The organism is Flammeovirga pacifica (assembly GCF_000807855.2).
Classification (GTDB): Bacteria; Bacteroidota; Bacteroidia; order Cytophagales; family Flammeovirgaceae; genus Flammeovirga; species Flammeovirga pacifica.
Window position 1 is genome coordinate 4,293,059 of sequence record NZ_JRYR02000001.1, and the last position, 57,671, is coordinate 4,350,729.

General features: G+C 32.1%; 52 protein-coding genes (2 of these 52 running past the window's edge). 15 read left to right on the forward strand and 37 right to left on the reverse strand.

The window, feature by feature from the left end; genetic code table 11:
- From NH26_RS17005 to NH26_RS17015, 3 genes are all read right to left on the reverse strand, one after another.
- Positions 1–559, reverse strand: the 5' portion of a protein-coding gene (locus NH26_RS17005) for a ParA family protein (RefSeq protein WP_044219855.1). It extends 197 nt beyond the left edge of the window; only the first 559 of its 756 coding nucleotides appear in the window; its start codon is at positions 557–559; its stop codon lies off the left edge, out of view.
- Positions 560–624: 65 nt separating this feature from the next.
- Positions 625–1,272 carry a TMEM175 family protein gene (locus tag NH26_RS17010; protein WP_044219858.1) on the reverse strand — a complete coding sequence of 216 codons (648 nt, stop codon included), beginning with the start codon at positions 1,270–1,272 and terminating at the stop codon, positions 625–627.
- 9 nt (positions 1,273–1,281) lie between these two features.
- Positions 1,282–1,884 carry a TetR/AcrR family transcriptional regulator gene (locus NH26_RS17015; RefSeq protein ID WP_052431842.1) on the reverse strand — a complete coding sequence of 201 codons (603 nt, stop codon included), beginning with the start codon at positions 1,882–1,884 and terminating at the stop codon, positions 1,282–1,284.
- A gap of 209 nt (positions 1,885–2,093) precedes the next feature.
- On the opposite strand from NH26_RS17015, the gene NH26_RS17020 reads away from it, so the two are divergent.
- The 4 genes from NH26_RS17020 (at position 2,094) to NH26_RS17035 (ending at position 7,300) form a co-directional block, all read left to right on the forward strand.
- Positions 2,094–2,723: a DUF4251 domain-containing protein gene (locus NH26_RS17020; protein WP_044219862.1), complete on the forward strand. Its 630-nt coding sequence runs from the start codon at positions 2,094–2,096 to the stop codon at positions 2,721–2,723.
- A gap of 14 nt (positions 2,724–2,737) precedes the next feature.
- The gene (gldF, locus tag NH26_RS17025) at positions 2,738–3,466 is read left to right on the forward strand and encodes a gliding motility-associated ABC transporter permease subunit GldF (RefSeq protein ID WP_044219863.1); all 729 of its coding nucleotides are present in this window, start codon (positions 2,738–2,740) and stop codon (positions 3,464–3,466) included.
- Positions 3,467–3,533: 67 nt separating this feature from the next.
- The gene (locus NH26_RS17030; RefSeq protein WP_044219866.1) at positions 3,534–4,514 is read left to right on the forward strand and encodes a polyprenyl synthetase family protein; all 981 of its coding nucleotides are present in this window, start codon (positions 3,534–3,536) and stop codon (positions 4,512–4,514) included.
- A 776-nt stretch (positions 4,515–5,290) separates the two neighbouring features.
- Positions 5,291–7,300 (forward strand): tetratricopeptide repeat protein, encoded by a 2,010-nt coding sequence (locus NH26_RS17035; RefSeq protein WP_044219868.1) that lies wholly within the window; start codon positions 5,291–5,293, stop codon positions 7,298–7,300.
- A 68-nt stretch (positions 7,301–7,368) separates the two neighbouring features.
- Here NH26_RS17035 and NH26_RS17040 read toward each other — a convergent pair whose 3' ends face one another.
- The 5 genes from NH26_RS17040 to NH26_RS17060 all read right to left on the reverse strand — a co-directional run bounded on the left by NH26_RS17040 (position 7,369) and on the right by NH26_RS17060 (position 12,832).
- Positions 7,369–7,968: a superoxide dismutase gene (locus NH26_RS17040; RefSeq protein ID WP_044219870.1), complete on the reverse strand. Its 600-nt coding sequence runs from the start codon at positions 7,966–7,968 to the stop codon at positions 7,369–7,371.
- 187 nt (positions 7,969–8,155) lie between these two features.
- Entirely contained in the window at positions 8,156–8,488 is a 333-nt protein-coding gene (locus tag NH26_RS17045; protein ID WP_242427334.1) for a n-acetylglutamate synthase, read from the reverse strand.
- 175 nt (positions 8,489–8,663) lie between these two features.
- Complete coding sequence (locus tag NH26_RS17050) at positions 8,664–9,743, reverse strand: hypothetical protein (RefSeq protein ID WP_044219874.1); 1,080 nt, start codon at positions 9,741–9,743, stop codon at positions 8,664–8,666.
- 46 nt (positions 9,744–9,789) lie between these two features.
- On the reverse strand, positions 9,790–12,213 hold the full coding sequence (locus NH26_RS17055) for an AAA family ATPase (RefSeq protein WP_044219877.1): 2,424 nt from the start codon (positions 12,211–12,213) through the stop codon (positions 9,790–9,792).
- Positions 12,214–12,406: 193 nt separating this feature from the next.
- Complete coding sequence (locus NH26_RS17060) at positions 12,407–12,832, reverse strand: (4Fe-4S)-binding protein (protein ID WP_044219880.1); 426 nt, start codon at positions 12,830–12,832, stop codon at positions 12,407–12,409.
- Between the two features lie 139 nt (positions 12,833–12,971).
- On the opposite strand from NH26_RS17060, the gene NH26_RS17065 reads away from it, so the two are divergent.
- Together NH26_RS17065 and NH26_RS17070 are read left to right on the forward strand one after the other, a co-directional pair.
- Entirely contained in the window at positions 12,972–14,426 is a 1,455-nt protein-coding gene (locus tag NH26_RS17065) for a TIGR00341 family protein (RefSeq protein ID WP_044219882.1), read from the forward strand.
- 19 nt (positions 14,427–14,445) lie between these two features.
- Positions 14,446–14,847: a hypothetical protein gene (locus NH26_RS17070; RefSeq protein ID WP_139263143.1), complete on the forward strand. Its 402-nt coding sequence runs from the start codon at positions 14,446–14,448 to the stop codon at positions 14,845–14,847.
- 65 nt (positions 14,848–14,912) lie between these two features.
- Here NH26_RS17070 and NH26_RS17075 read toward each other — a convergent pair whose 3' ends face one another.
- From NH26_RS17075 to NH26_RS17095, 5 genes are all read right to left on the reverse strand, one after another.
- Complete coding sequence (locus tag NH26_RS17075) at positions 14,913–15,437, reverse strand: hypothetical protein (RefSeq protein WP_044219888.1); 525 nt, start codon at positions 15,435–15,437, stop codon at positions 14,913–14,915.
- Positions 15,438–15,603: 166 nt separating this feature from the next.
- Positions 15,604–16,827: a uracil-xanthine permease family protein gene (locus tag NH26_RS17080; RefSeq protein ID WP_044219891.1), complete on the reverse strand. Its 1,224-nt coding sequence runs from the start codon at positions 16,825–16,827 to the stop codon at positions 15,604–15,606.
- A gap of 122 nt (positions 16,828–16,949) precedes the next feature.
- Positions 16,950–17,339, reverse strand: a complete 390-nt coding sequence (locus tag NH26_RS17085; RefSeq protein WP_044219893.1) for a ribosomal maturation YjgA family protein — start codon at positions 17,337–17,339, stop codon at positions 16,950–16,952.
- A 146-nt stretch (positions 17,340–17,485) separates the two neighbouring features.
- Positions 17,486–18,748 (reverse strand): metallophosphoesterase, encoded by a 1,263-nt coding sequence (locus tag NH26_RS17090; RefSeq protein ID WP_044219896.1) that lies wholly within the window; start codon positions 18,746–18,748, stop codon positions 17,486–17,488.
- Between the two features lie 128 nt (positions 18,749–18,876).
- A complete protein-coding gene (locus NH26_RS17095) occupies positions 18,877–19,935 on the reverse strand; it encodes a metal-dependent hydrolase (RefSeq protein ID WP_044219900.1) in 1,059 nt (352 codons plus the stop codon).
- 198 nt (positions 19,936–20,133) lie between these two features.
- Between NH26_RS17095 and NH26_RS17100 the strand changes: the two genes are divergently transcribed.
- Positions 20,134–20,379 carry a hypothetical protein gene (locus NH26_RS17100; RefSeq protein WP_044219901.1) on the forward strand — a complete coding sequence of 82 codons (246 nt, stop codon included), beginning with the start codon at positions 20,134–20,136 and terminating at the stop codon, positions 20,377–20,379.
- Between the two features lie 60 nt (positions 20,380–20,439).
- On the opposite strand, the gene NH26_RS17105 is transcribed toward NH26_RS17100, so the two are convergent.
- Positions 20,440–21,222 carry an enoyl-CoA hydratase/isomerase family protein gene (locus tag NH26_RS17105; RefSeq protein ID WP_044219904.1) on the reverse strand — a complete coding sequence of 261 codons (783 nt, stop codon included), beginning with the start codon at positions 21,220–21,222 and terminating at the stop codon, positions 20,440–20,442.
- A 127-nt stretch (positions 21,223–21,349) separates the two neighbouring features.
- Here NH26_RS17105 and NH26_RS17110 point away from each other — a divergent pair, with 127 nt between their 5' ends.
- Complete coding sequence (locus tag NH26_RS17110; RefSeq protein ID WP_044219906.1) at positions 21,350–23,020, forward strand: formate--tetrahydrofolate ligase; 1,671 nt, start codon at positions 21,350–21,352, stop codon at positions 23,018–23,020.
- 67 nt (positions 23,021–23,087) lie between these two features.
- Here the strand turns inward: NH26_RS17110 and NH26_RS17115 are convergent, their stop codons facing one another.
- From NH26_RS17115 to cysS, 6 genes are all read right to left on the reverse strand, one after another.
- Entirely contained in the window at positions 23,088–23,705 is a 618-nt protein-coding gene (locus tag NH26_RS17115; RefSeq protein ID WP_044219909.1) for a TerD family protein, read from the reverse strand.
- Between the two features lie 24 nt (positions 23,706–23,729).
- Positions 23,730–24,296: a TerD family protein gene (locus tag NH26_RS17120; protein WP_044219911.1), complete on the reverse strand. Its 567-nt coding sequence runs from the start codon at positions 24,294–24,296 to the stop codon at positions 23,730–23,732.
- A 69-nt stretch (positions 24,297–24,365) separates the two neighbouring features.
- Entirely contained in the window at positions 24,366–25,094 is a 729-nt protein-coding gene (locus NH26_RS17125) for a hypothetical protein (RefSeq protein WP_044219913.1), read from the reverse strand.
- A gap of 2 nt (positions 25,095–25,096) precedes the next feature.
- A complete protein-coding gene (locus NH26_RS17130; protein WP_044220303.1) occupies positions 25,097–25,954 on the reverse strand; it encodes a patatin-like phospholipase family protein in 858 nt (285 codons plus the stop codon).
- Between the two features lie 167 nt (positions 25,955–26,121).
- A complete protein-coding gene (locus NH26_RS17135) occupies positions 26,122–26,958 on the reverse strand; it encodes an exonuclease domain-containing protein (protein ID WP_052431845.1) in 837 nt (278 codons plus the stop codon).
- A gap of 265 nt (positions 26,959–27,223) precedes the next feature.
- On the reverse strand, positions 27,224–28,729 hold the full coding sequence (gene cysS / locus NH26_RS17140; protein ID WP_044219916.1) for a cysteine--tRNA ligase: 1,506 nt from the start codon (positions 28,727–28,729) through the stop codon (positions 27,224–27,226).
- A 273-nt stretch (positions 28,730–29,002) separates the two neighbouring features.
- Here cysS and NH26_RS17145 point away from each other — a divergent pair, with 273 nt between their 5' ends.
- A complete protein-coding gene (locus tag NH26_RS17145) occupies positions 29,003–29,707 on the forward strand; it encodes a Dph6-related ATP pyrophosphatase (RefSeq protein WP_044219918.1) in 705 nt (234 codons plus the stop codon).
- 135 nt (positions 29,708–29,842) lie between these two features.
- Here the strand turns inward: NH26_RS17145 and NH26_RS17150 are convergent, their stop codons facing one another.
- Both NH26_RS17150 and NH26_RS17155 read right to left on the reverse strand, forming a co-directional pair.
- Positions 29,843–30,709, reverse strand: a complete 867-nt coding sequence (locus NH26_RS17150; protein WP_044219921.1) for an NmrA family NAD(P)-binding protein — start codon at positions 30,707–30,709, stop codon at positions 29,843–29,845.
- 239 nt (positions 30,710–30,948) lie between these two features.
- Positions 30,949–33,882, reverse strand: a complete 2,934-nt coding sequence (locus NH26_RS17155) for an FAD-binding and (Fe-S)-binding domain-containing protein (RefSeq protein ID WP_044219924.1) — start codon at positions 33,880–33,882, stop codon at positions 30,949–30,951.
- Positions 33,883–34,175: 293 nt separating this feature from the next.
- Here NH26_RS17155 and NH26_RS17160 point away from each other — a divergent pair, with 293 nt between their 5' ends.
- Complete coding sequence (locus NH26_RS17160; RefSeq protein WP_044219927.1) at positions 34,176–34,682, forward strand: hypothetical protein; 507 nt, start codon at positions 34,176–34,178, stop codon at positions 34,680–34,682.
- 62 nt (positions 34,683–34,744) lie between these two features.
- Here NH26_RS17160 and NH26_RS17165 read toward each other — a convergent pair whose 3' ends face one another.
- The gene (locus NH26_RS17165) at positions 34,745–35,689 is read right to left on the reverse strand and encodes a hydrogen peroxide-inducible genes activator (RefSeq protein WP_044219929.1); all 945 of its coding nucleotides are present in this window, start codon (positions 35,687–35,689) and stop codon (positions 34,745–34,747) included.
- A 293-nt stretch (positions 35,690–35,982) separates the two neighbouring features.
- Between NH26_RS17165 and NH26_RS17170 the strand changes: the two genes are divergently transcribed.
- The 3 genes from NH26_RS17170 to NH26_RS17180 all read left to right on the forward strand — a co-directional run bounded on the left by NH26_RS17170 (position 35,983) and on the right by NH26_RS17180 (position 37,828).
- Positions 35,983–36,393 (forward strand): 6-pyruvoyl trahydropterin synthase family protein, encoded by a 411-nt coding sequence (locus NH26_RS17170; RefSeq protein WP_044219931.1) that lies wholly within the window; start codon positions 35,983–35,985, stop codon positions 36,391–36,393.
- Positions 36,353–37,081: a GTP cyclohydrolase I FolE gene (gene folE / locus NH26_RS17175; protein ID WP_084812215.1), complete on the forward strand. Its 729-nt coding sequence runs from the start codon at positions 36,353–36,355 to the stop codon at positions 37,079–37,081. The genes NH26_RS17170 and folE overlap by 41 nt, the downstream gene beginning before the upstream one ends.
- A gap of 210 nt (positions 37,082–37,291) precedes the next feature.
- A complete protein-coding gene (locus tag NH26_RS17180) occupies positions 37,292–37,828 on the forward strand; it encodes a hypothetical protein (RefSeq protein WP_139263145.1) in 537 nt (178 codons plus the stop codon).
- A 387-nt stretch (positions 37,829–38,215) separates the two neighbouring features.
- Here the strand turns inward: NH26_RS17180 and NH26_RS17185 are convergent, their stop codons facing one another.
- The 4 genes from NH26_RS17185 to NH26_RS17200 form a co-directional block, all read right to left on the reverse strand.
- Positions 38,216–39,712, reverse strand: a complete 1,497-nt coding sequence (locus tag NH26_RS17185) for a T9SS type A sorting domain-containing protein (protein WP_044219939.1) — start codon at positions 39,710–39,712, stop codon at positions 38,216–38,218.
- 5 nt (positions 39,713–39,717) lie between these two features.
- A complete protein-coding gene (locus NH26_RS17190) occupies positions 39,718–41,016 on the reverse strand; it encodes a T9SS type A sorting domain-containing protein (RefSeq protein ID WP_044219941.1) in 1,299 nt (432 codons plus the stop codon).
- A gap of 85 nt (positions 41,017–41,101) precedes the next feature.
- The gene (gene radC, locus NH26_RS17195; RefSeq protein ID WP_044219943.1) at positions 41,102–41,803 is read right to left on the reverse strand and encodes a RadC family protein; all 702 of its coding nucleotides are present in this window, start codon (positions 41,801–41,803) and stop codon (positions 41,102–41,104) included.
- A 129-nt stretch (positions 41,804–41,932) separates the two neighbouring features.
- The gene (locus NH26_RS17200) at positions 41,933–42,547 is read right to left on the reverse strand and encodes a hypothetical protein (protein WP_044219946.1); all 615 of its coding nucleotides are present in this window, start codon (positions 42,545–42,547) and stop codon (positions 41,933–41,935) included.
- A gap of 1,168 nt (positions 42,548–43,715) precedes the next feature.
- Here NH26_RS17200 and ctlX point away from each other — a divergent pair.
- Positions 43,716–44,657 carry a citrulline utilization hydrolase CtlX gene (gene ctlX, locus NH26_RS17205; RefSeq protein WP_044219950.1) on the forward strand — a complete coding sequence of 314 codons (942 nt, stop codon included), beginning with the start codon at positions 43,716–43,718 and terminating at the stop codon, positions 44,655–44,657.
- Here the strand turns inward: ctlX and NH26_RS17210 are convergent.
- The 8 genes from NH26_RS17210 to NH26_RS17245 form a co-directional block, all read right to left on the reverse strand.
- Positions 44,646–45,929, reverse strand: coding sequence for a hypothetical protein (locus NH26_RS17210; protein ID WP_044219954.1), 1,284 nt, complete (start codon positions 45,927–45,929; stop codon positions 44,646–44,648). The two genes, ctlX and NH26_RS17210, sit on opposite strands and share 12 nt — an antisense overlap.
- Before the next feature lie 45 nt (positions 45,930–45,974).
- Entirely contained in the window at positions 45,975–46,934 is a 960-nt protein-coding gene (gene metF, locus NH26_RS17215; RefSeq protein ID WP_044219958.1) for a methylenetetrahydrofolate reductase [NAD(P)H], read from the reverse strand.
- Positions 46,935–47,275: 341 nt separating this feature from the next.
- Positions 47,276–47,980, reverse strand: a complete 705-nt coding sequence (locus tag NH26_RS17220; protein ID WP_044219962.1) for a hypothetical protein — start codon at positions 47,978–47,980, stop codon at positions 47,276–47,278.
- An 11-nt stretch (positions 47,981–47,991) separates the two neighbouring features.
- A complete protein-coding gene (locus NH26_RS17225; RefSeq protein ID WP_044219965.1) occupies positions 47,992–49,005 on the reverse strand; it encodes a transaldolase family protein in 1,014 nt (337 codons plus the stop codon).
- Between the two features lie 28 nt (positions 49,006–49,033).
- Positions 49,034–49,879: a 3-deoxy-8-phosphooctulonate synthase gene (gene kdsA / locus NH26_RS17230; RefSeq protein WP_044219967.1), complete on the reverse strand. Its 846-nt coding sequence runs from the start codon at positions 49,877–49,879 to the stop codon at positions 49,034–49,036.
- Between the two features lie 119 nt (positions 49,880–49,998).
- Positions 49,999–50,754 (reverse strand): 3-deoxy-manno-octulosonate cytidylyltransferase, encoded by a 756-nt coding sequence (gene kdsB / locus NH26_RS17235; RefSeq protein ID WP_044219970.1) that lies wholly within the window; start codon positions 50,752–50,754, stop codon positions 49,999–50,001.
- Between the two features lie 90 nt (positions 50,755–50,844).
- Complete coding sequence (locus tag NH26_RS17240) at positions 50,845–54,375, reverse strand: S8 family serine peptidase (RefSeq protein ID WP_084812216.1); 3,531 nt, start codon at positions 54,373–54,375, stop codon at positions 50,845–50,847.
- A gap of 223 nt (positions 54,376–54,598) precedes the next feature.
- The gene (locus tag NH26_RS17245; RefSeq protein ID WP_044219974.1) at positions 54,599–55,282 is read right to left on the reverse strand and encodes a PD-(D/E)XK nuclease-like domain-containing protein; all 684 of its coding nucleotides are present in this window, start codon (positions 55,280–55,282) and stop codon (positions 54,599–54,601) included.
- Positions 55,283–55,603: 321 nt separating this feature from the next.
- Here NH26_RS17245 and NH26_RS17250 point away from each other — a divergent pair, with 321 nt between their 5' ends.
- Entirely contained in the window at positions 55,604–56,668 is a 1,065-nt protein-coding gene (locus tag NH26_RS17250; RefSeq protein ID WP_044219975.1) for a hypothetical protein, read from the forward strand.
- Between the two features lie 45 nt (positions 56,669–56,713).
- Here the strand turns inward: NH26_RS17250 and NH26_RS17255 are convergent, their stop codons facing one another.
- Positions 56,714–57,235, reverse strand: a complete 522-nt coding sequence (locus NH26_RS17255; protein ID WP_158021955.1) for a gliding motility lipoprotein GldH — start codon at positions 57,233–57,235, stop codon at positions 56,714–56,716.
- Positions 57,228–57,671, reverse strand: the end of a protein-coding gene (locus NH26_RS17260; protein ID WP_084812218.1) for a PSP1 domain-containing protein. Its footprint extends 927 nt past the window's final position; only the last 444 of its 1,371 coding nucleotides appear in the window; its start codon lies off the right edge, out of view — the gene reads right to left on this strand; it ends in the stop codon at positions 57,228–57,230. Before NH26_RS17260 ends, NH26_RS17255 begins: the two co-directional genes overlap by 8 nt.

Below are 57,671 nucleotides of genomic sequence, written 5' to 3' on the forward strand. Positions count from 1 at the left end.
TACGTTTATCAAACTGTGTAATGAAAACACCTCCAACTTTTAAATCTTTATTCAATCGTTGTTGTACTTTGGCGATTACTTCTTGAAGTTTTACTAAACCTTGAGTAGCCAAAAACTGCGCTTGAAGAGGGAAGAAAACTTGAGTTGAAGCGGTAAAAGCATTGATCGTCAAGAGTCCTAAACTTGGAGGACAATCAATTAATATATAGTCAAATTTTTCTTTAACTTGTTCTAGATGATCTTTTAAAATAAACTCTCGACCAGCTTCCATACTTAATTCTAACTCAGCTCCTGAAAGGTCTAATTCTGAAGGGATTAAATATAAATCAAGTTCGAGTTCTTGCATTGCTTCATCAATGTTGCAAAATCCTCTTAATAAAGAATACACAGATTTTTCTGGTTCAAAAACACCTAGTGATTGACTTAAATTTGCTTGAGGATCCATATCTACCATCAATACGCGTTTTCCCATTTGATGCAAAGCTGCACCCAAATTCACGACTGAAGTGGTTTTTCCTACTCCTCCTTTATGATTACTGATAGAGATGACTTGTGCCATTGTTAGTATAATTAAAAAATAAATGCTTTTAGTTAAAACGTTTTTATTCTTAGTTTATTTAGCAATTAGTGTGCTTTCTTTCTTTTTTCTACCCATTTTGTTCTCAATCCATAGATGATAGGCACTAAAATAAAAGGAAGTTGAGTGTACTCCACAAAGAAATAACCAAATACTAATGAGATAATAGCAATTAAAGGTTCCATCCAACTATCACTACTAATTTCTTCTGCTTCTTTTGGTTCGATATGTTCTTTAAGCAAATGATCATTTTTACTTGCATGTCTCCATGCATAAAACGAAATAGAACCAATCACAAATACGTTGATACAGTAAGCCGATTGAGCTATATAATACTCTGGAAAAGCTGTTGCTAAACTATTTGAAAAAGGGAGTAATGCAACAAAAGCGAGCATTAAAAGATCCAACCACATATACATTGTATCTGCTCCTTTCATTAATCGAGTAGTAGCTGTATGTTTTAGCCAATACACTGCTAATAAAACAAAAGTGGATAAAAAGATGCCTAGAATAGGAAGTTGATTAGAAAAACCCTTTATCAATTCGGTATTGGAACTAATATCTTCAACCCTTGGTAAATCAATGGCTAATAAAAGCATAGTCATAGAAGTAGCAAAGATAATATCAGCCAATCGAGTAATTCTATTGAGCCAACTTTTAGAAATGATTACATTTTCTTTTTCTTTCTTCAGCATCTTAATTTTTTATTTTGGTTGAAGCATCGTCTTTAAATAATCGGTACAAAAATTAAGCAGTCTTTCTTGAGTATCTGCTAAATAAGTTTCTCTTTTCTCAGTAAAGAAGACTCTTTCTTCTCTAATGATGTAATCGTTTAACAAGTTAATTAAAAAAGAGGCTATTAATTCAGAATCAGCGTTTATATCAAAAATTCCTTGTTTTTTTCCATTTTCAATAGTGTTTCTGAAAATATTACTAATAGTTACTCCAACTTCATCACTTTGTGAAATAACCTCTTTTCTAAAACCTAACATTTCTTCTACCATTAAGATACGTGCTAAGTCTCTATTTTTTAGGCCCAATTCAAAGAACTTTCTACTTGCGAGATTTAAAAAGTCTAGTCCTTCTAAATTAGAGCTTACTATATTTTTTTTAGTACTGATAATTTGCTCTTGATAATCGGCAATTATTTCTTTTAGTAAAGCTTCTTTTGATCCAAAATAATAATTAATCATCCCTTGGCTAACTTTTGCAGTCTGGGCTATTTCTCTTGTAGAGGCTCCATCAAATCCTCTTTCTGATATTAATTTAGTGGCTACTTTTAGAACGTGTTCTCTATTATTTTTCATGGTATCTTATTTGATCGAATGAATAATATAATTTAAATATAGTCAAGAATGATAAAAAATAAATAATTAATAACGTAAGGAGGAGGAAAGAGTTATATTTGTGATAATTATTAATTAATTTTTTCAGAATTTTCTTACAAAATAAAAGGGCTACTTAATTTTATTAATTGTTTTAAGGCTGTTTATTTTTTATACTAATTATATTAACCATGAGAAATTTAATAGGTAAATCACTTTCTTTACTTTTGTTTGTTCTATTTGTTGGTACTTTTAATGTTTATGCTCAGGAACCTACTGAAAAAAACTTAACAGAAAAAGAACAACGTAAATTAGCTAGAAAACAAGCAAAAGAAGAAAGAAAAAAGGCAAAGCAATTAGAAAAGCAGCAAGCAAAAGCTGAAGAGGAAGCGAGATTAGCTATGGCTAAACAAGCAATGCACGATCAAGAATTTGTCTTAGAAGCAAATCAAGTATTTGATAGATATGGAAATGTTGCTCAGGTAACGAACAACATTAATTTTATCAAAATGAATAAAAATACATGTGTCGTACAGTTGGGTTTTGATGGTATTGTAGGCTATAATGGTGTTGGAGGTATCACACTTGATGGTAAAATATCAGATTTGAAAATCACTGAAAACGAGCATGGAGGTTTAAGCATGGATTTTAATGTACAAGGGTCTATGATGCAAGCAAGAGTTAGAATAAATCTAAACGGAGGAGATAATTGGGCAGATGCATCAGTACGATCTCAAACAGAAAATATAGAAATTAAATTTAGAGGGAACATTATCCCATCCAACTTATCTAATATTTTTCAAGGTGCAACACCTTACTAGAAATTGAATAGAATATGTGGCAAATTTTTTCAAGAGAACTTAGTAGCTTTTTTAGTGCTGTATTAGGGTATTTGGTCGTTTCCGTCTTTTTAGTAATGATGGGGTTATTTGTTTGGGTATTTCCGCAAACAAGTATTTTAGAAGGGAGTTACGCTTCCTTAGACACATTATTTAATATAGCACCTTATGTGTTTATGTTTTTGCTTCCTGCTATTACAATGCGTGGTTTAGCAGAAGAAAAAAAAACAGGTACATTAGAATTACTGTTCACTAGACCGATTACTGATACACAGATAGTTGTAGGTAAGTTTTTGGCTGCATGGGCCACTGCATTAATAGCCTTAATACCAACGTTTGTCTATTATTATTCTGTGTATAATTTAGGAGCTCCAAAGGGCAATATTGATACAGCAGGAGTGTTAGGTTCTTATTTAGGATTAGCTTTATTAGCAGGCGGTTTTGCTGCAATAGGCACTTTCGCTTCTTCAATTACATCTAGCCAGATCATCTCTTTTATTGTAGCTGTAGTGATATGTTTTGCATGTTATGATGGTATTTCTTCAATAGCGTCAATACCAGCATTACAAGATTACGCTTACAGTATTGGTTTGTGGGGCGTAGATTTTCATTACAGATCTTTGAGTAGGGGATTGATAGATTCTCGAGATATCCTATATTTTTGTAGTCTAATAATTATTGCCTTAAGTATGGCTCGTTTATCATTGAGCAGCAGAAATTGGTAATCTTTAAAACATATTCTTTTTAAGAAAGTTGTAGAAAAGTTGGCTTGCTAACTGATAAAATAAAACAATGACTTCATTCGATTTAAAAGAGGCAGGTCAATTACTTGCAAATAAACTAGAAGAACAACGTTTTGGTGAAGCACCTGAAACATTGTATGAACCTTTACGATACATCCTTAAAATTGGAGGAAAAAGATTACGTCCAGCGTTAACATTATTGGGTTGTTATCTTTTTGATAAAGATTTTGAAAAAGCATTACCAGCTGCTATGGGAGTGGAAATTTTCCACAACTTTACACTTATGCATGATGATATTATGGATGAAGCTCCTCTAAGAAGAGGAAAAGTAACTGTTCACGAAAAGTGGAATCCGAATGTTGCTATTTTATCCGGTGATGTCATGTTGGTGAAGGCCTACGAATATATCATGCAAGTAGATGATAAAATACTTCGACAAGCCATTGAGTTATTCAATAAATGTGCAGCAGAAGTATGTGAAGGTCAGCAATTCGATATGGACTTTGAGGACCGTGAGACAGTTGGTGAAGATGAGTATATTGAAATGATTCGTCTTAAAACGGCTGTTTTAATAGGCTTTGCTCTCCGTTTAGGTGCATTAATTGGTGGTGCTACGGATGAACAATCGAAAGTTGTAGAGGAATATGGTGTAAATGTAGGATTAGGCTTTCAGTTGAAAGATGATATTCTTGATGTTTATGCAGATCCTGAAAAATTTGGTAAGCAAGTAGGTGGAGATATTATTTCTAATAAAAAGACATTGATGTTGATACATGCCTTGCAAGAAGCTAAAGGAGCAGATGCTGAAGAACTTAATACCTGGATTAATGCCAAAGAATTTGATAAGGTAGAAAAGGTGAATGCAGTCACTAATATTTATAATAGATTAGGTATTAAAGATTTAGCTACAGCTAGGTCGAATGAATATTTTGACAAAGGCTTTGCTGCATTAGATAAGTTAGATCTTCCTGAAGAAAAGAAACAACTTTTAAGAGAGTTTGGTGTCTATCTTTTAAATAGAGATCATTAATATACTATTACACGGATGATATAAGAGTCTATTTAATAAGTATACTATTTTATAAAAACAATTAGGGAAGTAATGTGAAAAACATATTACTTCCCTTTTTTTTGTAGTAGGAATAAAAAATAAAGTAGATGCGTAGCAATAAATAATAGCATAAAAAAATTATAACCTTATTTTACATCATGAACCAAATAATTTAACATTTAGAAAATTGTGTTATTCTAATTTCTGTTGAGTTGGGGATTTTAATTTTTTTCAGAATGTTTAAAGTAAATACTGAGGGTAATTCCCCCCAGTATTTTTAACCTTAACTAGCACTAAATAAATAGTGTTTTAAAAAAGTAGTCATAAATAACTGTCATAATTAAACGACTAGTTATACAGTTTGAATGTTGAATAGTTTATAATTACTCATAACAAAATATGAGTAAATCTGTCTGCGCTCTAATAAAATAAACCCGTGTAAATAGAATTAATATGTAAACAATTGAATTAGTAAAAAGTATCTGTGTCTAAGTAGTAAATTACTTTAGTTTCAGTGAAAGAAATATTTTAAATTTTAATGTTAAACAAATAAAGTAGCGTGTTATAAAACCAATTAAATTATTAATCGATCTTTTTAGATGACTTATACAAATGTGTAGATTTGTTATCTGTAAACCTCAAAAACAGGGGGGACAATGGGGGGACAAGCAGAAAAAAGAAGCTTTTTTTTTAAAGATCAGTAAAAATATTTAGATTGATATTACTATTTCGATGACTTTAATACACCTATCTATATGCATTCTACTTCAAAGTTATTCTTAATTACTGCTTTACTTTTTATTACTCATTTTCCATTAGTTGTTATGTCGGCTGATAAAGCAGATAGTTTATTAATAAATAAACTATGGGAACTAAATACACTACTAGGAAATAACAAAACAGAACAAGTTTCTTTGGGTCTAAACAATGTTAGATCACATATTGGAACACAAAGTACAGCCTCTGAAAAAGTATTATTTTATGCTACAGAAGGTGAGTTGTACTCCCAAAAATCAGATCATAAAAATGCTATTAAATCATTTGAGGAATTATTGAATATATCACATGAAAGCTTAACTTCTGAAATAGCACTTATCCAAGCAAAAGCTATTAATGATCTGGGAATTGATTACATGAATAATGGAGAGGTAGAAAAGGCAAAACAAGCCCATTTTCTTAGTTTAAAAATCTATAAGAAATATAACAATGCTCAAGGAGGATCATTTAACTATGGAAACCTATCCATAATTTATAAAGAATTGAAACAAATTGATTCTGCAATGTATTACCTAAGTGAAGCGACAAAGATGGCAATACTAGCAAAGGATACTTTAGGTATAGCCTATCATTCATTAAGTCATGGAATACTGCTCATAGATAATCATAAACCAATTAAAGGGTTAAAAGAATTAAACCAAGCTCGTCAAATTTTTGAAGATTTTGATCAAAATAGCATGGTATATTATACAAACAGAATTATAGCAAGTAGTTATAAATCAATTCGAGATTATTCAAAAGCAAAGAGACTATTGATGGAATCATTGCAATACTATGAAAAGATAAAAGATGTAAAACGTTTAGGGCAAACTAACTTAAGTATTGGTGAAATTTATTTTGCTTTAGGAGAATTAGATAGTGGTTATACCTATATAAAGGAAGGAATTGTTCATTTAAAAACAGCAGGGTATGTTAAAGGAATAATTAATGGATATCATTTATCTGGTTTGTATTATAAGCAAAAAGGAAATTTAGAAGAAGCGGTGAATTATTATAATCGTTCTTTATCTCTTTCTAAAGGAAAATATAAAGGAATGAACGCCAATTCTACATTAGCATTAGCTAATATTTTTTATCAGCAAAAAGAATATCAAAAGGCAAAAAAGTATGCAGAAAAGGCCTATGAAATTTCAAATGGAAGTTTATCTGAAGGGATAGAAATGTCTTATTACAAGATAATGTATGACTTGAATAAAACATTCGGATCTTATAAAGAAGCATTGCATTATTTAGAATTACTGGATAGGAAAAAATCAGAAAGCTTTATTCAAGAGAGAGCGAATGAAGTGGCAAGAATTGAGTACAACACCAAATTAACCTACGAGAAAGAGCGTTTTGAGTTGAAGCAGGAACAAGATCGAGCACTTTTTCAAAGTCAATTGGAAAATGAGAGACTTGTCAAATATGTATTTATCCTTATTGCCCTTCTATTTTTCGGGATATTACTAGTTGTTTATCGTTCTTTCAAAATAAGAAAACGAACAAACAAAGAGCTCTTAAAGAAGAATAATGAAATTAATCAATTGAGAGAATCAGAGAAAGAACTTGCTGAAGAAACACTCTCATTAAAAGAAAGAGAATTGACTACAATCACCATGTTATCCCATGAGCGAAATACATTGTTAGATCAATTAAATAATCAAATTGGAGATCTCTCAGGAAAGGTAAACGATGAAGTAATACCCGATATTAAAGATATTAAAAAGACGATAAAAATGAATCTGAGTGATGATAGTTGGTCAGAATTCACTTATCAATTTGAAAGAGTTCACCCAAGGTTTTTTGAACTCCTAAAAACACGATTTCCTCAATTAACCCAAAGAGATCAAAAAATTTGTGCCTATTTAAGAGTAGGGATGGAAAGAAAAGAAATTGCTATAGTATCCAATATGAGCCCTGAAGCTGTAAAGAAAACACTCTATAGAATTAAAAAGAAAATGGACCTTACAGGAGAAGATAACTTAAGAGAATTTGTAATGGGACTGTAATAAAAAAAGGCCATTTCATTATCATTATGAAATGGCCTTTTCAATTAATGGAATATTTTTAAACTAAATTATTTTGCAGCTGCAAAACGTTTAGAAACTTCTTCCCAGTTTACAACGCTCCAGAATGCAGAAATGTAATCTGGACGACGGTTTTGGTAGTTTAAGTAGTAAGCGTGCTCCCAAACATCAAGACCAAGAATTGGAGTTCCACCACATTCACCTTTCATTAGAGGGTTGTCTTGGTTAGCTGTTGAACAAACAGATACAGCACCGTCTTTTACACAAAGCCATGCCCAACCAGAACCGAAACGAGTAGCAGCAGCGTTAGCAAATTCTTCTTTGAATTTATCAAATGAACCAAATGCAGCATCAATAGCAGCAGCAAGGTCACCTGTTGGAGCACCACCACCGTTTGGAGATAAAATTGTCCAGAATAAGTTATGGTTGTAGAATCCACCACCATTGTTTCTTACACCACCAGAAAGGTTATCAGCAGATAATAAATCTTCGATAGACTTATCAGCATCTGCAGTACCTTCGATTGCAGCATTTAACTTTGAAGTATATGCAGCGTGGTGCTTAGAGTGATGAATTTCCATTGTACGAGCGTCGAAGTGTGGTTCTAAAGCGTCGTAAGCGTACGGTAATTTTGGTAATTCGAATGCCATTTTGAGTAATGTTTTTATGTTTAAAGATTATGTTACAAGTTGGATAAGGTGATAAAAGCCTTTTTGATGAGCTAGATCACTTTTTTGATATCGCAATAAACACAATTCAAATTAAAAAGTGAACCTTTTCCTTAATGAAAAAATCTATTGATGTATAATTTTTAACTATACATCAATAGATCAATTACTATATGATTGGTTTAAAATTGTCTTTTTCAACCAGTTCCACAATTTCTGATGTACCTTTTGATAAATCACCATTGGTCCATTGCCATTCTTCTTTTAAACGTATTGTTCCATCAGAATCAAAAGAAGGGGTAGATTTACAAAATCCAGTCATAATTTTTTTATCAAGGTTGACATGTTGATAATTAAATTCTAAAGTGCCATCCTCATTAACGATTCCGGTTAAAGTACCCATTCTAATATTTGGTCCATGGTAAGTAGCCCAAATTACATCACCACCTTGTCGGTAATGAAAGAAGGTTTGATCATCAACTTCTCCATTGTCAGAATTCATGACCGCCCTAAATCGTTTGTTGTGATAATTTATTTTTTCCATTGTGCTGAGTTTCCTACATCTGTTGATCTAAAATAAAAATTCATAGTAAGTAACCTTCATGAAAACAATAGGTTACAATGAATAATTATTCATCATGAGAAACAATAAATGTAATAATTCTAGTAAGTGTAAATTAGGACGAATATACCATTTGTCCTGGTTTTTTACCTACAAGAATACTATTTTTTAACTCACCACCTACAGCATTAGGCGTTTGACTTGCCGTTTTTAAAATATAACGAGCTTCTCTTAAGCGCTGATTAACCGCTTCCCAAACAGAACTTTTTGTTTCTGTTGGAGGATCTTCCTCGTAGTACGATTGGAAATCTTTTTGTTGATAAAAGATAGGGAACAACATTAGGTTAGTGTTTTTACTAATCTGTTGTCTTCTTACATAAGTAAAGGAGTGGCCTGAGTGCAACCAAAGGTAATTAGTGATGATATTTCTATCATGATTTTTATTACTTTCCGTTTTAACAATGCAAACCTCAATTTCGTAAGGGCGTTTTAATTTATTCTTAAGCTCCCATTCTACATATTTCTTCATAGAAGCAGGTTTATCTCTTAAATCTACACCTATAAGAGTTAATTGATAGGTGGTAGCTTCTAGCTTTTCAGGAAGTAAAGCGTCCAACATTGGAATCAAGTTCTCTTCCATTTCTCCCAAGTCTTTCAATAAGTAGTTGTCAATTACTACCATAGAATTATGAGGATGACGGAAACGTTCTAACTGACTCCATTTTTCGAATCGTTTAACGGCACCTCTATCTTTCGTAACATTATAAAGTGACCAATTGAACATAAATCCAGCTTTATAGCGTATTCTACTAGGGTTTAAAGTGATTAAACCGTATTGATTTTCTATTTCTTCGCACTCTGAGTTACTCTTATCTAAGAAGAACATTGTTTGAGGCATTGTATGCTCACTCACTTTATCAAGATGATCAAAAGCTTCTTTTTCACATCTTAAAGAAGAACCACCTGATGAGGCATTCTTCAACATTTTTTTGATATAAGGGTTGGTCTTACTCATCATAGATAATTGAGTAGGATCCACATCTAATCTTAAATCAGCTTGTTTATTGATGAATGAATAAAAGTCCATCCAAGAACGGCTCCATTCTATATCATCTAATTCGTCTTCGATTGAGGGTCTTTTTGCAAAAAAAGCAGTCAATGAATTTATATTTGCGTAGGTTGTTATTCTTTCCATGTTAATTTCATTTTGGATTAAAAGTTTATCAAACAGCTAATCCTTTTTAAATCTGTTTTAAGTGGAAGAGCTCAATAGCAATATTGTCGGCCTCATCGAAGAATCCTTCTCCGAACTCGTTGTCTAACTCGCCGTCTTGCTGAATATTGAGCAGTTGCACTTGAGGTTTCCCCTCAGGGACTTTCTCTGGGTTATATAAGTAGTATACTTTGGACTCGTAAGGGGTTATTTTACGTTTTGCAGTCCAATATTGTAGTTTTCTAATTAAATATTCTGAATGGGTTTCCAGTAGGAAACTGGTTTGATAGCGGTAACTTGCATCAATGATTAAATCTGCCAGTTTAGATTGCATCTTCGGGTGAAGATTGGTCTCCGGCTCTTCAATAAGTAAAGAACGATGATCATTTAAAGCAATTTTAAGGAGTATTGGTAAAAGTTGAGAAATACCATATCCCATATCAGCTAAATCTAGTTCATGTCCCTTTTTATCTATGATGACCACATCAGAGGCAATTCCTTTGACCGAATTAATGACGATCTCGTTGCCAATTTCAAATTCACGAATCCAGTTATTGACAAAATCTTTTGCTTTCTGATCTGCGTTTTTTCCAAACTCAAATAATAGCTGGCTAAGAATACTAGATTCCGTATGCAACATAATTCGTTTTGTACTTCCTCTTTGTGCTTCTAACAAGCCAAAGTTGAAAAGCTTCCCACAAGTTTTGAAAATATGTTTTATACCTTGCATTCCCTCTTCAATAAGAGTGAGGAAATTTTTCTCAAATACTTCATCAACATTGATTTCAAATAGTTGATGTAACTCTTGAGAGGTAAGAGGTAATTCAGGTAGTTGATCCAAATCTTCCATATTATTTTCTGATGGAGAAGTGGCTAACATTCTTCTATCATCATTATTTAATAAAGGAACATCTCTAAGGAGAAAACCTAGTGAGGCAATTTTAAAACCGCTTCCATCTTCTTTTCTTTCTGCAAAGAATTTTATCAGTTGACTAGAAGTAAAAAGATTTATTTTTTTGATTTTATATTGATGCTCAGTCATAAAAGCATTCAAACGAGTACCTAATAATAGGAGTACTCTTTTATGAATAACTTCTTCTATGGCATCAATTTTATTTTCATCATCCCAACCCGTTTTTTCTTTTAGTACTTTTCTATCAATACTAAAATATTTTTTGATGGGTTCATTAAGATGAAGTGAAGCTCCATATTCATATAAATTTTGAATATCTATGAAACTTGTAAAAACTGGTATTTCTCCATCAGTTTTATGGTATTCACCTCTTTGTCCTGCAGCTAATAAATAGGAGTTACCATTTTCACTACCTACATAATGCAAAGCACCATTACTTAATGGAGTATATAGTAATTTTCTCTTTCCTGTAAAACGTTCAGAATAAGATAGGCTAATATTACATAGTTTACCCTCAATACTATCGTATTTTAATTCTAAGAATAAACGTTCTGTAGTATTTACACCAACAGGTTTCACAGAATAAACAATGTCTTTGTCTTTGATATTTAAAATATCTCTCACTAAAGAAGACATTGGTATATCCATTTCTAACCAAGAAACAAGAGCAGATTTTAATTCTTCTACATCTGTAACATTATTCTTTTCAAGAACTTTCTTCCAACGCTCATTGTGCTTTTTTGTTTTGGCTTCATCCCTTTTAGGAGTGGGCTTAGCTTCTGTTAAATGAGTAAGTTTTCTGATACCAATAAGTTCTTGAGCCTTATGCTTCTTATACCATGCTTTTTTGATAATATCAGAAAAGAATGCTCTATCTATGGTTGGAGGAATATGCTGAGAAACATCTATCGGAATTTCTAAATTTTGAAGATGAGTCACCACTTTAGCTGCTTCACCAAAAAGTTTTTCGATATTATCCACAGTGATGCGATGTTCAAAAGCAATGTTTAACAGCTTATGAAGTATCGCTTTTATAGTCCCTGTAGATTCTATATGGCCATATCTAGTAAGGTGTTGAATATGACGTATCATATCCTGAGAACGGTTGATCAAGACACCTCTTAAAAAGTACATCCAATTTTTCCAATTGGGCTTTTTCATTAAATCAGAAAAATTTTCAACACCATCCAAATCGGCATATGCAATAGAAATTTCTCTTTGACCTAATTCAAACTTTTTAAAAGGAGCAATTCCCGGTTGAGGAGCAAACTCTAAGGTAAAACTGATAGGCTTAGAAGGATCTGTATCATGATTTCTAGCTTTATCAATATTACCAAGATTATGATAAGCACCTCTAAAATCTAATTCTTCTAACCGATTTTTTTTGCCATTATCTTGAAGTAAAAGCAAAGCTTTAAATAAAGAACTTTTACCACTACTATTGGTACCCGTTAATACATTAATAGGAGAAAAATTAAATGTGGTACTTTCCTTGAAAACCCTAAAGTTTTCTAAAGTAAGGCTTTTGATATTGGCCATATATAGAGTTTATTAAAATCAGTTTTAAGAATGTTATACCTCGAAGTTGGGTCGATAGGTATAATTAAAGATCTGCAGCTAAAAAATATTGCATTAGGTTTCTTTCTATCTGTAAAGATAAGTGAATAACGTTGTTTAAACAAGTGTTAATCTTTGGTTAGTGCAATATTTTGAGAATTTATTTTATTGGGTGCTAATCTGCTTTAAATCCAACTTTTATATGAGAACCATCACAATAGGGCTTATTATTGGATGCTCCACAACGACAAAGTGCAATTTGTTTATTTTCTATGGTTTCTGAATTTCCTGCAAAATCTATTTCTATCCTTCCTTTTATCAATACAGGGCCATCTTTTAGTACCGTAATCTTGACAGCATCACTATTATTTTGCTCTTTTTCATTGAGTAGAGATAATGCACCAGAAGGACAATTTTTTACCGTTTTAATTATTTCATCAGCTTCAGCTTTTTCAAGATTTACCCAAGGTCTTTGATTAGGATTAAAAACATTAGGTAGGGCTTGGAAACATTTTGTAGAGTGTATACATACTTCGGGTTGCCAAAGAATTTTAAGGTCTTCATTTTTAGAATATATTCTGTTTTTTGATGAATTGTTCATGATGTTTTTTTTTAATGAAGAATTGGAAATAATTATGTTTATTTGGTGATAAATAGATTCATGCGTTATAATTTACAGATAAAAAACTCTTGATCAAATTTTGTTATTGTACTGAATAACAAGCATTCTAACGAAAAAAATGAGTGAAAATAGTGTTACAGGCTTTGTAAATGCCTTTAGAAAATTAGCGGTTGATACTCTAAGTATTAGAGAAGGATCTGATCCAGCTGCTACAATTGAAGGAATCAAAAAAGACATGACTTTTAAAGGTCCTGGTGCTTGGATTCTTATTTTTTCAATTCTTATTGCCTCTATTGGTTTAAATGCCAACTCAACAGCAGTAATTATTGGGGCCATGTTAATTTCTCCATTAATGGGACCTATTTTAGCAATTGGTACTGCTATTGGTATCAATGATTTGGAGATGATGCGAAGAGCTATTAAAAACCTTATGGTGGCTGTCGTTATCAGTTTAATAACATCTACAATATATTTTTATCTGACTCCATTAAATATGGAGCAATCTGAGTTATTAGCCAGAACGAAACCTACCATTTTAGATGTTTTTGTTGCTATTCTTGGTGGTTTCTCTGGAATTATTGCAGGTTCAAGACGAGAGAAAAGTAATGTGATACCAGGTGTTGCTATTGCCACTGCATTAATGCCACCTTTATGTACTGCAGGTTTTGGTTTAGCTAATGGTATGTATCATTATTTCTTTGGTGCATTTTATTTATTTTTTATCAACTCTGTCTTCATTACTTTATCAACGTACATTGTTGTAAAGTTTTTAAGGTTTCCTGTGAAAAGCTTTATTGATAGAAGAAAGTATAGAAAGTATCAGTTTTTCTTTTCAATATTCATTGCTGTAGTAATTATGCCATCAGGGGTTATCTTTTATCAAATGATACAAGAAACTCGTTTTAAAATTGCCTCAGAAAAATTTATAAAAGAGAACACTCAATTTAAAGGGAGTGAGTTGATCACCCAAAAGATTGTATATACGGATACATTGTCTACGATAGATCTTTACTATATGGGGGCTTTGATATCAAAAGACATGGAATTCTACTTAAATGACAAGGTGAAAAGTTATGGTCTTACTGCAAAATTAGATGATTACTTCCCTATGACTAGGAAAACAAAAGTAAGAATTCATCAGCAAAATGCTGGATCTGATTTTGATGAAGGAGATGCAACCAAAATGATGGAATCTTATACAAAAGATATACATATTAAGTTACTTAAAGATATCTACACCAAAAATGAAAAGGTGATTGAGGATAAAGATGCTAAGATTAAAATATTAGAAAAAGAGATTTTTAATATGAATAAAATCAATGCAGATTCAATTCCTATTCATCAAATATCCAAAGAATTAAAAACTCTTTATCCTGAGGTTCACTCTTATGGTATATCAAAAGTGATGGTTCAAGAGTGGAAAGGAGATGCCTTAATAGTAAAGGAAAAACCTATTTGCTTTGTGAAATTGCCCAAAAGATTACCTAAGAAAAGAACTGTTTATATCGACGAATTCGAAAAGTGGATTAGAGTTCGATTGAATAATCAGAAAATTGATGTAAAAGAAATTTAAATAAAGAAGAAGGAACTCAATGAATAACTTTTTATTATCATTTATCACCCTGATGTTTTCTTTTTTTGTTGCTAAAGGAGTATCAGAAAAAGCCAACAAGAAGTTAGATGCAGAGAAAAGAGCAGAATTATTTGATATTTTTTCAAATAGTAAGCTGACGATGATTACCACAGGAATACTTATAGCTAGCTTTTTTGTATCCTTAAAAATGGACATTTTAGACCCTGTTGTTATTTATTTTATTTACATGCTTTCCTTATTAATTTTCATCTTATATAAGGTGATTGATGGGTATAAAAAGTTAAAAATGAATGACTTTCCTGTACTTTATATTAAATCCTTTTTGTTTGCCTCAGGGGTACGCTTTCTAGGTTTATTTTCTTTTTGTTTATTAGTGTTGACAGATTTCATGTCACAATAATAAAGGATCATCTAGATTGTAAAGAATAAAAAAGCTTCATCATTTTAAAAATGATGAAGCTTTTTTTACTTTTTCTGAGCCAACAGTTTCTCTTTATATTCAATCTGATTAATCATATAATCTTTATCTTTTTTATTAGCTACTATATGATAAACATTAGAAAAACGGTTATGTGATCGCGGCAATTCTTTATGAGGCTTAATCTTGATGGTCGAAGGGAAATGCCAAATAGAAAAATTAAGAGACAAGTATTTGATCATTTGTACATTGTCTTTCATCTCATAAAAATGTTCAAAAATTTCTGGTTTGTTAAATAGGTAAGCATACTCTTTTGACATCCAATAGAAGTAATCAGCCCAACTTTCTATAGGGTAGTATTCATTACCTGCCTTATAATAATCAAAGACCATATTACTATTAGACAGAGAATCACTTAAAGGTCCTCTTCCAATAATATGTGGTGACGCACTTTTTGAGAAAGCTTCATAGCTATTAAAATCATTGACATCAATTTCAATAATTTGAAAATTTTGAGCGTGAGTAAACGAAAATGTAGCTAATAATACAATGAGTGTAGATAGTAATCGCATGAGAAAATAGTATTAATATTCATTAACAATATCGAAAAAAAACATCAGTTTTAATAATAAAATTCTAAAAAAAAAGAAAACATCCTATTGATAATGAATTCATTAGGATGTTTTCTTGGGAATATATAATTCGATGGTGTTTAATGTTATTTTTCTCAAGTACTATTTAAATATCTTTTGGAAGTACTTTATTCAATAAAATACCAACAAACGCAGCAATACTTAAACCTGAAATATTGATATCATTCCATACCGCAACTTCTTTAATACCAATTCCTAAAACAAAAATAAGAGCTGTAATAATTAAGTTTCGAGAGTGAGCAAAATCTAGTTTTGCAGAGATCAAGGTTCTAACTCCTACAGCAGCAATCATTCCGAAAAGAATAATAGAAATACCTCCCATTACAGGAACAGGGATAGTTTGTAGAATTGCACCTACTTTACCTACCAAACTTAAAATTATGGCAAACCCTGCTGCAATTCTTATAACTGAGGGATCATATACTTTAGTAACGGCTAATACACCTGTATTTTCTCCATATGTAGTGTTGGCAGGTCCACCAAAAAGTCCTGCAAACATTGTTGCTAAACCATCTCCTAACATTGTTCTGTGTATCCCTGGATTCTTTAAAAAATTTTTTCCAACAACGGCTCCATTAGTTGTAATGTCTCCGATATGTTCTATAAATACAACTAAGGCAACAGGTGCAATAGCAAAGAAACCGGAAGCTGTAAATTTTGGTATCGTTAGTACTTGATCAATTACTTCTCCTGAAAAGCCAAACCAATGGGCATTAATTACAGGGTCAAAATTGACCATTCCCATAAAATAAGCAGATATATAGCCAACAGTCACAGCAATTAATATGGGCATCATCTTAAAAAATGAATGCTGAACGATAGAAGAAACCACCATTGTGGAGATAACTATTAAAGCTATAATTAAGCTATTGGTATCAAAAGTACCATCAGAATAACCAGCCATTTGTAACGCAACAGGACTTAATCGAAGTCCTATGACCATAATTGTAGGACCAATTACAATTGGAGGGAAAAAGGACTGAACACTTTTAACACCAAATTTTTTAATTACAGCAGCCATAATCACATAGATTAAACCAGCACCAATTATACCTCCTTTAACTTCAGCTAGACCTTCATGTTTTAATACAAAAGAGATGGCTCCAATAAAAGCAAAAGAAGAACCCAAGAATACAGGAACTATTTTTTTAGTAACAGAATGAAAAATAAGTGTTCCCGCACCTGCAGCAAATAGTGCAATGAGGGGATGTAGGCCCGTTAGAAAAGGAACAAGAACTGTTGCTCCAAACATGGCTAAAACATGTTGTATACCTAAGAGATATTTTGTTTTACCTGTGATCTTTTCCATGAAGATTATTGAATAATGAATTTTGGTAAAATTACCTTTTAGGTCTTTCTTATAAAGTGTCTAAAGTCAGTATTTGGATTTATTTTCTGATTATCAAGTAATTCTATTTATCATATGGCCATTTAAAAAGCGATTTTCTTTTTCAGTAAACCAGTTTTTTCTAACCCAAAAGCGGTAATTCCACCTAATGTATAACTTACTATATCACTCCATAAAAATCCATGTCCTAGAATTAAACTACCTACAGTGGTATTCCTAAAAGCAATCAGCCAATCAAAAGAGAGTAATTGTTGACATTCTATCAAATAGCAAATAGAAACACTTATGAGGAATATGTATTTTGATGATTTATTCTTGAATAGAAAAGCAACAATACAATAGAACATGACTGCATATAAAAAATCTCCTAGATAGGGATAAATAAGTTCAGGAATGTAACATGTTCTTGATAATAAACCCAAGCCTATTACACATAGAATATAGAAGAAATAAGTAAGTCGATGACGTGGCATTTTAAAGTGATTTGATCAGTAACAAATTTAAAGAAGATAAAATTATGATATCCTTTTTTCAATGGTAAAGAATTGATAGAAGAGGAGTCTATGAAAATAAATAGGCACAACAATTATTAGAATAACTATTGTGCCTATTTCGATATCTAAACATTCTTCTGCTTAGATCTCAATATAATCTCTGTGATCTCAGGGTCCATACCAATACGACCAGCGTAGGCATGGTAACCAAAGCCTCTATTGACATATAATTTTTGTTTGCCTTCTTCGTACAAACCTGCCCATCTTGGGTATCGGTATTGTACAGGACTCCATCTTATACCAGGAATTTCTATACCGAATTGCATACCATGTGTATGACCTGCCAGAGTAAGATCGATGTCTTTATGCTGTCTCACTTCAGCATCCCAGTGTGATGGGTCATGTGAAAGAAGAATCTTGAAAGGTACATCATCACTTAAATTAGCTTTAGCAGCGTTAATATTTCCATATTGTGGGAAAGGAGGAAGCCCCCAGTTTTCAACGCCTACAATACCAAGTTTTTGACCGTCTTTTTCAAGAACTCTATTTTCATTTAATAATAGGTCAAACCCAATGTCTTTATTAGCATTTTTTACATTATCTAAGTTGGCAACTTTTTCAGTTTGGCTGTTCCATTGTGCATAATCACCATAGTCGTGGTTTCCTAAAATAGAATACATACCATGTTTAGCTTTCAACTTTTTAAAGACTTCAATCCAACCATCTGTTTCAGAAGCATAGTTATTGACTAGGTCACCCGTAAAGAAAATAACATCAGGTTTTTTACTATTGATAAGGTCTACTGCTTTTTCCACAGATCCATGTCCTTTAGGAAAACTGCCAATATGGATATCTGAAATTTGAATCACTTTTAAACCATCGAATGCTGACGGGAGGTTATCAAATGATAACTCTTTTCTAATTACTCTAAAGTTGAAACGCCCTTTACTATAGCCATAAGCAAAGGCACTTAAAGGAATTGTAGCCAAACCAGCGCCCATAAGTGTAAGAAACTTACCTCTACTCATTCCTTCACCAGGAAAAGAAACTTTTGTCCCGAATGTTTTTGAAATTAAAAATAGGATATCATCCGCACCATGAAAGATATTGAATACCAATTTGGTGACAAAAGACATTAAAATTAAGGCATTTATAGAGAAAATTATATTGGTATATTCGGGTAATCTAAATTTATCAAAGTTAAGGATTAGCCAAGCCAAAGCGGCATATACACTAATGTTGAAAACCCAAAAACTACCTATGGATATTTGTCTGTATAATGGTCTAATATTTTCAGTAATTAATCGAATACCTTTAAATGCATAAAGATCGATAGCAATTACTAGGGAAATGAAAATTCCCATAAAAATCAGCAATCTGTTGTTCATCTTATTTTCTTTTTGATTGACACGTTCCGTTGTTGAAACAACTATTGTGCAAAAAGGTTTTTGCTGACAGTTTGGCTGAATAGTGAGGGGAACTTAAGGTTTATGTCTATTTATCTGACTATTTGATATTAAAAACCTTGATGTTTATGTCCGTATACTCTTTTGAAATACTGTATGAAATAATCCAACCCTTGTACTTTCTTATAGCTTTTTTGTGTGAATTTTTGAATCAACTTAGAAGGATTGTTCGGATCTTTTTCTAGTTTTATTTCATAGACAAAAACAATTTTTCCTTCTCCTTTACCTTTCCAACCATCAAAACTTCCAAAACGTAAATCGTTAATGTTATAAGTAACATCATCCACTTTTTCTACTGTATAGTAGCCTTTCGTAATCCATAAAAGATCTTTTAATTTTTCTGTTTGCTCTATTTCATTTAATATTTGATGATGTTTTGGTAAAGATTGGAAGTTGATTTTGGAATCTTTATCAAAAATAGAATAAAAGCCTGTATAGTATTGGTCGTTAGTATCGATACTAGCAGACCAAAGAAATATATTTAAAGGAGTTGTTTTTACGATCATTCGTTGTTCATCAAAAGGAATATTCTGTTCTTTAAGTGAATCAACAAATTTGCTTTTAGCGTGTTGTTGTAGGATAAATCCACATAATAAATAGGAGGTACTGATAATGATCCCTATATAATTAACTATAACTCTTTTATGACTTGATTTAGGAAGTATCATTGCCCAAATCAAGAATATCATGAAAGGTAAGGTATAATGAGGGTCAACTACAAAAACTGAATAGGTGGCAAAACCATAATGACTAAACGGCCAAAATAATTGTGTTCCCCATGTAGTACAGGTATCTAATAAAGAGTGAGTAGTAAATCCTAGAAATACCAATAAAGTCCATTCTTTAAAGGTGTCTTTATTTTTGCCATTTAGTTTATAAAAAAGATAGCCAAAAATAGGAGAAACTAAGGCTTGTATAATCAAAGAATGAGTTATACTTCTGTGAAATTGAAGTTGTTGTACTGCATCAAGAAATGAATTAGCCAATACATCTAAGTCTGGAATTGTACCAGCAATAGCTCCATACAAAGGGGCTTTATTTCCAATTTTCTTACCTAAAACGGCTTCTCCAACAGCAGCTCCAAGAACAATTTGGGTGAGTGAGTCCATTACCTTAGTTAAATAATATTAAATAATATAAGATTTAAATATGATTATTTTGATAACACATTGCACTTTAAAATAAGTGTAAATAGTGGATAAGTAATTGTATTATCCATAAATAATAAATAACAATATCTGTTTATACTTTTCATAAAAGTAATAAGAACAGGTCATTTTTTCAATCTAACTATATAACTATACATCATGAAAATTCGTCACATTATCCTAGCAACAATTTTTTCTTTCACTGCAATCTCATGTGCTCAAGAGGCAAAGCAAGAACAATCTGAAGAAGTAGCTGAGCAAGAGGTAGTAGAACAAGTAATTCAAGAAGAAGTAGCTGTAGCTTCTGATTCTACTGCTTTAACTGCTGAAGTAGCAGAAGAAGAAGGAACTGAAAAAACTGCAGAAGAAGTAGTTGCAGAAGAAGCTCAACCAAAAGCTGAGTAATTATATTACTCCTTTAAAAAAAATGCTGTACCCTTTATACAAAAGGATACAGCATTTTTTTTACCATTGAATTTTTTCTTTGTTTAAAAATGCTGCTATGCCTTTTTTACAATCCTCTGTATTTCTCGCATTTGCATTTGCTGTTACAGCTTGATCTAAAGCCTCTTCTATTGGTAAATGCCAAGTCGAATGCACCAACTGTTTTGTATTTGTTTTGGCTTCCATAGAGGTTTCTGAAATAATTTTTCTTGTAAATGCCATTACTTCATCTTCTAATACCTCTTCTTTACATATTCCATTAATTAAACCGTAGTTTAGTGCTTTTTGTCCCTCAATAATTTGAGCAGACAACATGAGTTGTAAAGCTTTTCCTTCTCCTATTTTTCTGGTTAGAAAAATACTGACTATGGCAGGGATAAAACCAATTTTAACTTCGGAATAGCTAAATTTTGTGTTTTCAGAGGCAAAAGCAAAATCGCATAACGTTGCCAAACCACAACCACCAGCAATAGCAGCACCATGTATTTGAGAGATAATTATCTTAGGGAATGTGTAGATTAAATAAAACAGATTTTTGAGTTGTTCAGAATCGGCCTTATTTTCTTCAAAAGTATTATTTTGAAGTTTTTGAATATATTGCAAATCAGCTCCTGCACAAAATACTTTACCGTTTCCTTTTAGGATAACAGATTTAACTTCTGAGTCCTCTTTTATATTTAAAAGAACCGAGGTTAATTCTTTGACCATTTGATCATTAAGGGCATTTCTTTTCTCTGGTCTGTTTAATTGGATTATACCAATTTGTTCTATTTTATTATATATAATAGTTTGGTAATCATTCATGTCTTTGAGTAAGTTTGAGTAGCTAATAATATAGCTAGAATCACTATAAAATGTCAATTATTTGAACCTATAATTTCTGTATTATAAATTCTTATGATTGGATATGTAAACATACTATACTATACACATGAAAACAGATATCCAAATTGCTCGTGAGACTGAATTGAAGAAAATCAGAGAGATTGCTTCATCTGTTGGAATTTCGGAAGACGATTTAATACCTTTTGGTCATTATATGGCTAAAATACCTTATCAAGTAATTGAGGAGGATAAAACGAAAAAGAGTAAGCTTATTTTAGTTACTGCTATTACTCCAACTAGAGCAGGAATAGGAAAAACAACTACCTCTGTAGGATTAGCATTAGGACTTCAGAAATTAGGAAAAAATGCCATTCCCGCATTAAGAGAACCTTCTTTAGGAGTTTGTTTTGGAATGAAAGGAGGAGCTGCCGGTGGTGGTTATGCTCAAGTTTTACCAATGGAAGACATCAATTTACATTTTACAGGAGATTTTCATGCGATAACTTCTGCAAATAACATGATTTCAGCATTGGTAGATAATCACCAACATTTTAACCGAGGAGAAGGTAAGCAGCTTAAAAATGTACTTTGGAGAAGAGTACTTGATGTAAACGATAGATCACTTCGTTCTGTCGTTACTGGATTAGGTGGTTTTGTAAATGGAAAAGTATCAGAAGCAGGTTTTGATATTACACCAGCATCAGAATTAATGGCTATTTTATGTTTAGCTAAAAATAGAGAAGACTTACAAGAAAGAGTAGGTAATATTTATTTAGGTTATGACTATGATAATGAGCCTGTTTATGTAAAAGATTTAGGCATTGAGGGATCAATTGCGGTCTTAATGAAGGATGCTATTCACCCTAACTTAGTACAAACTACAGAAAATTCACCTGCTTTTATACATGGTGGTCCATTTGCTAATATTGCTCATGGTTGTAATTCTGTATTAGCCACTAAGATGAGTATGAATTATGCTGATTATACCATTACAGAAGCTGGTTTTGGGGCTGATTTAGGTGCTGAAAAATTCTTTAATATTAAATGTAGAGATGCAGGTTTAAATCCTGACTTAACGGTTATTGTTGCTACATCACAAGCTTTAAAGTTACATGGCGGAGTAGCTCTTGAAGATATAAAGGAACCAAGTATAGAAGGCTTGAAAGCTGGACTACCCAACCTGAAGCGTCATATTGAAAATATGAAAAACTTTGGTCAAACAGTATTAGTTACCTTTAATAAATATGCCTTTGATACAGATGAAGAAATGCATTTTGTATCGAATTGGTGTAAGGAACAAGGGGTAGAGTTTGCGATCAATAATAGTTTTGTAGAAGGAGGAGAAGGAGCAACAGAATTGGCTCAGAAAGTAGTTGATTTAATTGATACTAATCCATCTGGACCTTTAGAATTTACTTATGAATTAACAGATTCTATAGAAACTAAATTAGAGAAAATTGCAAAAGAGGTTTATCGTGCTGATGGAATTAAATTAGATAATAAAGCTCGATTACAGTTAAATAGAATCAAACGCTATGGTTTGGATCATTTACCTGTTTGTATTGCTAAAACTCAAAGTTCGTTTACAGATAATGCTAAAATATTAAATGCTCCAGAAGGAGGGTATAATATTCATTTTGAGGAACTGATCATCAATTCAGGAGCAGGGTTTATTGTAGCTAGAGCAGGTAGTATAATGAGAATGCCCGGTTTACCAAAAGTACCACAAGCCAATAAAATAAAATTTGTGGATGGTGAAATTGAAGGTTTATCATAAATAAAAAAATAAGGAGTAGCTACTATAGCCACTCCTTATTTTTTTGATTTTAATACGATGTTTAAGATTAACTGTACTTGATCTGCAAGTAGGTGATCGTTCCTTCAATATCTTTAGCATGTATTGGCTCCCCTAAAGCTTCAAACTTCCAGTTGCCTTCAATTTTATATAATCTCCCCATAACCATAGATACAAAACCAGCAAATTCGTTATTAGACGACATATTGAATGTTGCTAATACATCATTATTGGTATATATTCTCACCTCTGAAAATGGGATTAAAGAAAAGTCTTGTTTTTTATACGAGTTTAAATAAAGGAAAATCTGATCGATATCACTATCTACTTCATTAAGATGAATCTGAATGATTTCATTGTCTAAACCATCATCTTCTCCTGTATCTCCCGATAAATCATCGCCAGTATGAGTTACAGCCCCATCTGGAGATTCTAACGAATTATAATATACAGTATATATTTCATTCATTTCTTTATCAAAAGCGCTCATAGAAGCATCTAAATCAACATTAATATTTCTATCAAAAAGTCCAAAAAGTGCTTTAGATTGAATTGCTCCCCAATTTACGCCAACACGTATATAGTCTAAACTTCCTCCATCGTCTTTTAGAAGAGAAATCTTACTACCTTTTTTAAGAGAGATGCCTGTACCTTTACTTAAATTCATCTATATATTTTTGATGTGTTTTATCTACCCAGTAAATTTATCTACATACCCTTGAAGTCCTTTTGTTGATCCAATTCCTGAAGCTTCGAACGTCCAATCTGTGCCAATTCTTTTTAAGCGACCAAATTCCATATCAGTCACTTTATCAAAGTTTTTCTTATCAAGGTCGAATCGACATATTTCTGTTTGAGTATCGATATCAACAATTCTAATGTATGCATCTTTCAACATTCCAAAATGATGCCTTAATACTTCAGCATTATGGATGGTAGCAACAAAAACTAGTTCAGTAATAAAGTCAGATATTTTAGATAAATGAGCAAGAATCATCTCATCATCACCATCTCCTTTACCATTTCTATTGTCACCAGTATGTTCGATACTATTGTCAGGCGATTTTAAATTATTGAAGAAAACAAAAAACTCATCGGCAGGGATTTTTTGATTATCACCCACCATGAAAACAGAAGCATCTAGGTCTAAAGAGTTTCCTGGGATAAGGTCCCATCCTAAGCCTAACATAATTTTATCTAATGAATGAGCGTTTTTTGTCAGGTTTATTTTACCGCCTTTTGTTAGATTGATTCCCATGACTGAAAAGTAATTTTGATGATCGATTTAAGAACGTTTTTCTTTTCTAACTTATTGTTTATGTTCTTATCAAGAATCTTTAAAAAACCGATCAATTTTTGTTTTTTGGTTATGATTAAAAAAATTATTTTGTTTTTTTTCTAATGATTCTTCAGAAAAAAACTCATCTACCTTCAAGTTATTTGAGGTTGAAATGATTTCATTTTCTGTTTTATCAGAAGAATTATTTTTTTTGAAAAAGCTCTTTACATCTTCTCTTGTTTGAGTTTCATTCTCAGTTTCCATAAGAAGGTGATCAATCTTCTGAGATAAAATCTCCTCTTCATGATTTAATTGATCAATAGCTTCTAAATGAATACTACATAAGAAATCTTCCGCATCAAAATGATCTGTAGTTGTGGTAGCAGAAAGCATTAATGCCTTAGTATTTACTTTTTCTATCTGATACTCTATTTGAGAAACTTTTAACTTGGAATGTAACATTTCTTCTTTTAACTCCTGCTTCATTTCAAGGTAAGCCTTCAATTCTTTTTGGAGAGAAAATAGATATTTTTCTTGTTGATAAGTCTTTAATTCGTCCACATTTTTGTGAATATCTTTCTCAAAATTCAACTTTTTGATATGAATTTCAAGCTGTTTGATTTTATCACCAAGGTTATTCCATTGGGTTTTGAATCTAAAAAAATTGTCGTGAAGTACTTCCTTGTCATGAGTAAGTACCTTAGATGCCTCCTGTAGAATAGGGACAGCTAATACATGACTCTGAAAGTGCAGCAATTTTTTTATTGATTCAAACATGATTAAATAGATAGTTTTTCTCTTAATTCTATGAGTTGATCATGATATTTTGAAGCTTCCCGATAGCCTATATCGACAATTTCGAATAATTTATCAGGGTGAGTATCAAAAGTACTAAATTTAGTTAATTCTTGAGGGAATATTGCAATATCACAGTCATTTAATTTCTGTAGTTCAGCTTTATCTCCTTTTAATGACATAGCACGATAGGCAATTTGCTGTGCATTTTGTAAATCTGATTTTTCATATTTCCTTATGGGCGATACATAAATACCAATAACATGTTCGCATTGTTCTCTGATCACATCCAAAGGAAAATGATTTAAAATACCACCATCACTGTAGGTGATACCATTAATTTCAACGGGTGTAAAAATAAAAGGATAGGCACTAGAAGCTAATACTGCTTGAGATATAGATCCAGAATTAAATACTTTTTCTTGAGCATTTTCCATGTCCGTAGCCACAACAAATAAATCGATATCTGTTTTCGAAAAATCATCATGCACTAATTTTTCTTTCAGCTTAGGAGAGAAATTCACCGTATCTACTATTCCTTTGAATTTTATAATGTGTTTCCAAAAGGAAGAATTATTCCATTGAAATAAATCGGTATCGTGAAAGAAATCTTGAATGTTTTCTAGAGATGTTCCTGATGCATAAAGTCCTCCAACCATAGAACCACCACTTGTTGCTGCAATTGCATCGGGTTTAATGCCTAATTCTCTTAAGTAGTATAAAACACCAATATGAGCTAAACACTTAGCACCTCCACCAGAAAGTACTAAACCTAATTTATATTTTTTGTTCACAGTTGTTTTTGATTTGAATAGGTTATTCAGTTTAATTCTTTGAAACATACCAACATATTGTGAATAAGTGAGTGGGATTTCATTTAATTTACTAAAATTATACACAAATAGCATCGTGCACTCTTGATTTTTGAGTAGTTGATAATTTTTTTGTGTGAAATATCGCGACTTACTAACAATACATTCAAGCTAAAAGCTTTGATGTTGATAACTGTTTACTTTAGTATTTCAAAGATTTCTTTTAATTCTATTTCTGATAATTTCTGAATGTATTTACCATTGGCATTAAACTGATCAATTTTTTTCAATTTACTTGGCCCAGGATCACTTCCGACCATCACCATATTGGTTTGTCCAGAAATATTAGTATTAATTTTTGCCCCTAATTTTTTTAAAATACTAGCTAATTCGTACCGTTCCCAACTATTAAACAAACCTGTAATCACTACTTTTTGTCTATAAAATGGACTTTCAGGATCAGCATTTTCAAAATCAGGTTGAAGAATATCACCAGTTAATTGTGTTCTGAAAGGGGTATTTCCTTTTTTCTTTTTGAATGGATTTTTAATGATTTCTGGAAATGCACGTTCTCGATGTAATTCCACATAAACTTTAGCACAAGCTTCTGCATCTGCCAAAGCATCATGATGTTTTAGTTCCCATCCGAAAGTATAGCATAGATCATCTAATGCTGCATTTGTTGCTTTGTAAGTACAATCATACTCAAAATAAGGAACATCTAGATCATATAATTCTAGTACTTGTTGTAGTGCTCCAATATCAAATTGTGCATTATGAGCAACCACAAGTTGCCCTTCAATGTAAGGCAGTACATCTTCCCAAATTTCGTAGAAACTAGGAGCATTTACAGTCATAGAGGCATCAATACCATGTATTGTGGTATTGAAACTATTGTATCTATTATCTGGAGGGCGTACCAACGATTCATAACGATCAATTATTTCACCGTTTTTGACCTTTACTATCCCTACCTGACATATACTCCAACGTGCACTATGTGCTGTCTCAAAGTCTATTGCTATAAATTCCATTGTAATCTTTTCTGAACTTACAAAGATGTGTATTGTTGAGGAGAAATAGAAAGACTATGGTTATGTTTTTCCTTATGATCGTTAAGACAGAAAAAATATATATCTATTGAACTATAATTTATCAAATAAGAAGTGTTTTTATGGACAATAAACACGATTATAAGAGGTGTGTTTCTAGATAAAAAAATAGGAGAGAGCTACAATAAAAATGGGTTATTCTGATATGTATCAAAATAACCCATTGTATAATTATCTAAATTAGAAATTACAATTCATCATAAGCCCATTCTACACCATTTTTGGTGTCTTTTGCCACTACACCCATTTCTTTAAGTTGTGAGCGAATAGCATCTACCTTATCATAATCTCTAATATCTTTTGCCGCAGCATAGTCTTTTAAGATGTATTCTAAAGCAGGAATAAACTGATTTGGAATTTCTTCTTTTAAACCAAGCACATCCTCAATAAAAGTGATGTAAGCATTTTTCATGTCATTAAATGCCTTTTCTCCTAATTGAGTAGCAGGAATATTTCCAGCATGAACTGCATTAATTTTCTTTAAAAGATTGAAAATACCCGCCATTGCAACTGCTGTGTTGAAGTCGTCATTCATGCCTCTATATATCGAATTGATAATACTTTCGATATTTTTAGCTTGTTTCTCGTTCACTTCTACACTCTCGTCTGCAACATATTCTAAGCTTTTGGCTAAACGTAAACCGTTCATTACTTTTCTATAGCCTTTTCTAGCCGCTTTTAAAGCATCATTAGAAAAATCTAAAGTAGATCTATATTGAGCTTGAAGGACAAAGAAACGAATAGTCATAGGTGAATATGCCTCTTCTAATAATTCGTGTTTTCCTTCAAAAAGTTCTTCTAAAGTGATGAAGTTACCTAGTGATTTACCCATTTTCTGACCATTAATAGTGATCAGGTTATTGTGTAACCAATATTTAGCAGGTGCCACATGATTACAAGCTTCAGACTGGGCAATTTCAGCTTCATGGTGAGGGAACTTTAAATCCATACCACCTCCATGAATATCAAAATGTTCGCCTAAATACTTTGCAGACATTGCAGAACATTCAAGGTGCCATCCAGGGAATCCATCAGACCAAGGAGAATTCCAGCGCATAATATGTTCAGGCTCTGCCTTCTTCCAAAGTGCAAAATCAACTTGGTTTCTTTTGTCACTCATACCATCTAGGTTACGAGTTCCTTCAAGCATTTCTTCAATGTTTCTACCAGACAATATACCATAAGGTTTGTCTTCATTGTATTTAACTACATCAAAGTAAACAGACCCATTTGATTCGTAACCATAGCCAGCCTCAATAATTTTTTCGATCATTTCTATTTGCTCTAGAATATGACCGGTAGCACGAGGTTCAATACTTGGAGGCAAAACATTAAGAGCAGCCATATCTTTGTGGTATCTATCAGTATAAAACTGTACCACTTCCATAGGCTCAATTTGTTCTAATTTAGCCTTTTTCGCAATTTTATCTTCTCCCTCATCTGCATCACCAACAAGGTGTCCAACATCAGTAATATTACGAACATAGCGAACCTTAAAATCTTGATGTTTAAGATATCTAAAAATAATATCGAATGTAATAGCAGGACGGGAATGACCTAAGTGAGCATCACCATATACCGTTGGACCACAGACATACATTCCTACAAAAGGAGGATTAAGAGGTGCAAAAAGTTCTTTCTTTCTTGAAAGTGTATTGTAGACTTTTAGTTGTTTTCTTAAATCTGGTTGCATGTTCGCAAAATTTATAAATGATTTTACCCGATGACGCAAATATGCAAAGAAAGACGCATAAAAGGGCATACTTTCTCTATCATCTAGAGTAAAAAATAATAACAAAATAAAATGTTTAGGAATAGGTAATTGATCCAACACAGAAAGTGTGGACTTTTAAAGAATCAACAACATCGTAAAGAGTTGATATTTGTTATAGCGATATGTAATATGCTTTTCATAAATTACCTTTGATTTGGATTCAAAATTAGAAATAATAAATAGGAATTGAAAATGAAAAAAGCACTATTTCAATGGAGTGGAGGAAAAGATTCATCTTTTGCCTTATTTAAAGCTTTAAAAGAATGGGAAATAACAGGTTTATTTACCTCTCTTTCTAAAGAATATCAGCGAATTAGTATGCATGGTGTTAGAGAAGAACTATTGGATTTACAAGCTGAATCTATTGGTTTGCCATTACATAAAATGTATTTAGAAGAAGATGCCACACACGATACTTATGATAGAGAATTGGGTAAACATCTTCAACCGTTTGTAGATAATGGTATTAAAGATCTTGTGTTAGGAGATATTTTTCTTGAAGATTTAAGAAAATATAGAGAAGATCAAATGGATAAAGTGGGTTTAAAGTGTCATTTCCCTTTATGGGGAGGAAATACCCATGATCTATATAAGGCTTTTGTTGAAGCTGGATTTAAAGCCATTACTGTGGCTGTAAATGATCAACTAGGAGAGGAATTTAACGGAAGAGTTTTGGATATGGATTTCTATAATGATTTACCAGAAGGAGTAGACCCTTGTGGCGAGAATGGAGAGTTTCATACTTTTGTTTTTGATGGACCAATTTTTTCTAAACCAGTACCATTTACTAAAGGAAAAAAATTAGTTCGAGAATACGAGTTTAAAGATGCAGATGGCAAAATGATTTATTCTAAATTTCATTTTTGTGATTTAGAATTAGCTTCATCTGATCAATAAAACAGGTGATTATTTGAAATTTGAAAAAGATAGCCGATCAATTATTATAAAATAATTCATAGATACCTAAGAAAATTCTCTCTAAGAGTAGACTAAAATTTCCAATTTTATTTGAACCGATTATCTACAACGTATCTAATAAATACTTTTTCCTGAAGGCATTAAAACGGGAAGGTTACGCATGATGAATTCGTTTAAGCGTCGTGGTTGCCTTCCTGTTAATCTTTCGAAGGTGTTGGTGGGTTTAGGGGCGCCTACTACTAAATGATATAAAGAAAGAATTGTAAAAATCATTCTATCTAATATGGGTAGTTTTTTGATATATTTAGGTAGGCCAATTTTGTATTGATAATCTTGATTGGTCGATGCACTTAATTTTGCTGTTACTTCTACAAAATCACGATTTTCAAGGCCAGTAACTTCAACACTTTTATTTAATAAAAAAGAATGATCGTGGATTGTCTTTAAAAGTACCTTAGCAACATCTTGTGCGTCAATCCAATTGATCTTGGCATTAAAGTTTGGGATATTGATTTTTCTTTCAGATAAAATATCTTCTTGATAAAACTTTAAGATATTTTGCATAAACATTGTACTTCTTACAATGCTGTAATTTAGTCCACTACTTGTTAGTAATTTTTCAACTTGTTGTAATGGCATAAACCATAATGTATTGGCTTTATGTACAGACAACATCACTACTTTTTTAACACCCACAAGCTTACAAGCCTCCAAAAAAAGCTCATAATTTTTCTTTTTAAATGTCGAAAAGTTTTCTGGTATGGTTAAGAAAACAACCTCAATATTTTTAAGAGCATCCTTAAATGTAAATGGTAGATGGAAATCTAATGTTCGATACATCACATTTTCTTTAGAAATAAAATTTCTTTGTGCTGCATATACATTAAATAACGTATTATCACGAAGAGCTCTATGTATAATATTATGACCAATTATACTAGAGGGAGCAGTAATTAAAATATTTTGTTTGTCTTGAATCATTACCAGGTGTCGATAGTAAAAATATTAAGACAAAAATAGGAGATGAGTGATAGAAATATGAAATACATTAACGCATATACACAAACCTTTTTACAGTTTTAAGAAAACAAAATTGAATGGTTTTTTTTTATTGAAAAAATCAAGTAAAATAGAAATGATTTTAATATAATTTATTGTTTATCAGTAAAATGAAAAAGAGGAATAAATCCTCTTTTTCGTATATAAATATTATGTAATTCTTATTTTATGGCATCTAGAAGTATCTCGACGGGATGTAATGCATCACGGTCTGTACCATCTTTTATTTGATGACGACAACTTGTACCTGAAGCCGCCACAATAACGTCCTTATCTAGTGCTCTTACCGTTGGGAATAATACAAGCTCTCCAACTTGCATAGACACTTCATAATGTTCTTTTTCATACCCAAAAGAACCCGCCATACCACAACACCCAGTTGGGATAATTTGTACTTTATAGTTTTTAGGTAAACTCAACATTTGTTTACCGGTTACTTGTGTACCCGTAGCCTTTTGTTGACAATGAGTATGAAGTTTAATCAATTTTTCTTCATCAGTAAATTGATCTTCAGAAATTCTACCTGCTTTCAGTTCATTGGCAATAAATTCATCAATCATTAAAGCATGTTTAGCTAATTTGTTAGCAGCGGGCTTTAAATGTGGATGAACTAAATCAGGGTATTCATCTCTGAACGCCATTATTGTAGATGGTTCGATACCAATTAAAGGAGTTTCTTCAGAAATGTAATCTTTCAACATGTCAACATTTTTACAAGCAAGATCTTTAGCCTCGTCTAGGAACCCTTTAGAGATAAATGTTCTACCACTATCTACATGGGGTTGATAGTGGACCTCGTAACCTAATTTCTCTAATAATTCAATCGTTTTTAAACCGATTTTAGTATCATTAAAGTTGGTAAATTCATCACAGAAAATATATACTTTTCCTTTAGGAGCAGCTTTAGTAACATATTTGTTTAGCCAACTCTTAAATGTGAATTTATGCACTTTTGGAACAGATCTTTCCGAAGCAAAACCCGTAAACGATTTAAAAATACTGCCTGTTAATGGATTACTGATCATTAAGTTGAATAACCCCGGAGTAAGCATAGCTAATTGCGTTAACTTAGGGAAGAAGGCAATTAATTTTGTTCTTAAAGGTGCTCCATTCGCTTTATAATACTGATGTAAGAATTCAGCTTTAAGCTTGGCAATATCAACGTTAGATGGACACTCTGATTTACAGCCCTTACACGATAAACATAAATCCATTACTTCATAAATCTCTTTATGATTAAAACGGTTGATTTCGTAAGGAGCTCTTAAATACTCTCTTAATATATTTGCTCTAGCTCGAGTAGTGTTTTTCTCATTTCTCGTAGCCATGTAAGAAGGACACATAGTTCCTCCTGTTACTTCTGTTTTACGGCATGCGCCAGCACCATTACAAAACTCTGTAGCTCTTATGTAACCTTGTGCATCACTAAAGTCTAAAGTTGTTTTTATATCTGGAGTTTCAATACCAGGCATAAATCTTAGACTTTCATTCATTGGTGGAGTATCAACGATTTTATTGGGATTGAAAATATTATTTCCGTCCCAAGATCTTTTGACTGATTCAATAAGTTTAAAGTTTTTCTCACCTACCATAAACTCAATAAATTCTCCTCTCAATCGTCCATCACCATGTTCACCACTCAAAGATCCTCTATATTTTTTGACCAAATGGGCAATGTCATCGGCAATGGTTTTAAACATTTGATTACCATCTTGCGTCTTTAAGTCCAAAATAGGACGAAGATGAAGTTCCCCTGACCCCGCATGTGCATAGTGCACACAGGTTAAATCATATTTTTTTAAGGTGATATTAAACTCCTCGATATAGGCTGGTAAATCTTCAACATCAACAGCAGTATCTTCAATTACAGGAGCAGCTTTTGGGTCGCCCGGAACATTTGATAATAAACCAAGACCAGCCTTACGCAAATCCCAAACTCTTTTTACATCTGCACCTTCAACTAATTTGAAGTAATGACCCATGCCAGCCTCTTTGTAAGCGGCTTCTAAGTCTGCGGCCACTTGTTGCATTTCTTCTTGGGTATCTCTTGCAATTTCTGTTACCAAAACTGCAGCAGGATCTCCGTCTAAGAAAAATCTATTCTGACGATGTTCAACACTGTTTTTTGTACAGTCTAAGATATATTTATCCATTAGTTCTACCGCTGTAGGGTCGAACTTAAGTGAGATAAGGTTTGCTTTTAATGATTCATCAATTGAATCGAATTGTGCACAAAGAACGCCTTTAAATTTAGGGGGCGTTGGGTTACAATGTAATTTTATTTCTGTAATAAAAATTAGAGTACCTTCCGACCCTGCAATCAATTCACAAAAGTTAAATGGCTTTCCATTGGGATTAAAAGGCTGCATTAATGCTAATAAATCGATAGCATAACCTGTATTCCTTCTAGGAATAGAAGGTTTTGGGAATTCTTTAGCAATTTCTTCTCTAACATCTTCAGGAAGTAACATTTCTTCAACTTCTTTATAAAGTTGACCTTCTAAAGTATCTAATTGTGCTTTTTGTTTAAATTCTTCAGAAGAGACTTCATTAAAAATGGCTTCAGAACCATCACTTAGGAAACCTCTAACTTCTAGGAGGTGGTCTCTTGTAGATCCATACATTACTGAGTTTGAACCACAAGAATTATTACCCACCATACCTCCAATCATGGCTCTATTAGCTGTAGAAGTTTCTGGCCCGAAAAATAAATCGTAATCTTTTAGGTGTTTGTTTAACTCATCGCGAATAACTCCAGGCTGTACTTTTACCCAACCTTCTTCTTTATTTACTTCTAAAATTTTGGTGAAGGTTCTAGAAACATCCACTACAATACCGCTACCTACAACCTGACCAGCAAGAGAAGTTCCTGCAGTTCGAGGAATTAAAGAGGTATTATATTGGTTAGCAAATTGAATTAAAATTTTGATATCTTCCTCGTCGCTTGGAAAAGCAACAGCAAGTGGTAACTCTTTGTATGCAGAAGCATCGGTAGAGTAGAGCGTTTTCATGACATCGTCATAATGCAATTCACCTTTAAGGCTTTGTTGTAATTTCTGTAGATGTCTGTTGTTAATATTCAATTTTGCTGTCATTCTAAAAAATATTATGAGTGTAATCGCACCTGAACTACGAATATTGTAATAGTATTAATCCCAAAGTGCAAATATAATAGGCAGGAGTGGATTATCTTTCACGTTATTCATTGAAATTTTAGAAATTAAATAATTATCGGTTGTATATTTGGCATTATTTTTCGATTTTTTGTTTATTGAGAAATGCCTTTGCAACACTTTACCGAGTTTTTGGGTATAATTACTAATAAGAAGAATTTATTTTTTTAAACTATATGAGGTTGAACGTCAATATATTAAGGTGTTTATTCTTTATGGTCCTTTACTTAGGATCAACCTTAACTTATGCTCAATATTATGATGAAGAGCAGATGATAGAAGATCCTCTTGTTAAACCTCACATTTGGTCACAACTAAAAGAGTCTCCCACTGATGAAAAACTTTGGGCAATGTATTTTGGAAAAGATCTATTTGATATTACAGCGGAAGAATATCAATTGTATGAGATTTTAAAAAAGGATTTATTAAACACAGATAAAAGTTACTTACAAGAACAGGAGCAAGCTAGGATAGATAGAGTCCTGTCACAATCAACTGTTTCTGAAAATGAATTTGAGTCCTGGACTAGAAATATTAGTCTAAATTTCGGACAAATTGAATTATATTTTACTGATAAATTCTCTTCACTTGGTAGTGAATATGTTCCTTATTCTGAATTATATGAAGAAGGAGAATATAATTTGACTCAGTGGGTAGATGAACATGAATCCAGGTTAAAAGAACTAGAAGAATTAAATTCTATAAATAATGGAGATTATTAAAATTTCCAGTGTATAAAAAATCCCAATCGATAAACTCGGTTGGGATTTTTTATTTAATCTCGTTATCTCCATTCTACTACGCTACCTCTTTCTCTAGTAAGCATTTCTTTAGGAACGTTTTCTTTAATACATTCTTCCAAAACTTTTATCATACTAGCCTTGGCAAAGTTTCTTGCATAAACCAAACTCACTTCTCGCATAGGACGTTCTTCTGCGAAAGTTCTTATCTGGTCTTTACCATTCTCAGGAAGAAGATCAACCGCTAATTCTGGTAAAAGAGTAAACCCTCCTTCCTTATCAACCAAACGAATTAAAGTTTCTAAAGAACCACTTTCATATGAAATAGGTAAAGAACTATTCATTTTATTCGTTCTCTGGTAGGAACATAAATTGATCATCTGATCTCTGAAACAGTGTCCTGCAGAAAGTAACCAAATATCTGGAGAGGTTACATCATTTAAACTAACCTCTAACTGATTCTCAAATTTATAATCTGGGTTAGTGTACACCATAATTTCCTCGTATAATAAAGGCAACTCCTGAATACCATTCTCATTAATAGGTGTTACTAATAAGCCAACATCAATTAAATCTTTATGTAATTGAGAAATGATTTCTTCTGTTTGCAGTTCTTTTACGATTAATTTTAAATTGGGATACTTCCTTGAGATGTCACCTACAAAAAGTGGTAATAAATAGGGGGCAAGGGTTGGAATTACTCCCAATTTTAATTCACCATTGATTTCACCTTTGTGCTGAAGGATGATATCGTCTACTTTTTTGGATTCTTGAAGGACAATTTTTCCTTGTTCAATAATCTTCTTACCAATCTCCGTTGGAATAATGGGTTGTTTCCCTCTGTCGAAAATAACAACATCGAGTAACTCTTCGAGCTTTTTAATTTGCATACTCAACGTAGGTTGGGTAACAAAACAAGCTTCAGCTGCAGCAGAAAAACTTTGATATTGATCTACTGCAATTATATATTCTATTTGTGTGATTGTCATATGATCATTAATTTGTCATAAAAATACCAACTTAAACACATCAAAGGAAAAATATAAAACCACTTTTTTAAAAACATTTTAATTTTTTAGTGGTTATTCTAAATGTAAAAGGAGTTAACACTTATTAAAGTAGAAATTTAATTATATTCATGTTGCAACATCATTTGTGATAATGATATTAAACTTATCACATTTGAAATTAGATAATTAACGTTACTCTTTTAACTTTGTGATTTCCTTTAGGTACGCATGTTTCAAATTGATCTAAATTAATTAGATCGAAATACATTTTAATGAAAGTAACAGTATCAAGGACTGCACATTTTAATGCGGCTCATCGCTTACACAATCCAGATTTATCCGATGAATTGAATAAGAAAATCTTCGGAAAATGTAATAACCCGTATTATCATGGACATAATTATAACCTTACAGTAAAGGTTACAGGAAAAATTGATGAAGTAACAGGTTATGTTATTGATATGAAAATTCTTAGAGATATCATTCAGCAACATGTACTTGATAGACTTGATCATAAAAATTTAAATGAAGAGGTAGAAGAGTTTTCTTCATTAAACCCAACCGCTGAGAATATTTGCGTAGTAATATGGCAAATTCTCAGGGATCAATTAGAAGAAAAGTTTGACCTAAAAGTAATTTTATATGAAACAGAACGAAACTTCGTGGAATACCCTTCAGTCTAAAGTCGTACAGAACGGTATGGAAGTATATAGAGATACAGATATAGATGAAATTGGGGACAATCACATTGGTACATCCTACGATACACCAATGAAAGAGGACGCATTTGAACTATCTGATGAAGAGAAAATAAAGAAAATTTCAAGTCATTTTCGTGAAATTATGGATACTTTAGGTTTAGATCTTAAAGATGATAGCCTTAGAGGTACTCCTGATAGAGTAGCAAAAATGTACGTAAAAGAAATATTCAGTGGTCTAAATCCAGAAAATAGACCTGATATCAAACTCTTTGATAATAAATACAAGTACGATGAAATGTTAATTGAGAAGAATATTCACTTCTTCTCTAATTGTGAACATCACTTTGTACCAATCATTGGTTTTGCACATGTTGCTTATATCTCGAATGGAAAAGTGATTGGTTTATCTAAGATTAACCGTATTGTACAGCATTATGCAAAAAGACCTCAGGTTCAGGAGCGTTTAACAGTACAAATTGCAGAAGATCTAAAGAAAACTTTAGGCACTGAAGATGTAGCTGTTTTAATTGATGCTAAGCATTTATGCGTTTCTATGAGAGGTATTGAAGATACTTACAGCGCTACGGTTACATCACATTTCTCTGGAAAATTTAAAGATGAAGCAACTCGTAGAGAGTTTTTAAGTCTTGTTCCAAAACCTACAGAATAAACATAACCTATTATCATTAGATATAAAGAAATACAAGAGATGAACACAAACGTGTTCATCTCTTTTCTTTTTAATGAAATACTGTTAATTTGTGTAAGGTATATCTTATCAATTGAATGATGAGATTATAATCTTTAAAGTAAAAGTAAATCGATCCATAAGGATAGAACTTTTTACAATACTAATCTTTAAGTACTCTTCATCAATTTTATGAAAAAAATACTATTCCTCTTTTCATTCTTGTTCTTTTCTACACTTTCTATGGCTCAGATACATTTTGGTATAGGTGGTGGAGGTAGTCAAGGTGTTGGAGATCTTTCTCCCTTTTCTAGTACAGGTTTTAGTGCCTACATAGAGTTTGGTTATAATGCTGGAGACAAATGGGATGGGATATTATCTGGACAGGTAAATGGTTTTGCAGCTATTCCGATAGATCCATCTTTAACCCATGCATGGTATCAGGTACCAATTATTGCTTCTGGTAGATATTATTTTTTAGGTAAAGAAGGAACACTTTTTCATCCCTATGTTCAAGGTGGTTTTGGAGGTGTGAAATCGTATTTTTTACAAGCAAGAGGTACAGGGCAGGATCCTAAGTTAATAGACGATTTTTGGAGTTTTGGACTTAGAGGAGGTGTAGGTGCAACTATCGCAATATTTAATTTACAGATGAATTATCTTTATTCTGGTAATTATCAAGGATACACTCTTGGGGCATTAGATTTTACTATCGGATTTTATTTTTAATAATAAAAAAAACAGCTTCCATAAAATGGAAACTGTTTAATGTTTTTTTCAGTTCAATATATAAAAACTCTTTTCAATTCTATGATCGAAATATCTTTAGTTTACTTTAAATTACTTTAGTATATATCACGTATTACATATTAAAGAGTTCAATTTGTTATTACTTATTTAGAAATAAAAAAGAGAGTGTTAGAAAGCAAAAAAGCCATCTTAAACTAAGACGGCTCTTTTATTAATCACACAACATTTTATTTCTTATAACTCATCAATTTACATTTTAGATCATTTTTCTAAAGTTAAATTGCGATTGAGTTATTGTTCTTTTCAACCTTGATATAAATTAAATAACGTATTATTTCCCTTCAGGGAGGGGTTTATTATCAATTGTTATTGATGTTGTATGATGATTTCTTCATGACTACACATTTTTCCATTTCTGTAAATCATCAATGAATAGATACCATTTTCTAGAATGGAAGTATCAATGATAAATTCATTATTATCATAACTATACTTATTAATAGGGAAAACTTGTGCCGTTTCTACATGTATGAATTTAAAAGTAAATTGATCCTCATTATTATTTACTGTCGTCACTTTTAATTGTGTATCAGCAGGGTTTGGATAGACCTTATCGATAGACTTTTCAATGATATTTGATTGGATAAATACACTTTGTGTCCATGATTCTTTTTTACCATCTAAGTCTACTTCAGTAAGTTTATATGTACTTTCACCTTGTGAAGGTTTAGAATCAATGAAACTATAGTTTAACTCTATATTAGAATTTCCTGATGCTTTAATTTTATCTTTTACCACAGTAAAGTTTTTACGATCTCTAGACCTTTCAATAGTAAAATAACTCGTATTGATTTCTGTCTGAGTTGTCCAATTCAGTATTACTTCATGATTTTTGACAATAGCATGGAAATCACTTAATTCTACAGGTAAGCTAATTGCCATAGGATTAGGCATTATTGAAATCATTTCTTTAATATCGGGAGTGAGATGGTTTTCAATATTATCAATATTATGATTAGGTTGATCTCCAAAATATCTTTTTGCGATATTATCCAAGCCTCCTATAGCAATGACTTGTCCATAAGGAGGATGATCTTGTGAGTTAGGTGAAAGTGTAGACCAATGATCGTGATGATGATCATCGTCGTCGTCGTCATCGTCGTCATCGTCGTCATCATCATCATCGTCATCATCATGATCTCTATGATGGTGATGATTGTCAATTGAAAGTGCTCTAATCATTCCTAATACTAATAATTTACTATTTGGAGCATTTGGTGTTCGATTTAATAAAGTATGATGATGATGGTGACTGCTATAATGAGGATAAGTTGGATTAAATTGAATATGACCATTTAAAATGACATCATTGGCTATTATCATTTGGTTGTAATTATTAAAAATAGCAAGATGATCATGTTCTAATTTTTTAGTTCCAAACATTTTAAAATTTTGCCCAACTGATATTACTCCATAATTTTCGAACCAAATTTCATCATCATCTTCATCCTGAATTGTGAAATCACCAAATACTGATATTCCTCCTCTGTTATAGTTTTTTTCATCATCAGTTTCGAAAATCATTAAATTTCCTTTTACTATTAGTATAGCATGAGTTTCTACAATCAAATGTCCGTCATGACTACTGTGATTAAAATAAGGATGATGGTAACCTCTGTGACTCTCTATGGATCTATGATGGTCTTTATGTTCAATTCTTAGGTCACCGTCTACCAGAACAGTATCATAAGAATGAACAATAAATCGAGCATAGGTACCAGGTGGTACTTTAATTATTTCTCCTTGTAAGGAAATAGAAATAAATAAAGATAAGAGTAGTAATAGTGTTTTAATTTTATTCATTTTAATTATTCTTCTTCAACAATTATCGCTTGGCTATTCTTTAAATTACCTTTGCTATTAGTAGCATAAATAATTACGTTTCCAGAATAAATCAATTGATTATTGTCTTTTACTTTAAGGATATAAGCACCGGCTGGGTAATGATGCACATCAAAAATTGCTTTTTTGCCTTCGATATTTGGTTTAATATCCCAAATACTTTCATTTTGGGTATGATGTAATTTAATATCTAGTGATTTGGGATTATCGTGTTCGAGTTGTAATGTGAGTTTAAAGTTGGTTGGATTTGGATCTAATTGTGCTACTCCAAATTCCTCTTTATCGTTTTTTCCTGCTGGTAAATGTCTAACCCAAACAAATTCTTCATTATCATTTTGTATGGTTCTTAATCGGTAATAATTTTCTATTTCGGTGTTGAAGTTGTTGTCTTTTAAGTCGTATGGAGTGACCTCTCTAGAATTCATAGAAGCTTGTAATTCGCCAATTGGAGTATAATCAATTCCATTTTCTGATTTTTCAATAATAAAGCGAGCACAATCTTTTTCTCTTTGTGTTTCCCAATAGACATAGGCCGTTGTGCCGTCTACTTCAATATCAAAAAAATCGACTATCGTTGGTAATCTTAGTCGGTTAGATTTAATTCCCAAACAGAATAACTCATTGCCTTCACATTCATATGCAGCAATTTTTTTTAAATCGCCAACAATATTATCCTTGAATTTATTTCTTACAGTTAGTTTACTTTGAACATCAATGTAAACGTTTTCACCAAGAAGCAGGCTTCCTTTTTTACTTGTAAAACCTAGGTCAAAATAGGTTGTAGATATTTGTCCTCTTAAGTCAGCATCGTAATCATCAATTTTAATGAAAATTTCATGAGCATCAATCGTCCCTGTTTCTTCTAAAATAAATTCTCCGTGATTAGCATTAATGGTTATTTTTTGAGCCGTTAACTTTCCTCCAATACTTAGAACAGCGTTATTATTGATGAATAAATCATTATTAATCAATATACTCCCTCTAGAGGTGATATTCATTTCACATTTAGCTGGAACATCAATATTGCCAACAGATATTTGATAAGATCTTGTATTAAAATCAATAATAAAGAATCTTTCTTTTACAGAAATAAAACTATTCTTGTTGGGTACAACGTTGGGGGTCCAGTTATTCGGATTTTCCCAGTCATCAATAGAAGTATATCTTTCTAATTTTGGTTTGATTGTCTGATAGTTTACATCAGAAGATCCAAAAGAGGGTATAACTGTACATAGAATGAATGAGAATAAAAGGAAAAGCTTCATGAGTAAATAGAAATTATAGTATTTGGTAGTTCAATAAGTATAATATATAATTTACTAAAATAATTTCTAGAAAAACATAGATCTCTTATAAAATTCCTTCATCTGCAAAACTAAAGTAGGTGTCGTTTCCAAAAATAAGATGATCAAGAATAGGGAGTTCCATAAATTGCCCTGCAGATTTTACTTTTTTAGTCAAAGAAATATCAGCCTGACTTGGTTTTACATTACCCGAAGGATGGTTGTGTGATAGAATAATAGAACAAGCATTCTTTTCCAATGCTTTTTTGAAAATGATTTTAGGATCGGCAACCGTACCAGTCATTCCTCCCATAGAAACTTTTTCAGTACCAAGTACTTGATTTCCTCTATTGAGTAAAATAACCCATAGTTCTTCATGATTAAGATCTAATAAATGCATCGAAAGTAGCTTATAAATATCCTTTGAACAGGTGATTTTTACTTTTTCATTGGGCTCTAGTTGTTTTCTTCTACGACCTAATTCTAAAGCAGCAGTTATTGTTACAGCCTTGGCATCACCAATACCTTGAATTTTTTTTAATTCTTTGATCGTTAACCCTGCTAAAACGTGAAGATTGTTATTTACAGAATTCAATAATAATTGAGCTACTGTTATCGCAGACATTTTCTTTGTTCCTGAACCGATTAATAAAGCAATTAATTCTGCATCTGATAATGCTTGTCGACCTTTTAAAAGGAGTTTTTCGCGAGGACGGTCCTCCTCTGCTAAGTTTTTGATACTTAGGTGTAAGTCAGTTTCTGAGTACATATTTTTTATCGTTAAGTCAGCTTGAGAAGTAATAATAAGAAAGATTCTTGTAAAACAAAAGAGGTTAGCATTTAATGCTAACCTCTCCAATAAAGTATGAAATGAAATGAATTATTACTTATTTTTTACTTACAGAACTGAGAATGAATCAGAGTATGAAACTCCATCAATAATCATTTCCGTAGTGTATGTACCTTGTGGTAATGAAGATAAGTCAAAACGTTTTACATTTTTAGCTCCAGCTAAAAACTTTGTAGAATAAACTGTATCACCTTCTTCAGTTCTTAGGTTTAGTTTAACAAAACCTTTTACGTTGTTACCGATGATCAAATGTAATTGATCTTCTACGATTGATGCTTTGAACTTTTGGTTAGATGTAGCCAATTGGTAGTTCATCATAACCGCTGTTTTATTAGAAGTAATATAAAACTCTCTAACCATCATTTTATCTTCAAATTTTAATTTGAAGTTATATTTTCCTTCAGGTAACGATACGAAATTAATGTCTTCTCTAACTTTTCCAGATGCAACAACAGTTTTATGCATAAAAACTTTTCCTTCTGTATCTGTAATTGAGAAGTTAACTTCTTCACCTTCTAAATTTTCTAACATTAAAGTAGCTGAAGTTCCATTTGTAGAAGCTTTAAAGAAATATGAGATTCCGTTAAAAGGTAAATATGTTTCTGAAGCAAATGAACTTAAACTTAGTAATAATGTTGCAATGATAAATGTAAACTTTTTCATGTTTGTAATATTTGTTATGTGTATATGTTTCAAATTTTAGTGTGTAACTCGTTTGAGCACATGACAAAGGTGTGGTATTATTTTCTTTTGTCAAAACTAAAAACTGAAAAATTTTATAAGTGTATTTTGCCTATTTAATAATTTAATATTCCGTTTGAAATACACTTTATTCATTTTTATTCATTAAGTGTAAACTGATCCTGTAGGAATCTATTATAGATCTATTGGATGTCTACTTTTAATTTTAAAAGTGTACTTGACTACACTTAAAAATATATAAATCAAATTAAATTGTTAATGAATGTAAACGGATATTTTTGTTCTAAAAAAGTATCCAGTAAATAAAAAAATGCTGTGTAAATATTGATATAAAATGGACTGTCTTTAGCTTGATTATATGTGATTTTGAGTGTATTAAGCTGCTAAATGACAGTTTTTGGTTTTATGTTATACAATTTATTTATACTTAATGTTAAGAAAATGAATAGTTGTTCATTTTATGTTAATCTATCGTTTTTGATTGTGTAACATTGCTCAATTTTTAAAAATCGTTTTCTTGTATTTTGATTTTAGTTTTAAAAAAAACATGAGGGCAGGATAGAAAGAACTACTCGATTTATTAGAAAGGGTAGTTGAGGGAAAAAAAGAATGTTATTCACATTAATAGATTAATTGTTGATAAGTTTTTCTTTTTGAGTGAGATTAAAAAATATGACATACAAAAAAGAGGTTACCACTGAATGATAACCTCTCCCAATAAAGTATGAAATGAAATGAATTATTACTTATATTTTGATCAGTCTTGTTAGACTGTTGATCTCTTAATTTGTTTGTGATCTCCGTTTGTTTGTTGATCACATTACAAATATGGGGTATTAATTTATTTTGTCAAAATTATTTTAGACAAAATATTATAAGTGTATTTTAACACTTAATATAAATATGTTTCGTATGTGTTACACTTGCTTTATTTTCATTCATTAAGTGTAAGTTTATCTTTATATATAATTTTACTCTGATGAATAAGTCTTCATTATTATTCTTTAAGTATTCAAAGTACACTTAACACAAAAAATATTTATTTTTTTTTATTTTTTTTTAAATATTTTTATTTCGGAGTATCTTTTGGTCCACAAACACATACTTAATAATAGATATCTCATTATAAATGCATTATAAACATAACTCATCAAATCATATATTAATGGTTCGTCCTGCTTCTTTTGGCTTTAATAAAGACACAGCAGTAGACAATAGCTTTCAAAACTTTACAGAAGTAGAGCATTTAGATAATATTGAAGAAAAAGCTTTGGCAGAGTTCGATCAATATGTTACCTATCTAAGGAAAAATGACATTGATGTGATTATCGTCGACGATACACCAGAGCCTTATACTCCAGATGCATTATTTCCTAATAATTGGTTTACCACCCATCAAGATGGAAAATTGATACTTTACCCTATGAAACCACTTAACCGAAGGTTAGAAAGACGAACGGATGTGGTTGAAATGTTAGAAATGTGTTTTCATGTCTCTGATATTATTGATTTGTCTCCTTATGAAGAAAAAGAGATTTTTTTAGAAGGTACAGGAAGTATAATATTTGATAGAGTGAATAAAATTGCTTTTGCATGTAGATCTCATAGAACAAATGAAATTTTGTTCAAAGACCATATGAAGAAGCTTGGGTATGAAGGCATTTTATTTGATTCTGTTGATGAGGAAGGAAAACCAATTTATCATACGAATGTAATGCTGTCAATTGCGTCTGATTTTGTAGTGATCTGTGGGGCATCCATACCAAATGTAGAAGAACGTAAGTTAGTATTGGATAAGTTCTCGTCTTTAGGAAAAGAAATAATCGATGTGACTTATAAACAGCTGAAGGATTTTACTTGTAATGTTTTAGAGGTGACAAATCTAAAAGAAGAAAAAACGTTGACAATGTCAACTCGTGCTTTTAATGCTTTTACAGAAGAACAAAAAAACAAGATGGGAGAGTATGTTCAATTATTACATTCGCCATTGGATATTATTGAAACTGTTTGTGGTGGTGGAAGTAGATGCATGATGGCAGAAATCTATTTACATGAGCAGTTATATGTATGATTTTTTATTATTGTCTATTATCATGAAAGAGATATGTATAAGAGTAGAAATAAATAGTATTTTATATCTATTTAAACTACCTAAGTTAGGACTGGCAATGCCTAGAAGACCGATAAATAATAAAGTCAATACAATTGATAAAAGGAGCGTCCATTTTAAAAATGGGCGTTTTTTTATTTTTGGACTTTTAAAAAATAAAGTAGATGTATAAATAAGTAGGACGATAGTACCTAAATTTTCAAATATTGAAATGGTTTGGAATGTATTTTTATCAGAAAATAAGTTGGTTAATTCAAATGCCCCTATGATTGCAAAGGGTAATGATTTCAATAACCCTAACCAAGAACCATCTAAATAGGGTAAATAAATGGCTGTTCCTTCTTTTGATGCATCATAAAGTTTAACATAATTGAGTTGTATCGTATTTAATACTCGATGATAATCAAAATGATAATGAAGATAGGGGAGTATCATCACTATACTACCTATGCCTAATAAGAAAATCGTAGTTTGTTTTATATCAATTGATCTTTCTTTTTTATCGTTATACAACATGAAAGAGTTGAGCCCTATCAATAAAATAATGAAAAGGAAATAATAAAATTTGATTTGTAATAGTAGTAATAAACTGATGAAAATGATCGAGACTCCTTTATAATAAGATTTTCTATAATAGATAATTTGTAATAAATAGCCAATGCTTAAGAAAATCAATCCCATACTTATACTTTCTTTGATAATTCCGCTACTCCAAAAAGCAAATGAAGGAAGTATAAAATAAGGAATGATTAAACTATAATTAAGCTGAGGATATTTTTGTTTTAAGATATCAATGTATTTCCAAATACCGATAAATGAAAATACACTTAGGTAAGCACCACTAATCCAGTAATTACTATTCGTTAAAAAATTGATGAGTGATAATACAATGCAAAATATAGATGTAGAAGCATTACTTTTCATCAATTGAGATTGAATATGTTCTGGGTAATGATAAGGTCTACAAAAAATAAAATTAATGTATTCTTTAGGTTGATTTTTACCCAAATCAGTTAAAAATTGAGCATCATGGAAGAGAGCAAAAGTATCTCCACCTTGATAAAAGAAGGTGTATAGCAATCCTACACCCACACCAAGTAATAATTTGGAGGTTAAACCGATAAAGTAAAATTTACTCAAGGGTGATTTTTGTACATTGTTCGATTTCCAATGCCAATACACCAAAAGTGCAAGTATGATGATGCCAATAACTTCCATAAAAAAAGCAATCATTGTACAAGACAATGATTGCTGAAATATAGTAATATTTTAATAACTCTAGAATATAGCCTCTGCAATATCTTTTACAGAAGTAGATCTACCCATAGAATAGAAATGCATACTTGGTACACCAAATTCCATTAATTCTTTAGCTTGTTGGATACCAAACTCAATACCCAATTGCTTAATTGCTTTATTATCTTTACATTTTTCAGCCTCTTTGAGTAACTCTTGAGGGAAATCTAATTTAAAGATATTCGGTAAAAGAGTTAATTGGCGTTTAGTAGTCAATGGCTTTAAGCCTGGAATAATTGGTACTGTAATACCAGCTTCGCGACATCTCTTTACAAAATCAAAGTATTTTTGATTATCAAAGAACATCTGAGTAACAATATATTCTGCACCAAGATCTACTTTTTGTTTTAAATACTTGATATCCGTATCCAAGTTACCTGCATCCATATGTTTTTCAGGATATCCAGCAACACCCATACAGAAACCACCTTTAAAACCAGATTCTGATGAATACATAAACTCTCCTTTGTTCAGTTGGTCTACATGTTCCACTAAATCAGAAGCGTATTTGTATCCTTTTGGATGAGGAGTAAAAGAAGCCTCTCCTTTTGCTGCATCACCTCTTAAAGCTAAAATATTTTCTATCCCTAAGAAATTTAATTCTATAAGGATATTTTCTGTTTCTTCTTTTGAGAATCCACCACAAATAATATGTGGGACTGTATCTACATTGTATTTGTGCATAATTGCAGCACAAACAGCTACTGTTCCGGGACGGTGTCTCTGAACAGATTTTTCAAACAATCCGTTCGGAAGTTCTTTATAAACATATTCCTCACGGTGATAAGTTACATCCACGAACGCTGGATTGAATTCCATTAAAGGATCAATAGCATCAAATAATGATTGTATACTTTTACCTCTAACAGGTGGGAGTAACTCGAACGAGAACAAAGTTTTCTTCTCCCTTTCAGCTTGAATTAAACGATCTATAACTTTCAAAGGCCCTTTTATTTAAGTGTTTGTTTGAAACTGTAAGTAGAATAACATAGTATGTATAAAATGATTTCTACTCAATCGGACAGTAAATTTATTTTTAACAATCGCTATTCCCAAATAGATGGTGAGAAATTTTGCCAAAAAGTATATTTATTTTAAGAAATTTATAAAAAAGGTCTCTTTTTCTTGAGAAATATCTTAACTAATTGTGAATTAGGTAAGAAACTAAGTCACCTCTATAACTTTAATTTTTCAGGATTAAAGCTGTTTTTAGAAAATATGAGGTACAAAAAAAGAGAAGCCAAACTGGACTTCTCTTGTCAATCTTTATTATTGAAAATGATTTATTCGAATGGATTCGAAGGAATAAACTCTCCTTTATCATTTCTATAATATTTAGTTTCGATTTCTTGCCTTAATTTGATATACTTGGCATATTCTCCTTCAAAGGCTACTCTTTTGTCGATAGTTTCATCAAATCGATCTAAAAGACAAAGTACCACCTCAGATATTTCTCTTACTGCATTATTATTACCAGGGTTTCCAGTAATATAATCACAGTGTCCATTCATCCTGCAATATTCAGTAAATAATGGACTACCATCTCTACCAATCATAAATCGAGTACCTACAGCTTTAGCTAATGAGATATCTAAAATATCATCAAAAGTAAACATAATCTCTTCTGGTTTTACTCCAGAAAGCTCGTCTACTAAAGGCAATACTTTCACTTTATCCTTTACTAAAAAACAAACAGCGTCTAAGTGTTCTCTTTGCGCCCACTTAAATGCAGCTTCGTTATATTCTCCAGTAACTACTGCAGTAAAAGGAATTTTACCATGTTCCAAGTAGTAACCAAAGCGTAGCATATTTACACCCATAGAGTCCACTTCAGAAAATGGACTTGGCATATTTCCGCCTTTTACACCATTATTAAAAACGCCATCCCAATCGAAAATTAGGCCTTTTACGTTTTGTAATTGCTGTAAAAGAGAAGAGGAGGGTGTTACAAACACTCCTCCTCCTTCTACAAATAATTCTTCTCTCATGAGGAGATTAATTATTTAACCATATCTTGAACGTCCAACATACCAACAGCTTTACCGTCAAGTGTAACTACTAGTTCGTCAACTTTCTTTTCTTTAATCAAGTTATGAGCAGCGAATAATAATTCGTGAGCATCAATAGAAATAGGAGCAGTAAGTCCTAAATCACCAACTTTGATACCTGAAACGTCACCACCTTTCTCAGTAACTAAACGACGAAGATCGCCATCAGTAAAGATACCGATAGGAGCTTTTTCACCGTCAATTACAGTAACAGCACCTGTTTTGTAAGTAGTCATAGCTACTAAACAATCAGAAACAGTTGTGTCAGGAGTTACAGTAGGGTTGTTCTCAGAGATAACATCACCTACACGCTCAGTCATTAAACGAGTATCGTTTACGAATTGATCTGTACCAATTTTAGTGAAGTGGTTGTCAGTCAACTGCTTCATGATTTTCCAAGGTACAGTAATTGTGTGTACACCAAGTTCTACAGCATCACGGATGTGTTGGATTGTACGAACTGATGAGAACATAATTTTAGTATTGTAACCGTAGTAGTTTACAGCTTCAACACACTGCTCAACTAAACCAAGAGCGTCATGACCTTGATCTTGAAGACGACCAACAAGTGGACAAACATAAGTTGCACCAGCTTGCATAGCCATATAAGCTTGTTGGATAGTATATACTAAGTGGATATTTACTTTAAAGCCCTCTTTTACCAACATAGAACAAGCTTTCAAACCTTCCATTGATACTGGAATTTTGTAAACTGTTTTATCACGGTCAAGACCTAAAGCTTCTTGTCTTTTTGCTTCTGCAACAATTTCGTCAGCTGTATCACCTAAAGCTTCGATTTGAAGTACAGGTACAATTTTAGAAAGTTCTACGATAGTACCGTCGATATCAGTGATACCATGACGGGCCATAAAAGTAGGAGTTGTAGTTAATCCAGTCATGAAAGGCAATTGCTCAAAACTAGACTTGATCTCGTTGATCTCAGCAGAATCTAAATATAATTCCATTCTATAATAATTTTATCAGTGTTTTTTTCTAGTGATTAGGGCTATTTCTATAGCTCAATTCGATATTATGAATATCAATTAGTGGTTTTAAGAATTCCTCTAATTGAGTAACGTCTAATTGAGAAGCGGCATCACAAAGCGCTTCAGAAGGACATGGGTGAGTTTCTATAAATAAACCATCCACACCGGCAGCTACACCAGCTCTTGCTAATGTACCTAAGTATTGACGAGCTCCACCATTTGGATCCGCAGAAGGGATACCATATTTACGGATAGAGTGAGTAACGTCAAATACAACAGGGTAGTCTGTTTTTCTCATTTCATAGAAAGAACGAGGATCTACCACCATATCGTTATAACCAAAAGTGAAACCTCTTTCTGTTAAAATGATGTTTTTATTTCCAGTTGATTCAACTTTTTGAGCTGGCTTAATCATGTTCTCAGGAGCTAAGAACTGACCGTGTTTGATATTAACTACTTTTCCTGTTTCTGCAGCACCAACCACAAGGTCAGTTTGCATACATAGGTAAGCAGGGATCTGAATTATATCCAATACTTCTGCTGCAGGTTTTACCTGATCAGGGTAGTGAACATCTGATACCAATGAAAAACCGAATTCGTCTTTTACTTTCTGAAGAATACGAAGACCTTCCTCAATACCAGGACCTCTGTAGAAGTCTACAGAAGAGCGGTTATCTTTTTGGAAAGAAGCCTTATAAATCATAGGGATATTAAGACGTTCAGTAACTTCCTTTAACTTTTCAGCAGTTTTTAACATGATGCTCTCGTCCTCGATAACACAAGGTCCAGAGATCAGAAATAATTCGTCAGCGCCACAATTAATATCGCCAACTTTTACTATGTTTTTACTCATTTGTATTTATTACTCTTTTGAGTGAAATCTCTAAAAAAATAGTACTCGATTCCAACAAGTCGCAATTTAATTTATTTTTGAATTAACGACCAATGATTAACGTTAGGTATTTGTAAATTTTATACTAACTCTTGCATTATATTCCTAACTCGCTCTAAATCTTCTTTAGTATCGACCGGAATACTGTCATGTTCGGTAATTCCTACTTTAATTTGATAGCCATGTTCTACCCATCTGAGTTGCTCAAGGCTTTCTAATTTTTCTAAAGTAGTAGGTGATAAAGTAGAGAATAACTTTAACGCATCCTCGGTGTATGCATACAACCCAAGATGTTTATAGAAAGTGGTATGTTGCATCCACTCGCTACGTTTTTTTCCTCTTACAGTTGGAATTACAGCTCTACTAAAATACAATGCATTTTTGTTGTGATCGAAGGTTACAAAAACCTCACTTTCATTTTCTAAATCTTGCTGATGTACCACTGGTGTTACCAATGTTGCAAAATTGGTTTCATCATCAAAACTGTTGACTAGTTCTGTTAATGTAGAAGGTTCTAAAAGAGGTTCATCACCTTGAATGTTGACTACGGCATCAAATCCCGCAGCAGTTTGTTTGTTCACTAGTTCAAGCGCTTCAAGACATCTTGATGTTCCATTTTCGTGATTAGCAGAAGTCATAATCACTTTACCGCCAAAAGATTCTACAGCATCAACGATTCTGAGATCATCAGTGGCTACATAAACATCTTCAATCGCGACTTTAGCTCGTTCATACACATGTTGAATCATCGGTTTACCGCATATATCGGCTAAAGGTTTCCCTTCTAATCGTGATGATCCATATCGTGCAGGAATAAGTCCTAAAAACTTACGCATACTAAATATTTGGTTCTTATTCTATTAGGCTACAAAGGTAGCACTTTTGAAATAAGTGATATCATTTCAATTGTAAATAATAACACTAATTTATTCGATAGAGATTTTCCAAGTATGTCCACCACCATCAGTTTGCCCTCTTAATAAATAGGTATTAGAAGAGAGTTGGCTTGGTAAATAAACAGTATAAACATTGCCATTTACTTGAAATGGTAATTGTGTTTGTATAATTGTTCCATCTTGATGAATAAGATCGAATTTGAATTGATCAAATTGAGAGGGAACAGTGATATTAACCACACCGTTTTTAACTGGATTTGGATAGATTATACTTTTCTCCAATAGTGAGACCACTGAAGAAGTAGGGTCGTCAAGAAAAACTTCAATTTCTTTTGTGATGATATAAGTACAGCCTGCTTCATTGGTAGCAAAAAGTCTTATTTCATGTGTTCCTTGTTTAGTAAAATTGATATTGACACTAGCTTGGTCGTCTGCATTTAATGAAGATCCATTATGATACCACTCCCAAGTTACTGCATCATCTGTTTGTTGTAGCGTGGCTGTTACTTCTCCACCTATATAAGAAACAGAGTCTGATAATAGATAATTATTGATGGTATTTTTGAGTAAAACATCAATTTCAATAAAGTTATCGATACTATTATCGATGGAACAAGTGACATAAATGGTGGTATCATTTTCTAGATCAGATAATGTTAATGATGGTCCAATGTGAATTGGAGATACCATTAAAGGGTTATCATAAAAGTTAAATGAAGCACATCCATTGGGTGATATAATCACATTAGTATTCTTACATACATTTACTGGACTTGTAGCAGAAAGTACCGGTATTGCTACACCTGTTAACTGTACTAAATCTCCATCGTAAATATATCTACCTTGCGATTGTACATAGTAATAATCAATACTATCAATTAATACTTGAAATAAACGACCTTTACCTTTTAAAACTTTAGTATCTCCTTCTTGTTTATACAAAGAAAGTGAATCAAAATTATTGGTTCTGATATTTACTAATTCTCCTTCATTTGCTATTTGATGGGCAATTTCTGGAGAAGGTCCTTTTAACCAATGTTCAGCCATTTTTTGAGCAGAATCTAATTGCGTTTCTAGAATATCGAAACTCTCACCAAAGGAAAGAATAAATCCAACATGTACAGTTTCATTTTGGTTGACATTGGCCAATGAAGCGCCAAATGATGTAGCTATATTAGTTCCTGCAATCGCATCTCCAAGAGATTTAGTACCTACACCAGAAGTAAGTGCTTGTATCTTTTCTTGGTCTGTAAAATCTTGACTTATATCTATAATTGAATTCGACGGGTCCATCAAATCCATACATTGGAGATGTACCGTTTCATTGGTATTTAACATCCTTACCCCACCAAATAATCCTTGATTTACATGAAAAAGGAAGATAGTTTGAGTTTCATTATCGTAAAATACTCTAGAACTATCTGTAGGGAAAACAACAGGATTGCCTTGATAACTAAAGTGCCAATCTGTAAATAAACCAACGGCCAAGGAGTCTAAGTTACCTGCTCCACTATTGGTAATTTGATATTCAGTGATAATTGATTTATCGAAGTGAGTAGCATATCTACCAAATATCTTCTGTGTAATGTCAAGTCCTATTGGGGTAGTTGCGTTACCATCATCATAGTCAAATCGATATTCTGATACAGGGTAGAGGGGATCAGAAGCCGAAGAGGTGATTTGTTGAATAGTATTTGTACCTCGGAAATCAGCAGATCGTATATCATTTACAGTATTTGTATATGCGGCATCGACCACTTTATTATCAGCTACAATCATTAAAGATGTTGCTCTTGTAATTTTGTGGTTACTAAGATTAAGACCATTAGAAGTACCCAATGAGCCATCAGGTCTAAAATATCCCGTAATGTGGTTAAAGCTAATATATTGCTGTAATGTCAAATTGATTTCGATGTTTTGCCAATCATAATAGTTATTGGCGTCATCAAAAAACTCTAATTTGAAATAATGATTTTTATGAAGATTGGTAGAAGGGTCTAATTTAAATACAAATGGTCTGGGAGTACTTGCTTTTTGTAGTTCTAATATTTGGCCAACTGTAATTTGATTTTCAATGGCTATCATCTCAGGTTCATACGGAGTTAATTTGATTCTGAGGTTACTATTTCCATTTAAAAGATTCTGTAAATCTAAATTGATTTCTATTGTATCACCTGGGGCAACAAATACGTCTTCAGTATTGTATTTATTGAATGTAACGTTACTACCTCTAGCAACATGAATGTTATCTTTTTCAGTTAAGGCTCTATGGGCATCTACAACTCCAAACCCTTGTTTATATTTTAGATTTTCGTTGCCTGCTAAAGTATAGAAGGTAGAATCTGATGTATATCTAATCAGCTCTTTAACTTGTAAAGCACTTAATTCTGGAAATTCTGATCGAACCAATCCTGCAATACCTGCAACTGTTGGAGATGCAAACGAGGTTCCGTGTTTAACAGAATAAGTACTATTTGAATTGGTAGATAAAGAGCCATTTGCTCCGGCTACATCAATTTTATATCCTCTTGTACTCTTTGTATTAACTTTACTTCCATCTACACCTGTAACAGATAATACATTTTCATAGGATGCTGGATAATAATCTGTAGGAACATTATTATGTAAGTCATTACCTGCCGCAGCAATAAATAAGATATCGTGGTCAGGGTCTAAGGTGTAATAATCAATTACTTCTTGATAAGAAATTTGATTGCTACCGGGGCTACCCCATGAAAAATTGACGATTTTCACGTTTTGTTGTTCGCAAATGTAGACTAACGAGCTTAATCTATTTCTAACAACGGGTAAATAGGTACAATTAAATCCAGAGCCTGTAACTCCTAAATTATTGTCAGTAGTAGCTGCTGCACTACCGGCAACTGTAATACCATGTGATGATCCGGATAAATCTGTAGAGTTTTTTCTAAAATTCCATCCGTGAATATCATCTATGTAGCCGTTGTTGTCATCATCTACTCCATCAAAACCATTTTGTTCTATTTCATTTACATATAAATTTCCCATCAGGTCTTCATGATTAATTTCAAAACCTGAATCATGAATACCTATAACAACATCACTACTTCCTTGGCTAATATCCCAGGCTTGATTTAAGTTATGAATGTTGATTGAAAATTGTTCGCCACTTCTAGTATCATTAGGTGTATACAAATCTCCAACATATTCATCGATTTCGATGTATTCAACAAGCGGGTGTTGTTTTAATTTTTTTATTGCGTCCTCAACATTGTGTCCTGCTTGAAGTTCAATTTCTAAAATATCAGGAAAAGGTCTTGGGAAAAATCTTTCTGTTGATAAGTTATGCACTCTTCTTTGTATTAAGTGCATATAGAACTTTGGACGAAGCATTTTTGCAGGCTCGTCTTTATCTTCTAAATAACTTCTAGCCCAGGGGCCGAAGACTTGATTTTGGTCTCCTTTGAGTTTTACATACAAAATAGTACTCTCATTCTTTGAGTCTTGTGCATACAGAATCGTCGGTAGCAAAAGCATACCGATTAAAATTATACAGATGTTTGGGAATCTAAATAATTTCATAAATGGGTTTTGTGATAGTCGTTTTTTGATGAATTAAATTAGGGTTTTTAATTCATCATCATTAAAAAAGTAGTATTAAGTAGCTTTATTGCATGTTTTAAAATACTGATACTTTTACAAAATAAGCTTATAATCAGATTATTACTGATTAAATATTTCATAAAGATACTTTAAAATTCTGTATCAGAAAAATAAGAGCTTTGTGATGAGGGATTCAAGTAATCTATTTTGGACTTTTAAACTTTCTTAGACCAATTACTTTTTCAATTAATTGAGGATCATCTGCTAATTTCTTTAATAGAATATTCGCTTTTTCTCTACCATTTGAAAGGTATTCATCCTCTTTATTCCAATCTAATCGAAATAATTTTCCTTTTGATATTTTACTCACGCCGATCACACGGGCAATAGGAGCTTGAATAGGTATATTATAGAAGGCAATCTGACGGTCAAAATCGTTTCTTAATACTTGATTTTCAAAAGCACCTTTTATTGTTCTAGAGGTAGTTTTTAAATCCATGACAACTTCTCCTTCAATAAATAAATCGGGTTTTGCTTTGCAAGCTAACCCAGTGATAGGGTCTTTCCAGAAAACACATTTTTCTATTTGCACTCTTGGGTGTGACATCATTTCTTGCATGAGTGTATAATTTCTAGCAGTCTGTGCAATTCTATTAATTCTTTTTGCTTGTTTATCCGGTACGCTTTTTTCCATTTGTAGCCAACTTTCGGGTTCTAATATGGCAGAATGAAGGTAAGTACCTTCTCGAAGTGCTTTTTTAGGTGTATGAGGCTGTTTTCCTAAAAGTAAAAGTTGTGCATTTCTGATGTCAGTATTGGCTAATGCTGAATGATTCCTGTATTCAGTTTCATCCATGTCTAAGATGTCGTAAGAAATTTTTGTCATATTTATCTGCCTCTGTAAAAATTATTTGACAAAGATGCATTAGTAATAAGGGAGGTGCAAACTTGTTTGAGTAATGTTGGGTATTCAGAAAGAATTATTTTCTTTATCTGTTATTTTTGATGATATATTATATATATCATCAACATGCTCTTAATTTTTTACGTAATTTTATATATATAAATGTGATGAACTTATTTAAAATTGAATAATCACATTTTCATAGAAAAATAAGATGTTATTGAGTGCCAAAATTAATGGCCGTTCATGTACGTTAGATATAAATGTTAACCAAGTCTTATCCATTAGACCGAATCCAAGCATATGGCCATAATTAGTAAGAAAAAAGTTCCTTATCCTGTTACCGAACCATTAGAGTATTTTTTGGATCAATACGATAGATTGTCACCAATTTCGATTGATTATAATGATCTACTAAGATTTAATAATGCTGTGCCATTGTATGATTCACAAGGGGAGGACTCACTATGGGTAACTGTGTATTATCCACAGGACGATATGGAACATATCTATTCTACACTAAAAGAATTATATGCTTCTCTTAGAGCAGATGGTAACCTAACTGTAATGGAACACCTTTATGTGGAGAGAGTGGATATGTGTACTTATGGTAATACCAAGCCATTCCGAATTCGTATTGTGAACCGTGTGAATGATAACTTTGATTATTTCTATATCAAAGTAGCGGATGCTTCTCGTATTTATGGATTAGAACTAGAAGATATATTATCTCCAAACAAAGTAAGTTATCTAGTTACTGAACAAACATTGATAGAGGAACATATTCCAGGTATTCCAGGTGATATGTTTATCAATAACTATTTAGAGGATGGTCATCAAAATAAGACGCGTTTGGCTAAGGAGTTTATCAAGTTTAATGAACGTTGTTTTGTTCAATTATTAGGAGATATGCACTCTTCCAATTGGGTTGTTTTAATGGTGCCAGATTTTGATGAAATCAACTATAGAATTCGTCCCATAGATTTTGATCAGCAAAGCTATGAAGGAAGAAGAAATATTTATATGCCTCAGTTTTATCGTCAGAATAATCCTGTCATTCAACTTGGTATGGGTAAAATATCTTGGGAATCGGTAAGACAATATCAAGCAGAGGAAAGGTTTATGATTGCGACAAGGGTCATGGGATTTAGGCATAGAGCCAAAGATATTCTAAAGACCATGAGAAAAGATATTATAGCGCCGCATCAAAATGTGGAAATGTTAAGAGATGAGCTATCCAATCATTATAAAAATAGCCGTTTCCTAAAATGTGAAAATATGGGAGAGATTGTGACAGAATCTATTGAGCATGTGTTAAAGCAGCAAGAAAAATACAAGGATATGTTTGAAATAGAATATCCATATTAAGAATAAAAAAAAGGATGAAAGTTATTTAACTTTCATCCTTTTTCTTTATAAAGCATGTTCAATTCGATAGCCTACCCCAATAATTCCTTCAAGGGAGTCTTGTCTCATGTAATGCTGTATTTGTAAGGTGTAATTTCCTTCTTTAGGAAAAGAAATATCCTTCTTTAATAATAATGGGTGATTGAAAATTGCTCCTGTACTGCTATTACCTAATGACGTTTCCATTTCGCCGAAAGGTTTTCCAGACTTTATTTCAAACAATTGAAAATCACTCATAGTATTATCTATAATAGTATCTTGAGATTCCTCATTATTATAAATCAAAGAGTATTTGATATATATATTCTGATAACGGTAATCGTCTGTATTTCTGATATAAGTATATAGATTATAATCTTCTTTCGGAGATTCTATTTCAAAATCAAAAATTGCCAAAGAGTCTATTGGCCAGAAACCATCATTAAAATCAACATATTGCTCATCTACTCTTGTACTGTCACAACTGTAGAATAAGAAAGGTGTCGTGAACAATAACCATTTAAAGATGATGCTTGATAATTTATTCATCATTATTATTTGGTTTTTTACGTCTTTTATTCCCTTTGAAATTGGGTTTAAAAGGGCGTTTAGGTCCATCCTTCTTTTTTTGATTTTGAGGATTATTTGAAGGCACTTGATTTTTATTCCCCTTTTGAGGGTTATTTCCCTTTTTATTAGGATTGGCTTTCTGTTGAGGTCCTTGTCCTCCAGTTTTTTGATTTCCTCCTTTTTTGTTTTGAGGATGCTGTTTCCTTTTATTCTGAGGGTTGTTCTGACCACTTTTCTGACGATTGTCAGGTTTTTTCTTTTTCTTCTTTTGAGGAAGAGGCTGCTTGTCTAAGACACTACTTAGCTTTTGTTCTTGGAAAGCAGGTGCTTTTTCTTCAATATCTTCTTCTAAAGTTTCAGGGAATTTACCTTTGGCATTCATCCTAGAAACTTCTTCAACTCTTTCTGTTGAGAT

Bases quoted from the DNA above. Each gene is read 5' to 3' on its own strand.
- NH26_RS17010 (WP_044219858.1), bottom strand. From the start codon at position 1,272: ATGCTGAAGAAAGAAAAAGAAAATGTAATCATTTCTAAAAGTTGGCTC.
- kdsA (WP_044219967.1), bottom strand. From the start codon at position 49,879: ATGAGTAAAAACATAGTAAAAGTTGGCGATATTAATTGTGGCGCTGAC.
- NH26_RS17070 (WP_139263143.1), top strand. From the start codon at position 14,446: ATGAATAACTTTTTATTATCATTTATCACCCTGATGTTTTCTTTTTTT.
- NH26_RS17040 (WP_044219870.1), bottom strand. From the start codon at position 7,968: ATGGCATTCGAATTACCAAAATTACCGTACGCTTACGACGCTTTAGAA.
- NH26_RS17115 (WP_044219909.1), bottom strand. From the start codon at position 23,705: ATGAATTTAAGTAAAGGTACAGGCATCTCTCTTAAAAAAGGTAGTAAG.
- NH26_RS17020 (WP_044219862.1), top strand. From the start codon at position 2,094: ATGAGAAATTTAATAGGTAAATCACTTTCTTTACTTTTGTTTGTTCTA.
- NH26_RS17050 (WP_044219874.1), bottom strand. From the start codon at position 9,743: ATGGAAAGAATAACAACCTACGCAAATATAAATTCATTGACTGCTTTT.
- NH26_RS17110 (WP_044219906.1), top strand. From the start codon at position 21,350: ATGAAAACAGATATCCAAATTGCTCGTGAGACTGAATTGAAGAAAATC.
- NH26_RS17225 (WP_044219965.1), bottom strand. From the start codon at position 49,005: ATGGAATTATATTTAGATTCTGCTGAGATCAACGAGATCAAGTCTAGT.
- kdsB (WP_044219970.1), bottom strand. From the start codon at position 50,754: ATGCGTAAGTTTTTAGGACTTATTCCTGCACGATATGGATCATCACGA.
- NH26_RS17090 (WP_044219896.1), bottom strand. From the start codon at position 18,748: ATGAACAACAGATTGCTGATTTTTATGGGAATTTTCATTTCCCTAGTA.
- NH26_RS17180 (WP_139263145.1), top strand. From the start codon at position 37,292: ATGAAAAAAATACTATTCCTCTTTTCATTCTTGTTCTTTTCTACACTT.
- NH26_RS17125 (WP_044219913.1), bottom strand. From the start codon at position 25,094: ATGTTTGAATCAATAAAAAAATTGCTGCACTTTCAGAGTCATGTATTA.
- NH26_RS17015 (WP_052431842.1), bottom strand. From the start codon at position 1,884: ATGAAAAATAATAGAGAACACGTTCTAAAAGTAGCCACTAAATTAATA.
- NH26_RS17055 (WP_044219877.1), bottom strand. From the start codon at position 12,213: ATGGCCAATATCAAAAGCCTTACTTTAGAAAACTTTAGGGTTTTCAAG.
- NH26_RS17250 (WP_044219975.1), top strand. From the start codon at position 55,604: ATGGCCATAATTAGTAAGAAAAAAGTTCCTTATCCTGTTACCGAACCA.
- NH26_RS17130 (WP_044220303.1), bottom strand. From the start codon at position 25,954: ATGTTTCAAAGAATTAAACTGAATAACCTATTCAAATCAAAAACAACT.
- NH26_RS17165 (WP_044219929.1), bottom strand. From the start codon at position 35,689: ATGACAATCACACAAATAGAATATATAATTGCAGTAGATCAATATCAA.
- NH26_RS17145 (WP_044219918.1), top strand. From the start codon at position 29,003: ATGAAAAAAGCACTATTTCAATGGAGTGGAGGAAAAGATTCATCTTTT.
- NH26_RS17135 (WP_052431845.1), bottom strand. From the start codon at position 26,958: ATGGAATTTATAGCAATAGACTTTGAGACAGCACATAGTGCACGTTGG.
- gldF (WP_044219863.1), top strand. From the start codon at position 2,738: ATGTGGCAAATTTTTTCAAGAGAACTTAGTAGCTTTTTTAGTGCTGTA.
- NH26_RS17185 (WP_044219939.1), bottom strand. From the start codon at position 39,712: ATGAATAAAATTAAAACACTATTACTACTCTTATCTTTATTTATTTCT.
- radC (WP_044219943.1), bottom strand. From the start codon at position 41,803: ATGTACTCAGAAACTGACTTACACCTAAGTATCAAAAACTTAGCAGAG.
- NH26_RS17095 (WP_044219900.1), bottom strand. From the start codon at position 19,935: ATGGACTCACTCACCCAAATTGTTCTTGGAGCTGCTGTTGGAGAAGCC.
- NH26_RS17035 (WP_044219868.1), top strand. From the start codon at position 5,291: ATGCATTCTACTTCAAAGTTATTCTTAATTACTGCTTTACTTTTTATT.
- NH26_RS17245 (WP_044219974.1), bottom strand. From the start codon at position 55,282: ATGACAAAAATTTCTTACGACATCTTAGACATGGATGAAACTGAATAC.
- ctlX (WP_044219950.1), top strand. From the start codon at position 43,716: ATGCATTATAAACATAACTCATCAAATCATATATTAATGGTTCGTCCT.
- NH26_RS17060 (WP_044219880.1), bottom strand. From the start codon at position 12,832: ATGAACAATTCATCAAAAAACAGAATATATTCTAAAAATGAAGACCTT.
- NH26_RS17120 (WP_044219911.1), bottom strand. From the start codon at position 24,296: ATGGGAATCAATCTAACAAAAGGCGGTAAAATAAACCTGACAAAAAAC.
- NH26_RS17210 (WP_044219954.1), bottom strand. From the start codon at position 45,929: ATGATTGCTTTTTTTATGGAAGTTATTGGCATCATCATACTTGCACTT.
- folE (WP_084812215.1), top strand. From the start codon at position 36,353: ATGAAACAGAACGAAACTTCGTGGAATACCCTTCAGTCTAAAGTCGTA.
- NH26_RS17255 (WP_158021955.1), bottom strand. From the start codon at position 57,235: ATGAATAAATTATCAAGCATCATCTTTAAATGGTTATTGTTCACGACA.
- NH26_RS17220 (WP_044219962.1), bottom strand. From the start codon at position 47,980: ATGAGAGAAGAATTATTTGTAGAAGGAGGAGGAGTGTTTGTAACACCC.
- NH26_RS17085 (WP_044219893.1), bottom strand. From the start codon at position 17,339: ATGCCACGTCATCGACTTACTTATTTCTTCTATATTCTATGTGTAATA.
- NH26_RS17170 (WP_044219931.1), top strand. From the start codon at position 35,983: ATGAAAGTAACAGTATCAAGGACTGCACATTTTAATGCGGCTCATCGC.
- NH26_RS17200 (WP_044219946.1), bottom strand. From the start codon at position 42,547: ATGAAAAAGTTTACATTTATCATTGCAACATTATTACTAAGTTTAAGT.
- cysS (WP_044219916.1), bottom strand. From the start codon at position 28,729: ATGCAACCAGATTTAAGAAAACAACTAAAAGTCTACAATACACTTTCA.
- NH26_RS17105 (WP_044219904.1), bottom strand. From the start codon at position 21,222: ATGAATGATTACCAAACTATTATATATAATAAAATAGAACAAATTGGT.
- NH26_RS17080 (WP_044219891.1), bottom strand. From the start codon at position 16,827: ATGGAAAAGATCACAGGTAAAACAAAATATCTCTTAGGTATACAACAT.
- NH26_RS17045 (WP_242427334.1), bottom strand. From the start codon at position 8,488: ATGAATTCTGACAATGGAGAAGTTGATGATCAAACCTTCTTTCATTAC.
- NH26_RS17065 (WP_044219882.1), top strand. From the start codon at position 12,972: ATGAGTGAAAATAGTGTTACAGGCTTTGTAAATGCCTTTAGAAAATTA.
- NH26_RS17030 (WP_044219866.1), top strand. From the start codon at position 3,534: ATGACTTCATTCGATTTAAAAGAGGCAGGTCAATTACTTGCAAATAAA.
- NH26_RS17075 (WP_044219888.1), bottom strand. From the start codon at position 15,437: ATGCGATTACTATCTACACTCATTGTATTATTAGCTACATTTTCGTTT.
- NH26_RS17155 (WP_044219924.1), bottom strand. From the start codon at position 33,882: ATGACAGCAAAATTGAATATTAACAACAGACATCTACAGAAATTACAA.
- NH26_RS17240 (WP_084812216.1), bottom strand. From the start codon at position 54,375: ATGAAATTATTTAGATTCCCAAACATCTGTATAATTTTAATCGGTATG.
- NH26_RS17150 (WP_044219921.1), bottom strand. From the start codon at position 30,709: ATGATTCAAGACAAACAAAATATTTTAATTACTGCTCCCTCTAGTATA.
- NH26_RS17100 (WP_044219901.1), top strand. From the start codon at position 20,134: ATGAAAATTCGTCACATTATCCTAGCAACAATTTTTTCTTTCACTGCA.
- NH26_RS17160 (WP_044219927.1), top strand. From the start codon at position 34,176: ATGGTCCTTTACTTAGGATCAACCTTAACTTATGCTCAATATTATGAT.
- NH26_RS17190 (WP_044219941.1), bottom strand. From the start codon at position 41,016: ATGAAGCTTTTCCTTTTATTCTCATTCATTCTATGTACAGTTATACCC.